Origin of the sequence: Sulfitobacter sp. 1A15258 (assembly GCF_043557045.1) — a bacterium.
Classification (GTDB): Bacteria; Pseudomonadota; Alphaproteobacteria; order Rhodobacterales; family Rhodobacteraceae; genus Sulfitobacter; species Sulfitobacter faviae.
The window spans coordinates 340,164-394,586 of the sequence record NZ_JBIFFK010000002.1 but is presented as its reverse complement, the minus strand read 5'-3'; the positions used below and the strand labels follow the sequence as shown (position 1 = coordinate 394,586).

General features: G+C 64.3%; 61 protein-coding genes (2 of these 61 running past the window's edge). 34 read left to right on the top strand and 27 right to left on the bottom strand.

Annotated features, from left to right (window positions below; translation table 11 throughout):
- The 14 genes from ACGYK9_RS06030 to lpdA form a co-directional block, all read left to right on the top strand.
- Positions 1–480, top strand: the 3' portion of a protein-coding gene (locus ACGYK9_RS06030) for an NnrU family protein (RefSeq protein ID WP_394402592.1). 78 nt of this gene lie to the left of the window's left edge; 480 of the gene's 558 nt are visible here — the last part of the coding sequence; its start codon lies off the left edge, out of view; the stop codon is at positions 478–480.
- A gap of 14 nt (positions 481–494) precedes the next feature.
- Positions 495–698, top strand: coding sequence for a DUF1737 domain-containing protein (locus tag ACGYK9_RS06025; protein WP_067261906.1), 204 nt, complete (start codon positions 495–497; stop codon positions 696–698).
- Positions 698–1,729: a MaoC family dehydratase gene (locus ACGYK9_RS06020; RefSeq protein ID WP_394413099.1), complete on the top strand. Its 1,032-nt coding sequence runs from the start codon at positions 698–700 to the stop codon at positions 1,727–1,729. Before ACGYK9_RS06025 ends, ACGYK9_RS06020 begins: the two co-directional genes overlap by 1 nt.
- Before the next feature lie 223 nt (positions 1,730–1,952).
- Entirely contained in the window at positions 1,953–3,146 is a 1,194-nt protein-coding gene (gene sucC, locus ACGYK9_RS06015) for an ADP-forming succinate--CoA ligase subunit beta (protein ID WP_394413096.1), read from the top strand.
- A 134-nt stretch (positions 3,147–3,280) separates the two neighbouring features.
- Positions 3,281–3,574 (top strand): hypothetical protein, encoded by a 294-nt coding sequence (locus ACGYK9_RS06010; protein ID WP_394413093.1) that lies wholly within the window; start codon positions 3,281–3,283, stop codon positions 3,572–3,574.
- Positions 3,575–3,647: 73 nt separating this feature from the next.
- A complete protein-coding gene (locus ACGYK9_RS06005) occupies positions 3,648–4,334 on the top strand; it encodes a hypothetical protein (protein ID WP_394413090.1) in 687 nt (228 codons plus the stop codon).
- Between the two features lie 52 nt (positions 4,335–4,386).
- Positions 4,387–5,274 carry a succinate--CoA ligase subunit alpha gene (sucD, locus tag ACGYK9_RS06000; protein ID WP_067261915.1) on the top strand — a complete coding sequence of 296 codons (888 nt, stop codon included), beginning with the start codon at positions 4,387–4,389 and terminating at the stop codon, positions 5,272–5,274.
- A 305-nt stretch (positions 5,275–5,579) separates the two neighbouring features.
- Positions 5,580–8,540, top strand: a complete 2,961-nt coding sequence (locus tag ACGYK9_RS05995) for a 2-oxoglutarate dehydrogenase E1 component (RefSeq protein WP_394413087.1) — start codon at positions 5,580–5,582, stop codon at positions 8,538–8,540.
- A gap of 3 nt (positions 8,541–8,543) precedes the next feature.
- Positions 8,544–10,127, top strand: coding sequence for a 2-oxoglutarate dehydrogenase complex dihydrolipoyllysine-residue succinyltransferase (gene odhB / locus ACGYK9_RS05990; protein WP_394422439.1), 1,584 nt, complete (start codon positions 8,544–8,546; stop codon positions 10,125–10,127).
- A gap of 130 nt (positions 10,128–10,257) precedes the next feature.
- Complete coding sequence (locus ACGYK9_RS05985; protein WP_271689337.1) at positions 10,258–10,479, top strand: hypothetical protein; 222 nt, start codon at positions 10,258–10,260, stop codon at positions 10,477–10,479.
- Entirely contained in the window at positions 10,476–10,859 is a 384-nt protein-coding gene (locus ACGYK9_RS05980; RefSeq protein ID WP_322329214.1) for an MAPEG family protein, read from the top strand. The genes ACGYK9_RS05985 and ACGYK9_RS05980 overlap by 4 nt, the downstream gene beginning before the upstream one ends.
- An 11-nt stretch (positions 10,860–10,870) precedes the next feature.
- Entirely contained in the window at positions 10,871–11,134 is a 264-nt protein-coding gene (locus ACGYK9_RS05975) for a hypothetical protein (RefSeq protein ID WP_394413732.1), read from the top strand.
- Positions 11,131–11,526, top strand: a complete 396-nt coding sequence (locus tag ACGYK9_RS05970) for an MAPEG family protein (protein ID WP_394413729.1) — start codon at positions 11,131–11,133, stop codon at positions 11,524–11,526. Before ACGYK9_RS05975 ends, ACGYK9_RS05970 begins: the two co-directional genes overlap by 4 nt.
- A 93-nt stretch (positions 11,527–11,619) precedes the next feature.
- Complete coding sequence (lpdA, locus tag ACGYK9_RS05965) at positions 11,620–13,008, top strand: dihydrolipoyl dehydrogenase (protein WP_394413726.1); 1,389 nt, start codon at positions 11,620–11,622, stop codon at positions 13,006–13,008.
- Between the two features lie 415 nt (positions 13,009–13,423).
- On the opposite strand, the gene ACGYK9_RS05960 is transcribed toward lpdA, so the two are convergent.
- Genes ACGYK9_RS05960 through ACGYK9_RS05950 form a run of 3 tightly spaced genes read right to left on the bottom strand, consistent with a single transcriptional unit; the run spans position 13,424 to position 15,740 of the window.
- Complete coding sequence (locus ACGYK9_RS05960; RefSeq protein WP_394413723.1) at positions 13,424–14,161, bottom strand: lysophospholipid acyltransferase family protein; 738 nt, start codon at positions 14,159–14,161, stop codon at positions 13,424–13,426.
- Complete coding sequence (locus ACGYK9_RS05955) at positions 14,158–15,066, bottom strand: cell division protein FtsX (protein WP_394413720.1); 909 nt, start codon at positions 15,064–15,066, stop codon at positions 14,158–14,160. The genes ACGYK9_RS05960 and ACGYK9_RS05955 overlap by 4 nt, the downstream gene beginning before the upstream one ends.
- Positions 15,063–15,740 carry a cell division ATP-binding protein FtsE gene (locus ACGYK9_RS05950; protein WP_067261931.1) on the bottom strand — a complete coding sequence of 226 codons (678 nt, stop codon included), beginning with the start codon at positions 15,738–15,740 and terminating at the stop codon, positions 15,063–15,065. Before ACGYK9_RS05950 ends, ACGYK9_RS05955 begins: the two co-directional genes overlap by 4 nt.
- Before the next feature lie 162 nt (positions 15,741–15,902).
- Between ACGYK9_RS05950 and ACGYK9_RS05945 the strand changes: the two genes are divergently transcribed.
- Positions 15,903–16,883, top strand: a complete 981-nt coding sequence (locus ACGYK9_RS05945) for a zinc-ribbon domain-containing protein (protein WP_394413716.1) — start codon at positions 15,903–15,905, stop codon at positions 16,881–16,883.
- Positions 16,884–16,889: 6 nt separating this feature from the next.
- Here ACGYK9_RS05945 and ACGYK9_RS05940 read toward each other — a convergent pair whose 3' ends face one another.
- From ACGYK9_RS05940 to argH, 6 genes are read right to left on the bottom strand one after another with little or no spacing between them, the layout of a single operon-like run.
- Positions 16,890–19,442, bottom strand: coding sequence for a DUF4175 domain-containing protein (locus ACGYK9_RS05940; protein WP_394413713.1), 2,553 nt, complete (start codon positions 19,440–19,442; stop codon positions 16,890–16,892).
- Positions 19,443–19,477: 35 nt separating this feature from the next.
- A complete protein-coding gene (lysA, locus tag ACGYK9_RS05935) occupies positions 19,478–20,743 on the bottom strand; it encodes a diaminopimelate decarboxylase (RefSeq protein WP_394413710.1) in 1,266 nt (421 codons plus the stop codon).
- 27 nt (positions 20,744–20,770) lie between these two features.
- Positions 20,771–21,088 carry a DUF2834 domain-containing protein gene (locus ACGYK9_RS05930; RefSeq protein WP_067262174.1) on the bottom strand — a complete coding sequence of 106 codons (318 nt, stop codon included), beginning with the start codon at positions 21,086–21,088 and terminating at the stop codon, positions 20,771–20,773.
- Entirely contained in the window at positions 21,088–21,237 is a 150-nt protein-coding gene (locus ACGYK9_RS05925; protein ID WP_271691999.1) for a hypothetical protein, read from the bottom strand. Before ACGYK9_RS05925 ends, ACGYK9_RS05930 begins: the two co-directional genes overlap by 1 nt.
- An 8-nt stretch (positions 21,238–21,245) precedes the next feature.
- Positions 21,246–21,425, bottom strand: a complete 180-nt coding sequence (locus ACGYK9_RS05920; RefSeq protein ID WP_394413706.1) for a hypothetical protein — start codon at positions 21,423–21,425, stop codon at positions 21,246–21,248.
- Positions 21,422–22,813 carry an argininosuccinate lyase gene (gene argH, locus ACGYK9_RS05915; RefSeq protein ID WP_322329204.1) on the bottom strand — a complete coding sequence of 464 codons (1,392 nt, stop codon included), beginning with the start codon at positions 22,811–22,813 and terminating at the stop codon, positions 21,422–21,424. The genes ACGYK9_RS05920 and argH overlap by 4 nt, the downstream gene beginning before the upstream one ends.
- A 23-nt stretch (positions 22,814–22,836) precedes the next feature.
- Here argH and ACGYK9_RS05910 point away from each other — a divergent pair, with 23 nt between their 5' ends.
- Positions 22,837–23,406, top strand: coding sequence for a TlpA family protein disulfide reductase (locus ACGYK9_RS05910; RefSeq protein WP_394413703.1), 570 nt, complete (start codon positions 22,837–22,839; stop codon positions 23,404–23,406).
- Positions 23,407–23,442: 36 nt separating this feature from the next.
- Here the strand turns inward: ACGYK9_RS05910 and ACGYK9_RS05905 are convergent, their stop codons facing one another.
- The gene (locus ACGYK9_RS05905) at positions 23,443–24,510 is read right to left on the bottom strand and encodes a Hint domain-containing protein (RefSeq protein WP_394413700.1); all 1,068 of its coding nucleotides are present in this window, start codon (positions 24,508–24,510) and stop codon (positions 23,443–23,445) included.
- 196 nt (positions 24,511–24,706) lie between these two features.
- Here ACGYK9_RS05905 and ACGYK9_RS05900 point away from each other — a divergent pair, with 196 nt between their 5' ends.
- Positions 24,707–25,234, top strand: coding sequence for a winged helix DNA-binding protein (locus ACGYK9_RS05900; RefSeq protein WP_067262160.1), 528 nt, complete (start codon positions 24,707–24,709; stop codon positions 25,232–25,234).
- Positions 25,235–25,273: 39 nt separating this feature from the next.
- Here ACGYK9_RS05900 and gap read toward each other — a convergent pair whose 3' ends face one another.
- The 6 genes from gap to ACGYK9_RS05870 form a co-directional block, all read right to left on the bottom strand.
- The gene (gap, locus tag ACGYK9_RS05895) at positions 25,274–26,275 is read right to left on the bottom strand and encodes a type I glyceraldehyde-3-phosphate dehydrogenase (protein ID WP_394413697.1); all 1,002 of its coding nucleotides are present in this window, start codon (positions 26,273–26,275) and stop codon (positions 25,274–25,276) included.
- A gap of 147 nt (positions 26,276–26,422) precedes the next feature.
- Positions 26,423–27,703 carry an amidohydrolase family protein gene (locus tag ACGYK9_RS05890; RefSeq protein ID WP_394413694.1) on the bottom strand — a complete coding sequence of 427 codons (1,281 nt, stop codon included), beginning with the start codon at positions 27,701–27,703 and terminating at the stop codon, positions 26,423–26,425.
- A 126-nt stretch (positions 27,704–27,829) separates the two neighbouring features.
- Positions 27,830–28,774 carry an ABC transporter permease gene (locus tag ACGYK9_RS05885; RefSeq protein WP_394413691.1) on the bottom strand — a complete coding sequence of 315 codons (945 nt, stop codon included), beginning with the start codon at positions 28,772–28,774 and terminating at the stop codon, positions 27,830–27,832.
- Positions 28,774–29,823: an ABC transporter permease gene (locus ACGYK9_RS05880; RefSeq protein WP_394413688.1), complete on the bottom strand. Its 1,050-nt coding sequence runs from the start codon at positions 29,821–29,823 to the stop codon at positions 28,774–28,776. The genes ACGYK9_RS05885 and ACGYK9_RS05880 overlap by 1 nt, the downstream gene beginning before the upstream one ends.
- Positions 29,813–31,360, bottom strand: a complete 1,548-nt coding sequence (locus ACGYK9_RS05875) for an ABC transporter ATP-binding protein (RefSeq protein ID WP_394413685.1) — start codon at positions 31,358–31,360, stop codon at positions 29,813–29,815. Before ACGYK9_RS05875 ends, ACGYK9_RS05880 begins: the two co-directional genes overlap by 11 nt.
- Positions 31,361–32,368, bottom strand: coding sequence for a BMP family protein (locus ACGYK9_RS05870; RefSeq protein WP_394413682.1), 1,008 nt, complete (start codon positions 32,366–32,368; stop codon positions 31,361–31,363).
- A 173-nt stretch (positions 32,369–32,541) separates the two neighbouring features.
- Here ACGYK9_RS05870 and ACGYK9_RS05865 point away from each other — a divergent pair, with 173 nt between their 5' ends.
- Positions 32,542–33,876: an aspartate aminotransferase family protein gene (locus ACGYK9_RS05865; protein ID WP_394413679.1), complete on the top strand. Its 1,335-nt coding sequence runs from the start codon at positions 32,542–32,544 to the stop codon at positions 33,874–33,876.
- A 16-nt stretch (positions 33,877–33,892) separates the two neighbouring features.
- On the opposite strand, the gene ACGYK9_RS05860 is transcribed toward ACGYK9_RS05865, so the two are convergent.
- The 5 genes from ACGYK9_RS05860 to ACGYK9_RS05840 are packed head-to-tail and all read right to left on the bottom strand — an operon-like array spanning position 33,893 to position 36,752.
- Positions 33,893–34,861: a TonB family protein gene (locus tag ACGYK9_RS05860; RefSeq protein ID WP_394413677.1), complete on the bottom strand. Its 969-nt coding sequence runs from the start codon at positions 34,859–34,861 to the stop codon at positions 33,893–33,895.
- Complete coding sequence (locus tag ACGYK9_RS05855) at positions 34,858–35,247, bottom strand: biopolymer transporter ExbD (RefSeq protein WP_271692015.1); 390 nt, start codon at positions 35,245–35,247, stop codon at positions 34,858–34,860. The genes ACGYK9_RS05860 and ACGYK9_RS05855 overlap by 4 nt, the downstream gene beginning before the upstream one ends.
- Positions 35,248–35,249: 2 nt before the next feature.
- Positions 35,250–35,627: a biopolymer transporter ExbD gene (locus ACGYK9_RS05850; RefSeq protein ID WP_394413674.1), complete on the bottom strand. Its 378-nt coding sequence runs from the start codon at positions 35,625–35,627 to the stop codon at positions 35,250–35,252.
- Positions 35,620–36,306, bottom strand: coding sequence for a MotA/TolQ/ExbB proton channel family protein (locus ACGYK9_RS05845; RefSeq protein ID WP_394413671.1), 687 nt, complete (start codon positions 36,304–36,306; stop codon positions 35,620–35,622). Before ACGYK9_RS05845 ends, ACGYK9_RS05850 begins: the two co-directional genes overlap by 8 nt.
- A complete protein-coding gene (locus ACGYK9_RS05840; RefSeq protein WP_322329194.1) occupies positions 36,306–36,752 on the bottom strand; it encodes a hypothetical protein in 447 nt (148 codons plus the stop codon). The genes ACGYK9_RS05845 and ACGYK9_RS05840 overlap by 1 nt, the downstream gene beginning before the upstream one ends.
- A 279-nt stretch (positions 36,753–37,031) precedes the next feature.
- Here ACGYK9_RS05840 and ACGYK9_RS05835 point away from each other — a divergent pair, with 279 nt between their 5' ends.
- Positions 37,032–37,490, top strand: coding sequence for a beta-lactamase hydrolase domain-containing protein (locus tag ACGYK9_RS05835; protein ID WP_394413668.1), 459 nt, complete (start codon positions 37,032–37,034; stop codon positions 37,488–37,490).
- Positions 37,491–37,517: 27 nt separating this feature from the next.
- Here the strand turns inward: ACGYK9_RS05835 and ACGYK9_RS05830 are convergent, their stop codons facing one another.
- Positions 37,518–37,823, bottom strand: a complete 306-nt coding sequence (locus tag ACGYK9_RS05830) for a metalloregulator ArsR/SmtB family transcription factor (RefSeq protein ID WP_067261016.1) — start codon at positions 37,821–37,823, stop codon at positions 37,518–37,520.
- Positions 37,824–37,915: 92 nt separating this feature from the next.
- On the opposite strand from ACGYK9_RS05830, the gene ACGYK9_RS05825 reads away from it, so the two are divergent.
- The 6 genes from ACGYK9_RS05825 (at position 37,916) to ACGYK9_RS05800 (ending at position 43,266) form a co-directional block, all read left to right on the top strand.
- Positions 37,916–38,350: a YeeE/YedE family protein gene (locus ACGYK9_RS05825; RefSeq protein WP_394413664.1), complete on the top strand. Its 435-nt coding sequence runs from the start codon at positions 37,916–37,918 to the stop codon at positions 38,348–38,350.
- A gap of 1 nt (position 38,351) precedes the next feature.
- Positions 38,352–38,795: a DUF6691 family protein gene (locus tag ACGYK9_RS05820; protein WP_394413661.1), complete on the top strand. Its 444-nt coding sequence runs from the start codon at positions 38,352–38,354 to the stop codon at positions 38,793–38,795.
- The gene (locus ACGYK9_RS05815) at positions 38,792–39,709 is read left to right on the top strand and encodes an MBL fold metallo-hydrolase (protein WP_394413658.1); all 918 of its coding nucleotides are present in this window, start codon (positions 38,792–38,794) and stop codon (positions 39,707–39,709) included. Before ACGYK9_RS05820 ends, ACGYK9_RS05815 begins: the two co-directional genes overlap by 4 nt.
- 50 nt (positions 39,710–39,759) lie before the next feature.
- Positions 39,760–41,496, top strand: coding sequence for a SulP family inorganic anion transporter (locus ACGYK9_RS05810; protein ID WP_394413655.1), 1,737 nt, complete (start codon positions 39,760–39,762; stop codon positions 41,494–41,496).
- A 40-nt stretch (positions 41,497–41,536) separates the two neighbouring features.
- Entirely contained in the window at positions 41,537–42,001 is a 465-nt protein-coding gene (locus ACGYK9_RS05805; RefSeq protein WP_394413652.1) for a CreA family protein, read from the top strand.
- A gap of 116 nt (positions 42,002–42,117) precedes the next feature.
- The gene (locus ACGYK9_RS05800) at positions 42,118–43,266 is read left to right on the top strand and encodes a lytic murein transglycosylase (protein ID WP_394413649.1); all 1,149 of its coding nucleotides are present in this window, start codon (positions 42,118–42,120) and stop codon (positions 43,264–43,266) included.
- Positions 43,267–43,455: 189 nt separating this feature from the next.
- Here ACGYK9_RS05800 and ACGYK9_RS05795 read toward each other — a convergent pair whose 3' ends face one another.
- The gene (locus ACGYK9_RS05795) at positions 43,456–44,796 is read right to left on the bottom strand and encodes a FliI/YscN family ATPase (RefSeq protein ID WP_209217492.1); all 1,341 of its coding nucleotides are present in this window, start codon (positions 44,794–44,796) and stop codon (positions 43,456–43,458) included.
- A 70-nt stretch (positions 44,797–44,866) separates the two neighbouring features.
- Here ACGYK9_RS05795 and flgB point away from each other — a divergent pair, with 70 nt between their 5' ends.
- The 8 genes from flgB to flhB all read left to right on the top strand — a co-directional run bounded on the left by flgB (position 44,867) and on the right by flhB (position 51,100).
- Positions 44,867–45,271, top strand: a complete 405-nt coding sequence (gene flgB, locus ACGYK9_RS05790) for a flagellar basal body rod protein FlgB (RefSeq protein ID WP_067261029.1) — start codon at positions 44,867–44,869, stop codon at positions 45,269–45,271.
- Positions 45,272–45,280: 9 nt separating this feature from the next.
- A complete protein-coding gene (flgC, locus tag ACGYK9_RS05785) occupies positions 45,281–45,691 on the top strand; it encodes a flagellar basal body rod protein FlgC (RefSeq protein WP_067261031.1) in 411 nt (136 codons plus the stop codon).
- 12 nt (positions 45,692–45,703) lie between these two features.
- Positions 45,704–46,036: a flagellar hook-basal body complex protein FliE gene (locus tag ACGYK9_RS05780; protein WP_067261033.1), complete on the top strand. Its 333-nt coding sequence runs from the start codon at positions 45,704–45,706 to the stop codon at positions 46,034–46,036.
- 3 nt (positions 46,037–46,039) lie between these two features.
- Positions 46,040–46,309 carry a flagellar biosynthesis protein FliQ gene (gene fliQ, locus ACGYK9_RS05775; protein ID WP_093928374.1) on the top strand — a complete coding sequence of 90 codons (270 nt, stop codon included), beginning with the start codon at positions 46,040–46,042 and terminating at the stop codon, positions 46,307–46,309.
- Positions 46,310–46,416: 107 nt separating this feature from the next.
- A complete protein-coding gene (locus tag ACGYK9_RS05770) occupies positions 46,417–47,139 on the top strand; it encodes a lytic transglycosylase domain-containing protein (RefSeq protein ID WP_394413645.1) in 723 nt (240 codons plus the stop codon).
- The gene (flhA, locus tag ACGYK9_RS05765; protein WP_394413642.1) at positions 47,136–49,220 is read left to right on the top strand and encodes a flagellar biosynthesis protein FlhA; all 2,085 of its coding nucleotides are present in this window, start codon (positions 47,136–47,138) and stop codon (positions 49,218–49,220) included. Before ACGYK9_RS05770 ends, flhA begins: the two co-directional genes overlap by 4 nt.
- 2 nt (positions 49,221–49,222) lie before the next feature.
- A complete protein-coding gene (locus ACGYK9_RS05760; RefSeq protein WP_394413639.1) occupies positions 49,223–49,978 on the top strand; it encodes a flagellar biosynthetic protein FliR in 756 nt (251 codons plus the stop codon).
- Between the two features lie 3 nt (positions 49,979–49,981).
- A complete protein-coding gene (flhB, locus tag ACGYK9_RS05755; protein ID WP_394413636.1) occupies positions 49,982–51,100 on the top strand; it encodes a flagellar biosynthesis protein FlhB in 1,119 nt (372 codons plus the stop codon).
- A 7-nt stretch (positions 51,101–51,107) separates the two neighbouring features.
- Here the strand turns inward: flhB and ACGYK9_RS05750 are convergent, their stop codons facing one another.
- Genes ACGYK9_RS05750 through fliL form a run of 4 tightly spaced genes read right to left on the bottom strand, consistent with a single transcriptional unit; the run spans position 51,108 to position 53,593 of the window.
- Positions 51,108–51,737 (bottom strand): MotE family protein, encoded by a 630-nt coding sequence (locus ACGYK9_RS05750; protein ID WP_394413633.1) that lies wholly within the window; start codon positions 51,735–51,737, stop codon positions 51,108–51,110.
- Positions 51,734–52,135, bottom strand: a complete 402-nt coding sequence (locus ACGYK9_RS05745) for a flagellar motor switch protein (RefSeq protein ID WP_394422435.1) — start codon at positions 52,133–52,135, stop codon at positions 51,734–51,736. Before ACGYK9_RS05745 ends, ACGYK9_RS05750 begins: the two co-directional genes overlap by 4 nt.
- Entirely contained in the window at positions 52,116–53,063 is a 948-nt protein-coding gene (locus ACGYK9_RS05740) for a flagellar motor switch protein FliM (protein ID WP_067261046.1), read from the bottom strand. Before ACGYK9_RS05740 ends, ACGYK9_RS05745 begins: the two co-directional genes overlap by 20 nt.
- Positions 53,060–53,593: a flagellar basal body-associated protein FliL gene (gene fliL / locus ACGYK9_RS05735; RefSeq protein WP_394413628.1), complete on the bottom strand. Its 534-nt coding sequence runs from the start codon at positions 53,591–53,593 to the stop codon at positions 53,060–53,062. Before fliL ends, ACGYK9_RS05740 begins: the two co-directional genes overlap by 4 nt.
- Positions 53,594–53,775: 182 nt before the next feature.
- On the opposite strand from fliL, the gene fliF reads away from it, so the two are divergent.
- Positions 53,776–54,423 carry the beginning of a flagellar basal-body MS-ring/collar protein FliF gene (fliF, locus tag ACGYK9_RS05730; RefSeq protein ID WP_394413625.1) on the top strand. 1,059 nt of this gene lie beyond the right edge of the window, so only the first 648 of its 1,707 coding nucleotides appear in the window; it begins with the start codon at positions 53,776–53,778; its stop codon lies off the right edge, out of view.

Here is a 54,423-nt window from a genome sequence, read left to right as displayed (position 1 = left end):
CAGATGGGCACCGCAGGCCGGGGCGCGGTGGCCGCCGCATTGGTCGTGGCGCTGGCCCTCATCATCTGGGGCTATCGCGCGGCGGAGTTCATTCCGGTCTGGACCCCGCCGAGCTTCTTCATCCACATCAACAACCTGTTGATGGTGCTGGCCTTTTGGGTCTTCGGCTCCAGCGCCGCCAAGGGCGCCAAGGCATGGCCCGCCTATAAAACCCGCCACCCGCAACTGCTGGCGGTGAAGATCTGGGCCACGGCACACCTTCTGGTCAATGGCGATCTCGCTTCCATCCTGCTCTTTGCCACCATGCTGGGCTGGGCGGTGAGCGAGGTGATCCTGATCAACCGCGCCGAGCCGGGCTGGACACCCCCGCCCCACGCGGGCCGCGCTACCTATATCCGCCTCATCGTGATCTCCACGATCCTCTTCGTTCTCGTCGCCGGCATTCACACATGGCTCGGCGTCATCCCCTTCCCCCATTGACCCCGGAGCCTTCCATGAAAGTTTACCGCTTCCTCTCCGAAGAAGACACATCCGCCTTTTGCCACAAGGTCACCGATGCGCTGAACAAAGGCTGGGAGCTTTACGGCTCTCCCACCCAAACATGGGACCACAAGGCCGGGGTCATGCGCTGCGGCCAAGCCGTGGTGAAAGACGCCCCCGGCACCTATTCGCCCGACACAAAACTGGGCGAGCAGTGATGAGCAAGACCAACCGCGGCCGCTTTTTCGAAGACTACAAACTGGGCGAGGTGCTGCATCACGCGGTGCCCCGCACGGTCGGTGCGGGCGAACGTGCGCTCTATCACGCGCTCTACCCCGCCCGGCACGCGCTCTATTCCGCTGACAGTTTCGCGCAGTCCTGCGGGCTGAAGGCCAGCCCGCTCGACGATATGATCGCCTTTCACATCGTCTTTGGCAAAACCGTGCCCGATGTCTCGCTCAACGCCGTGGCCAATCTGGGCTATGCCCAAGGCCGCTGGCTGCGCCCCGTCTGGCCCGGTGACACGCTGCGCGCGGAAAGCGAGGTCATCGGCCTCAAGCAAAACTCCAACGGCAAGACCGGCGTCGTCTGGGTCCGCACCACCGGGCTGAACCAGAATGACGAAAAGGTGCTGGACTATGTCCGCTGGGTCATGGTCCGCAAAGGCGACCTCGACGCCCCCGCGCCCGAGACCGCCCTGCCGGACCTGCCCGATGCGCTGACCGTGGATCAATTGCACATCCCGCAGGGCCTCGACTTTACCAATTACGACTTCGCCCGCGCCGGGGAGCCGCACCGCTGGGGCGACTACGCGATCGGCGAAAAGATCGACCATGTCGACGGCGTTACGATTGAGGAAGCCGAACACATGATGGCCACGCGCCTGTGGCAGAACACGGCCAAGGTGCATTTCGACACCTCCGCCCGCCCCGACGGCTCGCGGCTGATCTATGGCGGCCATGTAATCTCCATGGCCCGCGCGCTGTCCTTCAACGGGCTGGCCAATGCGCAGATGGTCGTGGGGCTGAACGGCGGCGCCCATGCCAACCCCTGCCTTGCGGGCGATACCGTCCGTGCCTGGACCGAAGTGCTCGATAAGGCCGAGACGTCGGCCCCCGGTGTCGGTGCGCTGCGTCTGCGCCTTGTGGCGACCAAGGGCGGCGCCCCCTTCGAGCTGCGCGATGCGGCCGGAAAATACCGCTCCGAGGTTTTGCTTGACCTCGATTACTGGGCGCTCATGCCGCGCTAAACAGCCGGTCCGCCCCTTCGGTGGGGCGGCCTATCCCCCCTTATTCAAGCAAAAATCAGCCGATTCGGAGCTGCTGAGTGGAAATGTGATCACACGTAATTATCGTGTGATCACAAAACTCATTTTTAGCTGGCCAAACCCGGCTTTCTCCGAAAAAACCCTTACAGGAACGAAAGTCATCCCCATACTACGGGGCAACTGGAACAGAAACGGGACCGTTTTTATGAACATCCACGAATATCAGGCAAAAGCCCTCCTGCGCAGCTATGGCGCCCCTGTCTCCGACGGCCGCGTTGTGCTGAAGGCAGAAGACGCCAAGAACGCAGCCGGCGAAATGGACGGGCCCCTTTGGGTTGTCAAAGCGCAGATCCACGCAGGCGGTCGCGGCAAGGGCAGCTTCAAAGAAGCAGCCGCTGGCGAAAAGGGCGGTGTGCGCCTTGCCAAATCCGTGGAAGAAGCGGCCGAGGAAGCCAAGAAGATGCTGGGCAAGACACTGGTCACGCACCAGACCGGCCCGGCAGGCAAGCAGGTCAACCGCATCTACATCGAAGACGGCTCGGATATCGAGCGTGAGCTGTACCTCGCCCTGCTGGTTGATCGCCAGACCAGCCGCATCTCCTTTGTCTGCTCCACCGAAGGCGGCATGGACATCGAAGAAGTCGCCGAAGCGACACCTGAGAAAATCCTCAGCTTCTCCGTCGATCCGGCGACCGGCTACCAGCCCTACCATGGCCGCCGCGTGGCCTTCTCGCTGGGCCTCGAAGGCGCTGCCGTCAAACAATGCGTCAAGCTGATGGGTCAGCTCTACAAAGCCTTCATCGAGAAGGACATGGAGATGCTGGAGATCAACCCGTTGATCGTCATGCCCGGCAACGACCTGAAAGTGCTTGACGCCAAGGTCGGTTTCGACGGCAACGCCATGTACCGCCACCCCGACATCGCAAACCTGCGCGACGAGACCGAGGAAGACGCCAAGGAACTCGAAGCCTCCAAATATGACCTGAACTACATCGCGCTCGACGGTGAGATCGGCTGCATGGTGAACGGCGCGGGTCTGGCGATGGCCACCATGGATATCATTAAGCTCTACGGTGCGGAGCCTGCCAACTTCCTCGACGTGGGCGGTGGCGCGACCAAGGAGAAGGTGACCGAGGCGTTCAAGATCATCACCTCTGACGAGAACGTCAAAGGCATCCTCGTCAACATCTTCGGCGGCATCATGCGCTGCGACGTCATCGCCGAAGGCGTTGTCGCCGCGGTGAAAGAAGTCGGCCTGCAAGTGCCGCTGGTTGTCCGTCTCGAAGGCACCAATGTCGAAGAAGGCAAGGCGATCATCAACAACTCCGGTCTCGACGTCATCGCCGCCGACGACCTGAAAGATGGCGCGCAGAAGATCGTGAAAGCGGTCAAAGGCTAAGCCTTTTCGGCCATGCCTGCGGGGCACTGTGCCCCGCAGGCATGGCCGATATCACCGTTCCCGCCGCCCCATGACGGCGGGGGCAGATGCGACGACACCGCGCCGCGCCCACCCGATGATGCAATGAGGTCAGTATGGATCAATCTCCCAAATCCTCCCCCGTTCTGACGGGTATTGCGCTATTGGGGGCTGGAATTCTGATCCGGCAGTGGCAACCCGCGGCCCTGCGTCTGCCCGAAGCCGCCACCCACCGCCGCCGCGACCGCGGGTTGCGCCGCGCCGCGCGGAAATCCCGTGACGGGCTGGCGATGATCCTGCCGTCAAACTTCACCGGCTCCATCGGCCGCAGCCTGATGATCATGGGCGCGGGTCTGCTGACCCTGCGGGTGCTGGACCTGCTGGTCGATCAAGATGCGCAACTTTACTGATGCCCGTGCTGTCGCTCGCCCCCTTTATTCAACATGCGGCCAAGCGCGACGGCGCCCCGCGAAAGGCGGGCCTATGACACAGGCGCTTGCCTCTTCCCGCGCGGGCTGGTGGGTGATCCTTGCCCTGATCCTGGCCTTTGCCGCGCAGATGGTCGTCGTGAACGGCCTGCCCGCCGCCACCCAAACCACGCTACTGGCCGAAGGCGGCTTTTACGAAAGCCTCTCCGTCGTGGGTTACATCCTTTGCATTCTCGCATTGGTCTGGACCCTGCGCGGCGCGGTGTTGCGGGTCTGGTATCTGCCGCTGGTACTCGCGGTCATGGCGGCGCGTGAGTTGGACCTCGACAAAAGCCTGTTCACCCGCGGCCTGTTTAAAGCCCGGCAGTATACTGGTGAGGGCGTCCCGCTGGGCGAAAGGCTGATCGCCGGGTTGATCCTTGCGCTGATCGTCACCGCGATCCTGCTGATGCTCTGGCGTCACGCCCGGCCCTATCTCACGGCTCTGTTTCGGGGCCGCGCTTGGGCGGGGGCCGTCCTGCTAGGGATCGGCTTCACCGTCGCTTACAAACTGCTCGACGGCATCGCGCGCAAACTCGCCCCCTTGGGGATCGAGGTCAGCGCCGATGCCGAACGCACCGCCTTCGTCGTCGAGGAGATCGGGGAGCTTGGCATCCCGGTCATGTTCCTCGCCGCCATCCTGCTGTGGCCCGGCCCTGCGCCTGCCACGGTCCATCCCACCAACCGGGCGCACCGCGTCTGACGCCCCCGGGGCCTGCCCCCGGGATTAAACATCACCGACCAAGGAAGAAATCATGGCCGTACTAGTCAACGAAAACACCAAAGTCATCTGTCAGGGTCTGACCGGCTCACAGGGGACGTTCCACACCGAACAGGCCATCGCCTATGGCACCAAGATGGTCGGCGGCGTGACACCGGGCAAAGGCGGTCAAACGCATCTCGATCTGCCGGTCTTCAACTCCGTGCATGAAGCCAAACACGCGACCGAGGCCAATGCCTCCGTGATCTACGTCCCGCCCCCCTTCGCCGCCGACTCGATCCTTGAGGCGATCGACGCCGAGATGGAACTGATCGTCTGCATCACCGAAGGCATCCCGGTGCTCGACATGGCCCGCGTCGCCCGCGCGCTCGAAGGTTCCAAATCGCGCCTCATCGGCCCGAACTGCCCCGGTGTCATCACGCCTGACGCCTGCAAAATCGGCATTATGCCGGGCCACATCCACCGCCGCGGCTCCGTCGGCGTCGTGTCGCGCTCGGGCACCCTGACCTATGAGGCCGTCAAGCAGACCACCGACATGGGCCTCGGCCAGTCCTCTGCCGTGGGCATCGGTGGCGACCCGATCAAAGGGACCGAGCATATCGACGTGCTGGAGATGTTCCTTGCCGATGACGAGACACAGTCGATCATCATGATCGGCGAAATCGGCGGCTCCGCCGAAGAGGAAGCGGCACAGTTCCTCGCCGATGAGAAGAAGAAGGGCCGTTGGAAGCCCACAGCCGGTTTCATCGCGGGCCGCACCGCCCCTCCCGGACGCCGCATGGGCCACGCGGGCGCGATTGTCGCCGGTGGCAAGGGCGACGCGGAGAGCAAGATCGAAGCAATGAAAGAAGCCGGTATCGTCGTGGCAGACAGCCCCGCCACATTGGGCGAAGCGGTCAAAGAAGCGATCGACAAGGGCTGATGCCCGCCGGGCGGGCCATGGCCCGCCCATTGACCCACTCCGCAAAGCACTATGTTTTGCGGGGTCTTGATAAAAACCACCCGGCGCCGCCGACAGCGAAGGAGGGCAAGATGCACATTCAGACCGCGGTCAATCTCTGCCCGCTTTCGCCCGGGGCCGGCCCGCGGGCAAGCGCCCGATCCGGCGGCCCCGCAGGGCCCTGCGCCTCCGCCTTCGATACCTATGGCCCCCCGCCCCGGGCCTGACTATAGACCGACCCTGATTCTGACCCTGTCCCGTCTGCCCCGCCGAACAAAGGTGACCCAATGACCGACCAACCCGCCAACGAACAATTCCACGCATCTTCCTTTATGGAAGGCGACAACGCGGAATATCTTGAGGCGATGTACGCCCGCTATGCCAATGATCCCAACGCGGTTGACGAGGCATGGCAAACGTTCTTTGCGGCGATGGGCGATGACGCCGAAACCGCGCAGGCCGAGGCCGCTGGCCCCTCTTGGGCGCGCCCCGATTGGCCCCCCGCCCCCCAAAGCGAGGTGATGGGCGCGCTGACCGGCGTCTGGCCCGAACCGACCGAGGCGAAGGCCGCAGGCGAGAAGATCAAGAAAAAGGCCGAGGAAAAGGGCGTTCCCGTTTCCGACGATCAAATCCGCGCCGCCGTGCTCGACAGCATCCGCGCGCTCATGCTGATCCGCGCCTACCGCATCCGTGGCCACCTCGCCGCGACGCTCGACCCTCTGGGTATGCGCGACATGGGCGAACAGCCCGAGCTTGACCCCAAGTCCTACGGTTTCACCGATGCGGACATGGACCGCCCGATCTTCATCGACAATGTGCTGGGCCTCGAAGTGGCCACTATGAAGCAGATCGTCGGCATCGTCCGCTCGACCTACTGCGGCACCTTCGCGCTGCAATATATGCATATCTCCGATCCCGAGCAGGCCGGTTGGTTGAAAGAGCGGATCGAAGGCTACGGCAAGGAAATCGCCTTTACCAAGGAAGGCCGCAAGGCGATCCTGAGCAAGCTGGTCGAAGCCGAAGGTTTTGAAAAGTTCCTGCACGTCAAATACATGGGCACCAAGCGTTTCGGCCTTGATGGCGGCGAAAGCCTTGTCCCGGCGATGGAGCAGATCATCAAGCGCGGCGGCCAGTTGGGCGTCAAGGACATCGTCATCGGCATGCCGCACCGGGGCCGCCTCTCGGTTCTCGCCAATGTCATGCAGAAGCCCTACCGCGCGATCTTTAACGAATTCCAAGGCGGCAGCTTCAAGCCTGACGATGTGGATGGCTCGGGCGATGTGAAATACCACCTCGGCGCCTCCTCGGACCGTGAGTTTGACGGCAACTCCGTGCACCTGTCGCTCACCGCGAACCCCTCCCACCTTGAGGCGGTGAACCCCGTGGTGCTGGGCAAGGTCCGCGCCAAGCAGGACCAGCTCAACGACGAGGACCGCACCGCCGTCATGCCCGTGCTGCTGCACGGTGACGCGGCTTTTGCGGGCCAAGGTGTCGTGGCAGAATGTTTCGCGCTTTCGGGCCTCAAGGGCCACAAGACCGGCGGCACCATGCATATCGTGGTAAACAACCAGATCGGCTTTACCACCGCGCCGCATTTCTCGCGCTCCTCCCCCTATCCGACCGACAACGCGCTTGTGGTCGAGGCGCCGATCTTCCACGTCAACGGCGATGACCCGGAGGCCGTGGTCCATGCCGCCCGCGTCGCGACCGAGTTCCGCCAGAAGTTCCACAAGGACGTGGTCATCGATATCTTCTGCTACCGCCGCTTTGGTCACAACGAAGGCGATGAGCCGATGTTCACCAACCCGGTGATGTACAAGAGCGTCAAGAAACAGAAAACCACGCTGAGCCTTTATACCTCGCGTCTGGTGGCCGACGGTCTGATCCCCGAGGGTGAGATCGAAGACATGAAGACCGCCTTCCAGAACCATCTGAATGATGAGTTCGAAGCCGGAAAAGACTACCGCCCGAACAAGGCCGACTGGCTGGACGGCAAATGGTCCGGCATGGACAAAAAGAACAAGTCCTACCAGCGCGGTAAAACCGCCATCGCCCCCGAAACGCTGCAAGATGTCGGCAAGGCGATCACCACCGCGCCCGACAGCTTCCCGCTGCACAAAACCATCGGTCGTCTGCTCGACGCGAAAAAGAAGATGTTCGAAAGCGGTGAGGGCTTTGACTGGGCCACGGCTGAGGCGCTCGCCTTCGGCTCCCTGCTGACCGAGGGCTACAAGGTCCGTCTGTCGGGTCAGGACAGCACGCGCGGCACCTTCAGCCAACGCCATTCGGCCTTCATCAACCAAGAGAACGAAGACCGTTACTACCCGCTGAACCACATCCGCGAAGGTCAGGCCGAGTACGAAGTCATCGACTCCATGCTCAGCGAATATGCGGTGCTGGGCTTTGAATATGGCTACTCTTTGGCCGAACCCAATGCGCTGACGCTTTGGGAAGCGCAGTTCGGCGACTTCGCCAATGGCGCGCAGATCATGTTCGACCAGTTCATCTCCTCCGGTGAAAGCAAATGGCTGCGCATGTCGGGCCTCGTCTGCCTGATGCCGCATGGCTACGAAGGTCAGGGGCCCGAGCACTCCTCGGCCCGTCTGGAGCGTTTCCTCACCATGTGCGGCGGCGACAACTGGATCGTGGCGAACTGCACCACGCCCGCCAACTACTTCCACATCCTGCGCCGCCAGCTGCACCGCAGCTACCGCAAGCCGCTGATGTTGATGACGCCCAAGTCGCTGCTGCGCCACAAGCTGGCCATCAGCAAAGCCGATGAATTCACCACCGGTTCGAGCTTCCACCGGGTGCTCTGGGATGACGCCGAAAAGGGCAACTCCGACACCAAACTGGTCGCGGATGACAAGATCAAGCGCGTGGTGATGTGTTCGGGCAAGGTCTATTACGACCTGCTGGAAGAGCGCGACGCCCGCGGCATCGACGACGTCTACCTCCTGCGCTTCGAGCAGTTCTACCCCTTCCCCGCGCAATCCGCCGTGAAGGAGCTGGAACGCTTCAAAGGGGCCGAGATGATCTGGTGTCAGGAAGAGCCCAAGAACCAGGGTGCATGGTCCTTCATCGAGCCCAATATCGAATGGGTTCTGGGCCGCATCGACGCGAAACATGGCCGCGCCTCCTATGTGGGCCGCGCCACCTCGGCCTCGCCCGCCACGGGTCTGGCCAGCCAGCACAAAGCACAACAAGCCGCCCTCGTTGACGAGGCGCTGACCATCAAAGGAAAGTAAACCATGACAAGCGAAGTACGCGTCCCAACGCTGGGCGAATCCGTCACAGAAGCCACCGTTGCCACATGGTTCAAGAAACCCGGTGATACCGTCGCGGTGGATGAAATGCTCTGCGAGTTGGAAACCGACAAGGTGACTGTCGAGGTGCCCTCCCCCGTCGCTGGCACCCTGAGCGAGATCGTGGCGCAGGAAGGCGACACCGTGGGTGTCGATGCCCTTCTGGCCAATGTCAGCGAAGGCGACAGCGGCTCTGCCGCGGCGCCCAAAGCCAAGGAAGCCGCGCAGGACGAACAGGCCGTGTCGCAATCCGACCGCGGCGGCGATGCGCCCAAATCGATCGACGCAGGCTCCGCCGATGTGGCTGCCCGTGAGGGCGACAGCATCGACGTACAGGTGCCGACACTGGGCGAGTCGGTGACCGAGGCCACCGTCAGCACGTGGTTCAAGAAAGTCGGCGACAAGGTCGAACAGGACGAAATGCTCTGCGAGCTTGAGACCGACAAGGTCAGCGTCGAAGTGCCCTCCCCCGCTGCGGGCGTGTTGGCTGAAATCCTCGCCGACGAAGGCACCACCGTCGAGGCTTCGGCCACGCTGGCCGTCCTGTCCTCCGGTGCTGGCGCTGCCGCGCCGAAAGGCGAAGACGCCAAGTCCGGCGCCGGGGCCGCGCCCGAGACCAAATCCGCCGGCGGCAAGGACGTCGAAGACGCGCCCTCGGCCAAGAAAGCCATGGCCGAAGCGGGCATCAGCCGCGATCAGGTCACAGGTTCGGGCCGTGACGGTCGCGTGATGAAGGAAGACGTGGCCAAAGCCGTGGCCGCAGGCGCCTCCGCGCCGAAAGCCGAGGCGAAACCCGCAGCACCCCGCGCTGCCTCCGCCCCCGATGACGCCGCCCGCGAAGAGCGCGTCAAGATGACCCGCCTCAAGCAGACTATGGCGCGCCGCCTGAAGGAAGCGCAGAACACCGCCGCGATCCTGACGACCTTCAACGAGGTCGACATGACCGAGGTCATGGCCCTGCGCAACGCCTACAAGGCCGACTTCGAGAAGAAGCACGGCGTGCGGATGGGCTTCATGTCCTTCTTCACCAAGGCCTGCTGCCACGCGCTGAAAGAGATCCCCGAGGTCAACGCCGAGATCGACGGCACCGACGTGATCTACAAGAACTACGTCCACATGGGCGTCGCCGCAGGCACGCCCACGGGCCTCGTGGTGCCGGTGATCAAGGACGCTGACGCGATGTCCTTTGCCGAGATCGAGAAGGCCGTGAACGCCATGGGCAAGAAAGCCCGTGACGGCAAGCTCACCATGGCCGACATGACCGGCGGCACCTTCACCATCTCCAACGGCGGCGTCTACGGCTCGCTGATGACCGCGCCGATCCTGAACCCGCCGCAGTCCGGCATCCTCGGCATGGCCAAGATCCAGGACCGCCCGATGGCGATCAACGGTGAGGTCGTGATCCGTCCGATGATGTATATCTCGCTGAGCTACGACCACCGCCTGATCGACGGCAAAGGTGCTGTGACCTTCCTCGTCCGCGTCAAAGAGATGCTGGAAGATCCGCGCCGTCTGTTGATGGATCTGTGATACTATGGGCGGGGGGCGACCCCCGCCCTATCGCTATACGGCCCGTCGCTCTTAGAAGAATGATAGGCGAAGTTTCAGATCGAATTATGTAGTCTGAAGTTGTTGCATCATTCTATTTAAGGAGAAGGCCATGAGAACCGCAGATTTAGCCAATACATTTGCCGATCGATATCACAATGCCGCAGAACGACAGGTGGTCGTGTCGATTCACCTCTTCGGGATTGAGTTTGCCGAGCAACTCAAAGGCCAGAACATTCAAGAGATCTGTGAGCTCGCAAGAGTACCGAAATCATATGGCACCGAGATTCGAAAAGGTATGCGATTGGCTCCTCATGTGGAGCTAAAGAAATGACCGAAACAACCCTCCTCGCCGCCTATGGCCTTCTGGTCATGCTGACGATCCTCTTGCAGGTGCTGGGCGCGACCCGGCAACTCTCGATGGGCTACCTGATGTCCTCGCGCGACGAGACGCGCACCACCACTGGCATGACCGCCCGTCTGGGCCGCGCGCTTGATAACTCCGTCGTGGCCATGGCGATCTTCGCCCCCGCCGTGCTGCTGGTCGAGATCATGGGCCGCAACAACAGCGCCACCTTGCTCGCCGCACAGGTCTTTTTGCTGGCGCGGATCATCTATTTGATCGTCTACGCCCTCGGCGTGCCGACGATCCGCACGCTGGCGTGGCTCGCAGGCTATGCCGCCACCGCCGTTCTTTATTTCCACGCGCTCTGAAAGGCATTCCCATGCAGATGATCTGCCACTTCGACGTCACCGATTTCGCCGCTTGGAAAGACGCATTCGACGCCGATGCCGAGGCGCGGCGCAATGCGGGGCTCTCGGTGCTGCAAATCTGGCAACATGCCGACAGCGGCACGAAAGCCTCTGTCCTGTTGGATGTGAACGACCGCAAAAAGGCCGATGACTGGCTCACCCGGTCCGATGCGCTCAGCAGCGATGACAAGGGCACCGTGACCAGTTCCACCGCCTATTTCGTGAAATCCGCATGAGCGCCGAGCTGACCGTCCTGACCCTCGCGGCTCTGTTGCAAGGGGTGCAATTCGTGCTCTACGCCGTGCCCGCCAACCGTGAGCTTGGCCCCGGCTACACCATGTCGGCGCGCGACCGTGAGCCGTCGCGCGCGATGAGCGACCGCACCGCCCGTCTGGGCCGTGCGCTCGACAACCATTTCGAAGGGCTGATCCTTTTCGGCATCGCCGTGGGCGTGGTGCAGATGTCGGCCCAAAACACCGCCTTCACCGCCGCCTGCGCTTGGGTCTATCTCATCGCCCGGCTGCTCTATGTTCCCGCCTATGCGCTTGGCCTGCGCCCGCATCGGTCGTTCATCTGGATCGTCGGTTTCGCCGCGACCATGCTGATGCTGCTGGCGGCCCTCATTTAACCCTATCCTCAAACACCCGCAGGCAGCGGCGCTTGCACCTGAAACCCGCGCCTCATACCTTGCCTGCACCACCCGACTGCTAAGGAGACCCCCATGTCGAGCTATGATGTCATCGTGATCGGCTCCGGCCCCGGCGGCTATGTCGCCGCCATCCGTTGCGCGCAACTGGGCCTGAAAACCGCCTGTGTCGAAGGCCGTGAGACCCTCGGGGGCACCTGCCTCAACGTGGGCTGCATCCCCTCCAAGGCGCTGCTCCACGCCACGCATATGCTGCATGAGGCCGAGCATAATTTCGAAGAGATGGGTCTGAAGGCGAAAGCGCCGACCGTCGATTGGAAGCAGATGCTGACCTACAAAGACAAGACGATCGAGACCAACACCAAGGGCATCGAATTCCTATTCAAGAAGAACAAGATCGACTGGCTCAAGGGCTGGGGTTCGATCCCCGAAGCGGGCAAGGTCAAGGTCGGCGATGAGGTCCATGAGGCCAAGAACATCATCATCGCCTCCGGTTCTGAGCCCGCGGGGCTGCCGGGCGTCGAGGTCGATGAGAAGACCGTCGTAACCTCCACCGGCGCGCTGGAACTGGGCCAGATCCCCAAGAAGATGGTGGTGATTGGCGCAGGCGTGATCGGGCTGGAACTGGGCAGCGTTTACGCGCGTCTGGGGACCGAGATTACGGTCGTCGAATATCTCGACGTGATCACCCCCGGCATGGACCCCGAGGTGCAAAAGACCTTCCAACGCATGCTGAAAAAGCAAGGGCTGAACTTCGTCATGGGCGCTGCCGTGCAGAAGACCGAAGTCGCCAAAGGCAAGGCCACGGTCAGCTACAAGCTCCGCAAGGACGACAGCGAACATGAGATTGAAGCCGATGCCGTGCTCGTCGCCACAGGCCGCAAGCCGGTGATCAAAGGCATGGAGCTCGACGATCTCGGCATCAAGATGACCGAGCGCGGCCAGATCGCCGTCAACGAGCATTGGGAGACCTCTGTCAAAGGCGTCTATGCCATCGGCGACGTGATCGAAGGCCCGATGCTGGCCCATAAGGCCGAGGACGAAGGCATGGCCGCCGCCGAAGTGATCGCGGGCAAGCATGGCCATGTGAACTACGGCGTGATCCCCGGCGTGATCTACACCCACCCGGAGGTCGCCAGCGTGGGCGAGACCGAGGCGACGCTGAAGGAAGCGGGCCGGGCCTATAAGGTCGGCAAATTCTCCTTCATGGGCAACGCGCGGGCCAAGGCGGTCTTTGCCGGCGACGGTTTCGTCAAGCTCATCGCGGATAAGGAGACCGACCGCATCCTCGGCTGCCACATCATCGGCCCCGGCGCGGGCGATCTGATCCACGAGGTCTGCGTGGCGATGGAATTCGGTGCCTCGGCGCAGGATCTGGCGATGACCTGCCACGCGCACCCGACCTATTCCGAAGCCGTGCGCGAAGCCGCACTGGCCTGCGGCGACGGGCCGATCCACATGTAAGACGACGGGGCGGGCCAAGGGTCCGCCCCTTTTCGTTGCGCAGGCGGCGCTCGCTGCGGCTATCGCGCGTTAACATCCCTGCCCTACAACCTCCCCCGTCGCGACATTCACGGAAGACGAGGCCCCTCGCGGGTCATGTCGATACGTAGAGACATGCAGGGTGACGCCTGTCTTTTCCACCACCCTCGGCGGCGCCGCCACTTTCAACGGCTTCCTAAATTTCTGAGTTTGCGTCCAGCGAAACCATCGTTTCAGCGGGCACTACGGCATGCCGACCAATCGCAAAGGGCAGCGCCGACCCGCGGGGTGGTGCTGAAAGCGCCGCCCCAGGGGGGCGGGTCGGCGCTGCCCGGCCTGCGGCCGGGCGGGTCATTCCGAGAGCCCCTCGAAGACCAAAAAAGCGAGCCCCCCGCGCCTACCCTGCCTCCGCAGGCCGCCACCCCGCCTCGCGCAGCAGCGCGTCGGAATGGCTCTCCACCTCCTGTTCCAACCGCGCCATGAAGGTGCGCTTGTCCAGCCCCGGCTCGATCGGCTCCAGAAACTCCACCACGGCCAAGCCCGGGCGGCGGTAGAGGCCCCGGCGTGGCCAGAAGTAGCCCGCATTGGTCGCCGCAGGCACGCAGACCTGCCCCAGTTGATCGTAAAGCACCGCCGTGCCGACTTTGTAAGGCGCGCTCAGCCCCGGGGCGACACGGGTGCCTTGGGAATAGATCACGATCTGCCCCGGCTCCACCCGGCCCGCGTTCACGTCTTCCATCATCTTGGTGATCGCCTGCCCGCGCTTGCCCCGGTTCACGGCGATCATCTGCATCCGCTTGGTGTACTGCCCGATCACCGGCGTCCAAAGCACCTCGCGTTTCATGATGAACTTGGCCCGCGGCAGGGCGTGGAAGATCATGATGATATCGAGGAAAGACTGATGTTTGGCCGCGATCAGAACCTCACCCTCGGGGATTTGGCCGCGCACTTCGCAGCGCAAGCCGATCAGCCAACGCGCCGTCCACATGGCCCAAGCGGCATAGGCTTTGCAGCCCGCATAGGCCCCGCGTTTGGAGAACATCGCCCAAGGCGCGAAGGCCAGCCCGATCACCGGCATCGCCACGGTCACCTGCACGATATAGAGGATCGAGCGGACCCATTGCAGCAGCTTCATGTCAACTCCCTCAATGTACGCCGCGCGGCAGCCCCGGTGGCGGCAAAGGCGACCGCGCCGACGAGGAACGGCACCATCAGCGGCACGGCCCAATGCCAGCCTTGGAAGCCCAAGCCGGTCAAAAATCCGCCTGCCTCGCCCGCGTCAGGCAGCAACACCACCGCGATCATGCCCAAAGCCGTGCCCGCCGCCGCACCCAGCAGCGCGCGCAGGGTGAAACGGCGAATGAAGGCCCGCGCGATATAATCATCGGTCGCCCCCACCAGCCGCAGCACCGCGATCACCTGCGCATTGGCCGCAAGCGCCGCTTGCGCGGCAAGCGTCACCATCGCGGCCACCGCAGCCCCGATCAGCAGCGTCGAAATCCAGCCCAAAAGGCGCAAACGGCTCGCCGCCGCGACCAGCGGCGCGCGCCAACGGCTGTGATCGTCCAACACCGCGCCCGGCACCTCAGCCGACAGGCGCAGGCGCAATCCAACAGGGTCCAACCCCTCGCCTTCCTCGACCACTTCGATCAGGCGCGGCACCGGCAGGTTCTCCATCGCCAATTCCGGGCCGAACCACGGGGCGAGCAGCTCTTCCTGCTCCGCATCCGTCAGGGCACGGGCCGAAGCCACGCCCTTGGTCGTCTGCAACACCTTCAAAGCCGCATCCGTCTGGGCCGCGCGTTGATCCAGCGGCGCCACGATCCGCACCGTCGCCGACTGCGCCAACTCCTGCCCCCAGACCTGCGCCAAACGGCCCGAGGCCAGCGACAGCGCCAAGGCAAAAACCGCCAGAAAGGCCATCGCCCCCGCTGCGAAAAGCGTCAGTTGCGCGGTGAACCCCGAAGGCGGCACCACGCGGTCGGCCTGCCGGTCGCCTTTGAAAATCGCGCGCAGGGCGCCCAGATCGAAGCGCTTCACAGATCCGCCCCCGCCAGTTGAATGCGCCGGTTCGCGATGCGCAAGACGCGGGCCTGCACATGCGCTTTGGTGGCGCGGATGAGGCCCAGATCATGGGTGGCGATCAACACGGTCTTGCCCATGCGGTTCAACTCGATCAGCAGCCGCAGCAGCCGCTGGGACATCTCCCAGTCGATGTTCCCCGTCGGCTCATCGGCGAGGATCACATCGGGCGACATGATCACCGCACGTGCCAAGGCGGCCCGCTGCCGCTCCCCGCCCGAGAGCTCAGGCGGCAGGGCGTCGGCGCGGTTGGTGAGGCCAACCCAAGACATCAACTCTTCCAGATCCGTGCCCCCCGCCTCGGCCCCACGGCCCGAGACATTCAGCGGCAGGGCCACATTCTCGGTCAGCGGGAGGTGATCGAGGAATTTCACGTCCTGATGCACCACGCCGACGCGGCGGCGCATCAGCGCGATGTCATCGCGCCCCAGCCCGCGCACGTCTTGCCCGAACATCCGCAGATGCCCCGCCGTGGGCAAAAGCGCCCCGTAGCAGAGCTTCATCAAGGTGGTCTTGCCCGCGCCCGAGGGGCCGGTCAGAAAATGGAAGGATCCGGGGGCGAGTTTCAGCGTGATGTCGGACAGCAATTCGCCCCCGCCATAGCTGTAGGCCACATTTTCGAGCTCTATCACGCATCCACCTTAAAAAACTTCGACCTGTTGTGCCTCAGCACCGGAAAGGATTCAATCACTCAGAACCCCAGCACCCTGCCCAGATATCACTTTTCCTACGTTATTCTAGGACATATGCTGCCCGTTACGATCTCAGAGCACCGAACGAACCCAGGAATGACCATGCGGCTGATCTGCCCCAACTGCGACGCGCAATACGAAGTCCCCGACGATGTGATGCCGGCGGCGGGGCGTGATGTGCAATGTTCCAACTGCGGGCAGACGTGGTTCCAGCATCACCCCGACAATGCGCCAGAGGCCGAAGAGGATGATTTCGCCGACGACGTGATGCGGATGAAGCAGCGCGGCTCGGATGAGGACACGGAAGCCGCCGCAGCGGCCAGCCTGCCCGATTTGCAGCCCTTCGGCGATGAAGAGGAAGACGCGCCCTTCGAAGACGATCAAGACGACGACTTCGAAGACGAATTCGACCCCGAGGAGGAAACGCCCCAACCCGCTCCCGCCGCGCCGGTGCGCCGCCCCCTCGACCCCGCCATCGCGGAAATCCTCCGTCAAGAGGCCGCGGCAGAGCAAGAAGCCCGCCGCCGCCGCCAGTCGGAACCGCTGGAAAGCCAGCCGGACCTTGGCCTAGACGACGCGCCCCGGCCCCAGCCGCAGCCAAGGGCTGAGATTGCGGCGGAAGACCATGTGCCCGAGGATGAAGACGCCCGCCGCGCCCATGAGGCGCGCCTGCGCATGGCCAAGATGCGCGGAGAGCCGGTCCCGGAAAGCGAGGTCGACGCCTATGGCAGCGCCTCGCGCCGCGATCTTCTGCCCGATATCGAAGAAATTAACTCGACCCTGCGCCATGACGGGCAAGAGGGCGCGCAGGCCGGGCCCACCCCCACCGCCGCGCTCGACCGCCCCGAAAAGCCGCAGAAATCCGGCGGGTTCATGCGCGGTTTCACTATAATGATCGTATTGGCCGCCATCCTCGCGGCGGTCTATGTCTACGCGCCCGAGATCGCGCAGTCCCTGCCGCAGGCCGATCCCTATCTGTCGTCCTATGTGGCATGGATGGACGATGCGCGGCTCTGGCTCGACGGGCAGTTGCAAGACCTGCTGGTCTGGCTCGACACCGTGGCGACCCAATCTCAGGGCTAACCCCGATCAGAACCGATCCAACAGCCTGTTAAGGTAATCCCGCTCGACCTCGGGCCGCTCCGCCTCGCCCGAGCGGCGGCGGATTTCGTCCAGCAACCGCCGCGCGCGGCCCTGATCGTCCGGCCCCTGCGCCAGCGGTGCATCCGAGCTATTGGCCCCGCTGCCGCCCTGCTCCCGCCCAAGCGGATCGCGCCCCTCGCCACGCTGATCGCCGCCCTCTGCCGTGCCTTGGCCCGGCTGGCCTGCGCGTTGCTCCTGTTCCATCGCTTCACCGAGGGCGCGCATGCTCTCGCGCAGCGCTTCCATCGCCTGCGCCTGATTGTCGATCGCCTCGGGCAGTTCATCGCGGCGCAGCGCCTCTCCGGCGCGGTCCATCGCCTCGCCCGCGCGGTCCAGCGCGTCACGGGCCGCGTCCCCCTCAGCCGTGCCCTGCCCGGGCAAACGCCCTTGCTGGCGGCGCAGCTCGTCGCGCAACGCTTGCTGGCGTCCGGCCAGCCCTTCCTCGCCCCCTTCTTCACCGGAGGGGCCGCCCTGCCCGCGCTGCCCTTCATGGCTCTCGCCGCGCCCCTGCCCGCCGTTGCGGCCTTCGTTGCCGTCACTCTCCCCCGCGCCGGTGCCGGGATTGAACTGCTCTTGCAGGTCGCGGAAGGCCTGATCGCTCAGCCCCTGTTGCTCACGCAGCGTGTCCGACAGCCCCTCCATCGCCTGCTCACCGGGCGAATTGCCGCCCTGACCCGGCTGGCCTTCGGTGACGCGCATGTTCTCCATCATTTCCTGCAACTGGCGCAGCGCCTCGGCGGCTTCGGCCATGCGGCCCTGTTCCATCAACTCCTGAATGCGGTCCATCATGCGTTGCAGATCGTCTTGGGTCATCTGCATCGCTTCGCCCTGCGGCTGCTGGTCTTCGCCCGCGCCCTCCTGCGCCTGCTGCCGCTGGAGTTGCTCAAGGTAGTCTTCGGTGGCGCGGCGCAACTCGTCCATCAGCTCGGCGATTTCGGCCTGAGAGGCGCCGTTCTTCATCGCCTCGTTCAGCCGGTCCTGTGCGCGGCGCATCCGCTCAAGCGCATCGGCCAACACGCCTTCTTCCAATTCGATCGCCAGCGCCCAGAGGTCTTCGGCCAGCTCGGTCTGCACCTCTTCGTCCAGCCCGTAGCGCGCCCGCAGTTCCAACCGCCGGATTACCTGCTTGAGCCGCAGTGCTGTCACCTCCGAGCGCAGGTCATCCCCGGGGGCGTAGGTCACGGCGCGCAGCACCTGCGCGATGCGCGGTGCATTGGCGCGCGACCACAAAAGATCGCGCCGCATCTCAATCACCGCTGCTGCCGCCGGATCGAAAAAACGCCGCCCCGGCAGGGTCAACCGGCTCACCTCGGTCACGGCCTGCTGTTCGGAGGCGTCCAATACCGAAAGTTGCAGCGACACCGGGAGATTGGCCCATGGGTGTTTCGAGAAATTTTCGATCAACGTCTCTTCGAAATCGCGCCGGTCGCCGCTGATCGGCATGGGCAGCGGCACGACGATCTCAGGCCGCGGCTCGGGGTCGACGGTCAGACCATAGCGGCGGTCGACAGAAGCCAGATCAAGGCTGATCCGCGCCTCCCCGGCTTCGACGCCATAGTCGTCGCGCGCAAGGAACGGCAGGCTCATCTCTCCCAAGGCGGTCACCTCAGGCGGGCCGAGCCGTTCGACCTGCGGCGCGGCATCGGGCAAAAGCGTGATTTGCCACGCCCGCGCGCCCGGCCCGTCGATGCTGATCTCCCCGCTTTGGCGCAGGGTGAAATCCTGCGCGGGTTCCGAGGATGCCGCCACTTCGCGGCCCGACACGGTCTCTGCCACCGTCAGCGCGCCCAATTCGCCGTAGAGCCGCAGGGTAATTAGCGTGCCCTCAGGCAGCAACAGCACCCCGGCTTCAAGATCGTTGAGGTAAAGCGTCGGCTTGCCGGTATGGCGCGGCGGCTCGGCCCAGCCTTCCCAAACGGGGCCGGAGGCGAGCGTGCCGCCCGCCCCGCCGGGGGCCAGATGCGTCACCTCGCCCAACCGCCAGACGGAGCCAAAGACAAGCGCCACGATGAACCCAAGCAAAGCCACATAGCGCAGCGCATAGGGATCGGCCTGTGCGACCCGTAGATCGCCCTTCACCGGCTTCGCCGCAGCCGCCCGCGCGGCCATGCGCCGCTGATGCGCCTGCCAGACCGCCGCCGAGGCGGCATCGCCCGCGCCAATCGCCTGATCGTCCAAGAGCGCCCGAATGGGCCGCCCCGGCAGGCTGGCATCCAAGCGCGCCAGCGCCGCCGCGCGGGATGGCAGACTGAAACGGCGCAGCGCAAAGATCAGAGTAAAGAGGGCCGCAAGACCGATGACGGCCAGCACCGCCCAAAGCGCGCCGCCCGCCAAAGCATCCTCCGCCCCCATCATCAGCGCTGCCACCACCGCCAGCACCAGCGCCAGCATGGGCCAGAACGCCTGCACCAGCGCCTCGGCCAGCATCCCCGCCCAGGTCAGCCGCAGGGGCCAACGCAAAGCGCGCAGCCCGTCTGTCCTGTCAGTGGATGTCTCCATGCGTCACGCTCCGGTGGCCCGGCGGCGGGATGCCGTCAAAGCCATTCAGGGATGGTATCGCGGTTTATCATTTCGTCAAAGCTTGGCCGTGGGCGGATAACCGCGAATTGATCGCCGTTCACCAGCACCTCGGGGATCAGGGGCCGCGAATTATACTCGCTGCTCATCACCGCGCCATAAGCCCCGGCAGAGCGGAAGGCCACCAGATCGCCTGAGCCCAGCACCGGCATCATCCTCTGTTTGGCGAAAGTATCACCGGATTCGCAGACCGGGCCCACGATATCGACGGGGCGCGGCTCGGCTCCCGGGGCGGGTTCGTTCAGCGGCACGATGTCATGCCATGCGTCATACATGGCAGGGCGGATCAGATCGTTCATCGCGGCATCAAGGATCAGAAAATCGCGGCCCTCGCCGGATTTGAGATAGATCACCTCGCTCACCAAAACGCCCGCGTTGCCCGCGATCAAACGGCCCGGCTCGATCTCGACCTCGCAGCCCAGATGCCCCAGCGTGCACTGCACCATCGCGCCGTAATCCGTGGGCAGCGGCGGGGCGGAATTCGACCGCTCGTAGGGGATGCCCAAGCCGCCGCCAAGGTCGAGCCGCCGGATGTCATGGCCATCGGCGCGCAGGACCTCGGTCAGTTCCGCGACCTTGCCATAGGCTTGCTCAAAGGGGGCGAGATCGGTCAACTGGCTGCCGATATGCACGTCGATGCCCATGATCTCGAGCCCCGGCAGTTTGGCCGCCATGGCATAGACTTCGCGGGCGCGGGCGATGGGGATGCCGAACTTATTCTCGCTCTTGCCGGTGGCGATCTTGGCGTGGGTTTTCGCGTCCACATCCGGGTTTACGCGGATGGTGATCGGGGCCACTTTGCCCAATTCACGCGCCACGACGTCCAGCAGGATCATCTCCGGCTCGCTCTCGACGTTGAACTGGCGGATGCCGCCCGTCAGCGCCAATTCGATCTCTTCGCGGGTTTTGCCGACGCCGGAAAAGACGATCCTGTCGCCCGGCACCCCTGCCGCCTTGGCCCGGCGGTATTCCCCGCCCGAGACCACATCCATCCCCGCGCCTGCCTGCGCCAATGTGCGCAAAACGGCTTGGTTGGAGTTCGCCTTCATCGCGTAGCAGACCAGATGGTCCATCCCCGACAGCGCGTCGTCGAAGAGGTGGAAATGGCGCAGCAGCGTGGCGGTGGAATAGACATAGACGGGCGTGCCCACGGCGGCGGCAATCTCGGCCAGGCTTACGTCTTCGGCGTGCAACACACCGTCTTTATAGAGAAAATGATCCATCTGCGTTTGGCCCCATGTCGTCGCCGCTTATCTGATGGGCGCTGTCCGCAGGAAAAGATAGAGCGGCAGGCCACAGCTCACCCCAATACAGAACGTAGCGGGAATGGCAATCAGGCTGAGGAAATTGCGCCGCACCGCGACCTCGGCGATGATCCAGATGGTCAAAGTGACGGCAGCAATGGTCAGATCCCAAACCAGCCCGCTGGCGGCGGCATTGGCGTGCCATGCGTCCACCATGGCGCTCAGGCTCCAGCCTTCGGCGTTGAACCATGTGACGAAGTAATACATCGGATGCACCGCGCCCCAGACCGCGAGGGCGAGGTAGAGCATCCGCAAAAGCGACATCAGAAACTCTTGACCACGCCGACGGTGGCATAGCCCGACAGGCTGATCCCCGGCTCGGTCGGCGGTGTCGGCGCGGCCTGCCGTGGGGCGGACTGCGGCGGGGTGCAAGCGGCCAAGGCAAGCGCCCCGGCCACCAGTGTGATCTGCAACAGCGGCCTCACGACCCGGCCCCGAGCGAGACGGAGAACGGCCCCCGGCGCAGCCCCACCGCCGTGCCTACCGAGACGCCCGACGAGGACATGGTGATGTTGCTGCTCGCCGTGGGCCGCACCGGCTCGCCATCCGCGCCACAAGCGGCAAGGCTCAACAGGGAAAGGGCCGCAAGGAGGCGTTTCACTTCAGGATTTCCTTCCAACGCGCGATCTGGGCACGCACCTGCGCAGGCGCGGTGCCGCCATAGGACATGCGCGAGTTTACCGAATTTTCGACGCCAAGCACATCAAAAACATCCGCCGTGATCTCGGCATGGACCGATTGCATCTGTTCCAGCGTCAGGTCCGGCAGATCGCAGCCCTGCGCCTCGGCCATGGCGACCAGCGTGCCGGTCACGTGATGCGCGTCGCGGAACGGCAGGTTCGGCACGCGCACCAGCCAGTCGGCGAGATCGGTCGCGGTGGAGAAGCCCGAGCCCGCGGCAGCGGCAAGGTTCTCGCGCTCGGCGGTCATGTCGCCCACCATGCCGGTCATCGCGGCCAGCGCCAGCATCAGGTTGTCGGCAGCGTCAAAGACCTGCTCTTTGTCCTCTTGCATGTCCTTGGAATAGGCCAGCGGCAGCCCCTTCATCACCATCATCAGCGCGGTGTTCGCGCCGAAGATGCGGCCTACCTTGGCGCGGATGAGCTCGGCGGCATCGGGGTTCTTCTTCTGTGGCATGATCGAAGAGCCGGTCGAGAAACGATCCGACAGCGCCACGAAACGGAACTGCGCGGAGGACCAGATCACCAGTTCCTCGGCGAAGCGCGACAGGTGCATGGCGCAGATGCTGGCGGCTGACATGAATTCCAGCGCGAAGTCGCGGTCGCTCACCGCGTCGAGGGAGTTTGCGGCGGGGCGGTCGAAACCAAGCGCCTCTGCCGTCATCTCGCGGTCGATCGGGAAGGAGGTGCCCGCCAGTGCGGCGGCCCCCAACGGGCATTCGTTCATCCGCGCCCGCGCATCGCGGATGCGCGACAGATCGCGGCCAAACATCTCGACATAGGCCATCATGTGATGCCCCCATGTCACGGGCTGCGCGGTTTGCAGATGCGTAAAGCCCGGCATGACCCAATCGGCCCCCGCTTCGGCCTGAGACAAAAGCGCGCGGATCAGGGCTTGCAGCCCCTCGTCGGCGGCGTCCAATTGGTCGCGCACCCAGAGTTTGAAATCGGTGGCGACTTGGTCATTGCGGCTGCGGCCCGTGTGCAGGCGGCCTGCGGGCTCACCAATCAGGTCTTTCAGCCGTGCCTCCACGTTCATGTGGATGTCTTCCAGCGCGGCAGAGAATTCGAACCGGCCCTCTTCGATCTCTGACAAGATTGTGAGAAGCCCTTCCCGTATCGCGTCAGCGTCGTTATCAGTCAGGATGCCTGTGGCTGCCAGCATGGCGGCATGGGCACGCGACCCTTTGATGTCTTGCGCGGCCATCCGTTTGTCGAACCCGATCGAGGCGTTGATCGCCTCCATGATCGCATCCGGTCCGGCGGCGAAACGCCCGCCCCACATTTTGTTCGAGGTCGTGTCGGTCATGTTGAATACCCTTGGAGGGACGTATGAAAAATCTTGTGCTCGGCCTCGTTTATACGCTGCTTGTCGCAGGTGCAAACCCCGCCCTTGCCGGAACGGCTGACATCGCGGGGCTGCGCGAAGGGGACATGAAGAAACTCGTGATCCACGACGCGCCGCAGGCGGCGTCTGACGTGACCTTTGAGCGTGAGGACGATGGCGAGGCGATGTCGCTGGCGGATTACGAAGGCAAGATCGTGCTGGTGAACTTCTGGGCCACATGGTGCGCGCCCTGCCGCAAGGAAATGCCGCAGTTGAATGCCCTGCAAAAGGAATTCGGCGGCGATGATTTTCAGGTGCTGACCATCGCCACGGGGCGCAACTCTGAGGAAGGGATCAAACGGTTCTTCGAGGAAGCGGGCGTCGACAGCCTGCCCCGCCACCAAGACCCGAAGCAAAAGCTTGCCAGCCAGATGGGCGTGTTCGGCCTGCCGATCAGCGTGATCCTAGACCGTGAAGGGCGCGAGATTGCCCGGTTGCAGGGCGATGCGAAATGGGACTCTGAGAGCGCGCGGGCGATCATCGCGGCCCTGATCGAAGAAGGCGCCGATAGCTAAGCGCCTCTCGAACGGTCGGGCGCCCGCGCCCGGCTCTCACGCCACATGCCGCAGGATCGCCGCCTCCGAAGTGCTGAGATTGCGCCGCGCGAAACCGCCATAGCTGTGCGGGTCCGTCTCAAGCTGCGGATATGCGGCCAGCAGCCGCGCCCGGTCCTGCGTGCCAAGGCTGGTCAGCGGGGCGGAGGCAGGATGAAAGCTTTCCGTCTCGACCCCATTGGCCCACATCACCTGATGTTCGGCCAGCAACACATGGACATAGGTCACCTCGCGCAGGGACATATCGCTGGCCACGCTGCGCCCGTTGATCAGGTCCTTGGCGGCGACCAGCACTTCGTCACAGTTGAACAGATCACGGGCCTGAGCGCCTTGCAGCACGATCCGGTGGTCGGGAGAGACCAGCAGCGGGGCGTCGGGCCGGCCAATCCCCAAGGCACCGGGGCGGAAGCGCACGGGGCGCAGATGCGGCATGGCATGTAGCCGCGCGCCGGTCATCCGGCGGCTGCCGATCCACTCCAGCGGCTGCGCGCCATTGTCCTTGGTCTGGATCAGATCGCCCTCGCGCAACTCTTCAATCAGGGCGCTGCCCTTCGGCGTGCGAATGCGGGTGCCGGGGGTGAAACAGATCACCCCGCCGCGCTCGGGCCGGTCATCGCGTGCGGGGGTCAGGGTGCTATGCATCACCCAAAGTTCACTGTCGCGCGGGGGCAGCTCATCTACGAACATCAGCAGCGGCATCCGCCCCGGGCCTGCGTCGATCAGGGTGACGGTATAGGTCCGCGCGCCATTGGTAACCATGAAGCTGTCGTCGGGCAGCGGGGCCGTGCCCAGATCGCGCCGCGGCGCGGGCGGCAGCATGCCCCCCTCTTCTAGTGCCGCCCCGATCAGGCGCTGCACTTTGCGGGCCGCGCGTTTGCGCAGCCGCTCTGCCCCATCCGCCATATCCAGCCGCAGCACATCATTCGGCCCATCCACCCGGATGGTATCCCCGCGCCACGCCCAGGCCGAGCCCAGTTCGAGCGACTGCACCGGCGCGGCCTCCAGACCGTCGATCTCTGTTTGCGACCAGCTGATGACAAACGTGCCCCGAAAGCCCGTTTTCATAACTGCTCTGCCTGCCTCTTTATTATTACCGTTAGCCTAGCAAAGGCGGGGCGCTCGCGAAAGATGGCGTGAATGTGGCAAGTAAACCTGTTGCAAATTGATCTTTGCCCCTGCTGCACCGGCGAAGCGCCGCGAAACGCTTGTAAATTGCCAACGTCTTGGTAACGTTAAACGGGCAAACAGCCGGAGGCACCGCATGTCGGAAGAAGTACCCCCCACCCCGTCACGCCGCATCGTCTCTTCACGTCACTTGGCCGAGGGCGATGGCTGGGAGGCCTCCGAACTCGAATACGGCATGATCATCGCCTATAACGCCTTCACCCGCTGGATGTCGCGCTGCATGGCGGCGGCGGGGAACGGCGATCTGACGCCGCTGGAAATCCTCGTGCTGCACAACGCCAACCACCGGGGCCGGGAGAAGCGGCTGACGGACATCTGCTTCCTGCTCAACATCGAAGACACGCATACGGTGAACTACGCCCTTCGCAAGCTGGTGAAGGCGGAATTGCTGAGCGCAGAGAAGCGCGGGAAGGAGGTGTTCTATCGCACCTCGCCTGCGGGTGCCGAGCTATGCGAAGCCTATCGCGCGATCCGTCAGGCGTGTTTTCTGGATGGCTTGCCACGGACCGATATCTCGGGCGAGGAACTGCGCAAGATTGCGGCGCAGCTTCGGGCGATGTCGGGGCAATATGACCAAGCGAGCCGCGCGGCGGCCTCGCTGTAGAGCGCGGGCGCGAGGGCTGCCCCCCGCGCCGGCAATAGCTTAAATCAGCGCGGCAATGGCGCGCGCAGTGTCGTTCATGCGGTTCGAGAAACCCCATTCATTGTCATACCAGCTGACCACGCGGATCATGCCGCCATCGGTCACCCGCGTCTGATCGGGCGCGAGGGTGGAGGAATGCGGGTCATGGTTGAAATCGGTCGAGACCAGCGGCGCGGGCTCATAGGCCAGCACGCCTTTCAACGCGCCATCGGCCGCCTCTTGCATCGCGGCGTTCACCGCCTCTGCCGTGGCGGGTTTCTTGGGCATGATGCACAGATCCACGAGCGAGACATTGGCCGTCGGCACCCGCACGGCGGAGCCTTCGAGCACGCCTTTCAGATGCGGGATCACCTCGGAAATCGCGGCGGCGGCGCCGGTCGAGGTGGGCACCATCGACAGGGCGGCGGCACGGCCACGATAGGGGTCGCGGTGCGGGCTGTCGTGGGTCGGCTGGTCGCCGGTATAGGCGTGGATCGTGGTCATATAGCCGGTTTCGATCCCGAAAGTATCGTCCAGCACCTTGGCCACGGGGGCGAGGCAGTTGGTGGTGCAGGAGGCGTTGGAGACGATCACGTCTTCGCCGGTCAACTCATCATGGTTGACGCCGTAGACCACGGTGCGGTCCACGCCCTTGCCGGGGGCCGAGATCAGCACGCGTTTGCTGCCATTCTCCAGATGTTTCGCCGCCGCCTCGCGGGCGGTGAAGAAACCGGTGCATTCATAGGCCACATCGACGTCGCCCCAAGGCAGCATCGCCGGGTCGCGCTCTGCCGTCATGCGGATGCTCTGGCCCGCCACATGCAGGGTGCCGTCCTTCAATTCCGCATCTACCGGCAGGCGGCCATGGACGGAGTCGTATTTCAGCAGGTGCAGCAGGTTCTCGGCATCGGTCAGGTCGTTGATGGCAACGACTTCGATCCCGTCAAAGCCGTTCTCGATCAGCGCGCGCAGCACGCAGCGTCCGATGCGGCCAAAGCCGTTGATGGCGATTTTAGTGGTCATGGTGAGTCCTCCGGTGGCCCGGTTTTGGGCGGATTGGCGCGGTTAGCGCTAACATAGCATTGGGTGTGATGGAGTTCAATTGGCCAGAGGTAGGAAATCGGTACCCGGTTTCAAGGCGCCGATTTTGGGCCTGTTTTCAGCCCGGTTTTACGAATGCGCGCTATGGCGGCGGCGCACGCTGTCGGGCCGCCCCGGCAGGCTGAGCCGCGCGTCGTTGCGCGCTTGGCGTGAGATCACGCGGCCCTTGGCCACGACGCAGAGCCGGTCGGGCCGCAGGCGCAGCGCCTCGATCGGGTTGCCCGCGTCCAGCACCACCAGCGAGGCGGTCGCACCAACGCGCAGCCCGTAGTCCTGCAAGCCGAGGATCCGCGCGTTCACATTCGTTACCATGTCAAAACAGCGGCGCATCTCCTCGGGCGAGGTCATCTGCGCCACGTGCAGCCCCATGAAGGCCACGTCGAGCATGTCGCCGGTGCCCATGGAATACCACGGGTCCATCACGCAGTCCTGTCCCCAGCCGACGTCGATGCCCATGGCCTGCATCTCTTTCACCCGCGTCAGGCCGCGGCGTTTCGGGAAGCTGTCGTGGCGGCCCTGCAGGGTGATGTTGATCAGGGGATTGGGGATCGCGGCGACCTGCGCTTCGGCCATCAGCGGCAGCAGTTTCGAGACATAGTAATTGTCCATCGAATGCATCGAGGTCAGATGCGAGCCGGCCACCCTGCCCTGCAGGCCGAGGCGTTGGGTCTCATAGGCCAGCGTCTCGATGTGGCGCGAATGGGGGTCGTCGGTCTCATCGCAATGGAGGTCGACCATGAGGCCGCGTTCGGCGGCCAGCTCGCAAAGGGCGGTAACCGAACGCGCACCGTCGGCCATGGTGCGTTCGAAATGCGGGATACCGCCCACCACGTCGACACCCATATCGAGGGCGCGAATGGTGTTCTCATGCGCCGTGGGGTCGCGGTAGAGCCCGTCTTGCGGGAAGGCGACGAGTTGCAGGTCGATGTAGTCCTTCACCGTTTCGCGCACGTCGAGCAGGGCTTCGACGCCCAGAAGCCGGTCGTCGCAGGTGTCGACATGGCTGCGGATCGCCAGAAGGCCCAGCGAGGCGGCCCAGTCGCAGTATTCCAGCGCACGGGCTTTGACCTCGTCCTGGGTCATCACCTCCTTGAGTTCGCCCCAGAGGCCGATGCCTTCGAGAAGTGTGCCCGAGGCATTGATGCGCGGGGTGCCGTAGCTGAGCGTGGCATCCATGTGGAAATGCGGATCGACGAAGGGCGGGCTGACGAGGTCGCCGCTGGCGTCGATGGTCTCGCGGGCCTCGGCGGTCGAGAGGTCTTCGATGGCGGTGATCTTGTCGGCTTGGATGCCGATGTCGGAGGTGCGGCCGTCGGGAAATGTGCCGCCTTTGATGATGAGGTCGAACATGGTTTGGTCCTTTTCAGTTATGCCCCGCCCGGACGCAGGCCGGGCAGCCCCCGGCCGCCCCCCCGGGCGGGGGCTTCACCCCCACCCGCGGCCGGGAGCAGCCCTTAGCGATCTATAGCGAGACGTTCAGCGCTCACCTTTGTTGAACGGCACCATCAGCGCCGCTGGCACTTGCGCACGGCGGGACATGACGACCAGTGCGAGGATCGACAGGATATAGGGTGCCATCAGGAAAATCTGATAGGGAATGTCCGCGCCGAGCGGCGTCTGCTGCACCCGGATCTGCAGGGCATCGAAGGCGGCGAACAACACCGCGCCCAGAAGCGTCTTGCCCGGCTTCCACGAGCCGAAGACCACCAGCGCGATGCAGATCCAGCCGCGGCCGTTGACCATCTCGAAGAAGAACGAATTGAAGGCCGACATGGTCAGAAACGCCCCGCCCACGGCCATCAGCCCGCTGCCGACCATCACCGCCCCGATGCGGATCGCCGAGACGCTGAGCCCCTGCGCCTCGACCGCCGCCGGGTTCTCCCCCGCCGCGCGCAGGGCGAGGCCCATGGGCGTGCGGTAGAGCAGCAGCGTGACCACCAGCACCAGCACAAAGGCCAGATAGGTCAGCGGGGTCTGGTTGAAGAGCGCGGGACCGATCACCGGGATGTCGGACAGAAGCGGGATTTCCAGCGGCTGGAAGGCTTCGATCTTGGGCGGCGAAGTGACCTCGGGCAGCGCCAGACGGTAGCAATAATAGGTGAGCGAGGTCGCCAGCAGCGTAATACCGAGGCCGACGACATGCTGGCTGAGGCCGAAAGGCACCGTGAGCACGCCGTGCACCAGCCCGAAGGCCATGCCCGAGAGCATCGCCACCGCCACGCCGAACCACAGCCCGCCGCCGAGATAGACGGTAAGCCAGCCTGCGAAAGCGCCGACGACCATGATGCCCTCGATGCCGAGGTTCAGCACCCCTGCCCGCTCGCAGATCAACTCGCCCAAAGCGGCGAAGATCAGCGGCGAGGCGATGCGAATGGCAGCGGTCCAAAAGCTCGCCTGAAGGAGAATGTCGAAAATATCCATCAGTCGCGCCTTACCCGGAATTTCGTAAGCATGATCGCCAGCACCATCGCCAAAAGCGCCAGCGCCAGCATGATGTCGGCGAGGTATGTGGGCACGCCGGCGGCGCGGCTCATGCTGTCGGCGCCGACGAAGATGCCCGCGACGAAGAGCGCGGCGACGACCACGCCCAGCGGGTTCAGCAGCGCCAGCATGGCGACGATGATGCCGGTGTAGCCAAAGCCCGGCGAGATATCCAAGGTGAGGCTGCCCTTCAGCCCCGCCACCTCGGAAAAGCCTGCAAGCGCGGCGAGGCCGCCCGAGAGCAGGGCCGTCTTGATCAACACTGCGTTCACCGGGATGCCCGCGAAACGTGCGGCGGCTGGGTTGAGGCCCACGGCGCGCATCTCATAGCCCAGCGTGGTGCGGCGTTGGATCACCCAGACGACAAGGGCCGAAATGAGCGCGAGGCCGAAACCCCAATGCAGGCGCAGCCCGTCGACCATGCGGGGCAAACGGGCCTCGGCAATCAGGCGCGCGGATTTGGGCCAGCCGAGGCCCATCGGGTCCTTTAACGCGCCTTCGAGCAGCATGGAGACCCAGAGCAGGACGACGAAGTTCAGCAAAAGCGTGGTGACGACCTCATCGACGCCGAAGCGGGTTTTCAGAAAAGTCGGGACCAGCAGCACCACGGCGCCGGCAAGCATCGCGGCCAGTGCAATCGTGGGCAGCAGGGCAACGCTGGGCCATGCCAGCGCGCCGGTGCCCAGAACGACCGTGACCACCGCGCCCATGTAAAGCTGCGCCTCGGCGCCGATGTTCCACAGTTTCGCGCGGAAGGCGACGGCGACGGCGAGGCCGGTGAAGATCAGCGGCGTGGCGCGGTTGAGCGTCTCCAGAAGCGCGAACTTCGAGCCGAAGGCGCCTTTGACGATCAGGCCCAGCACCGAGAACGGCTGTGCACCGGCGACCATGGCCAAGAGCGAAGCTGTGACCACCGTGGCCAAAAGCGCCAGCGCGGGCAGGCCCAGCGAACGGGTCCATGTGGGATTGGCGACGGGTTCAAGCCGCATGGGACGTCTCCTCGAATCCATCGCCCGCCATCCAGACGCCAAGCTCGGCGGGGGTGAGCGCGCCACGGGCGAAGGCGGGTGAAAGGCGGCCTTCCGAGATGACATGGATCACGTCCGACAGCGCCGTGACCTCGTCGAGGTCTTCGGAGATCAAGAGCACCGCCGCCCCGCGGTCGCGGGCGGCCAAGAGTTGTTCGTGCACGTAGGTGAGCGCCCCGATGTCGAGGCCGCGCACCGGCTGGTTGGCCAGCACCACTGAAGGCGCGGTTTCCAGCACCCGGCCGAGGATCAGCTTTTGCATGTTGCCGCCCGACAAAAGGCGAATGCGGGTCTCGGGGCCGGGGCAGCGCACGTCGTAGCCCTTGATGATCTTGGCCGCGAAATCACGCGCGGCGCGCCAGTTCATCCAGCCGTGACGGGAGAAACCGGGGCGGGAATACAGCTCAAGCACCGCGTTCTCTGTGAGGTCGAAATCGGCGATGGTGCCCGTCTTGTGCCGGTCCTCGGGGATGCGGGCGATGCCTGCGCCGATGGCAGCATAGGGCGACCAACCGCGCGGCGCGTCGCCTTTCACGTGAAATGTACCGGAGGCGGGACGGATGAGCCCGCCGATAAGGTCGGCAAGCGCGGTTTGGCCGTTGCCGGAGACCCCGGCAAGCCCGGTGATCTGGCCTGCGCGCAGGTTGAGATCGACGTTCTTCAGCCCCGGCGCTGAGCCGATGTCGGGCGTAGAGACGCCTGCGAGCGTGACCAGTGCCGCGCCCGGGTCGGCGCGGCGCACCACGGGAGCTGCGACCTCGGAGCCGACCATCATCTGCGCCATAGCGGCACGGTCTGTCTCGGCTGTCTTGGCCTCGGCCACCAGCTTGCCGTGGCGCAGCACGACGACGCGGGAGGAGATCGCCATGACCTCATGCAGCTTGTGGGAAATGAAAATGACCGAGAGGCCAAGCGCCACCGCCTTGCGCATGGTGGCAAAAAGGTCGTCGGTCTCTTGCGGGGTTAGGACGGCGGTGGGCTCGTCCAAAATCAGAATGCGCGCCTCGCGGTAGAGGGCTTTGAGGATCTCGACCCGCTGGCGCTCGCCGACGCTGAGGCTGCCGACCTGCGCGTCGGGGTCGACCCGCAGACCGTAGTCGTCCATTAGCGTGACAATCCGCTGCCGCGCCTGCGCGCGCCCAAAGCCGGGGCGCCAGAGCGAGCGGGTGCCGAGCACGATATTCTCCAGCACGGTCATATTGTCGGCCAGCGTGAAATGCTGGTGCACCATGCCCACGCCCGCGGCCAGCGCGGCACGCGGGTTTCCGGCAGGCAGACGTTGGCCAAAGACCTCAACAAACCCTTCGTCCGGCGTGTAATGGCCAAAAAGAATATTCATCAGCGTGGTCTTGCCCGCGCCGTTTTCGCCAAGCAGGGCAATGACTTCGCCCTGCCGCAGATCAAAGCTGATCGCGTCATTGGCGGTGAGCTTGCCAAATCGCTTGGTAATGTTGTCGAGGCGCAGAACGACCTGCGCCTCGGGATGTTGATCGGTCATTTAGGAGGACTTTGGCTCTTCGTCGTTGATGTCGACGGTGAAAGAGCCGTCCTTGATCGCCTGCTCGCGTTCCTTGACCATGTCGAGCGCCTCCTGCGGGACTTTGCCCTCGAAGGTACCGAGCGGGGCCAGCGAGGAGCCGCCCTCGGACATGAAGGAATAGCGGCCGTAGTCGTCGGCTTTGAATTCGCCCGCCTTGACGGCGGCGATGGCGGCATCGAGCGTCGGCTCGAAATGCCACAGGGCGGAGGCCACGACGGTCTCGGGGTATTCGGCTTGGGTGTCGATCACGTTGCCGATGGCCAGCACGCCCTTCTCCTGTGCCGCGTCCGAGACGCCGAAGCGCTCGGCATAGAGCACGTCGGCCCCTTGCTCGACCATGGCGAAGGCGGTTTCCTTGGCCTTGGGCGGATCGAACCAGGAGCCGATGAAGCTCACCTGGAACTTGATGTCGGGGTTCATCTCACGCGCGCCGGCCATGAAGGCATGCATCAGGCGGTTCACTTCCGGGATCGGGAAGCCGCCGACCATGCCAATGTTGCCGCTTTCGGTCATCGACCCCGCCACGATGCCCGAAAGATAGGCCGCGTCCTGAATATAGTTGTCGAAGACCGCGAAGTTCGACAGCGCCTCGTCTTGTTTGAAGCTGGAGCCCATCAGGAAGGCGACCTCGGGGTAGTCGGCGGCGACCTCGCGGGCCTCGGCCTCGGCGCCGAAGACTTCGCCCACGATCAACTGGTTGCCGGCCTCGGCATATTCACGCAGCACGCGGGCGTAGTCGGTGTTGGAGACATTCTCGGTGAAGGTATACTCGATGTCGCCACGTTCCTGTGCTGCTTCGGCAGCCTTGTGGATGCGGCTGACCCACTGCTGTTCCACCGGCACGGTGTAGACGCCCGCAACCTTGATCGGCTCGGCGGCCAGTGCGCCCTGCGGCAAAAGGCTGGCGCCCGCCAGCATGGCCGCCGTGCCCAATAGGAAGCGGCGTGTGAAATTGCGTTGTGTCATTTTTATCCCCCGTTGGTTAGGTATTTTACCGTTTGATAAAATATTTTACCTGTCAAGCTTCTCCTGACCCTAGGTCAGCCCAAGCTTTTCCGAATACGCGCGTGGTGCTGATTAATGTGGCAGTCAGCAAGCGAAGCGGTAAATAGGGTCGACCCCAAGGATCGGATTCTACGATGAGCCATGTATTGCACCGTAACCTGCGCGCCACGCAACCTGTGATCGTACGCGGAGAAGGAAATTTCCTTATTGATGACAAAGGGAAGCGCTATCTGGACGCCTGTGGCGGTGCGGCTGTATCAAGCCTTGGGCATGACAATGCCGCCGTGCGCGCCGCCGTCGCCGCGCAGATGGACCAGCTCGCCTTTGCCCATACCGGCCTTTTCACCAACGCCCCGGCAGAGGCGCTGGCCGACCATCTGATCGCCCGCGCGCCTGAGGGTACGGGCGAAGGCCGGGTCATGTATCTGGGCAGCGGGTCCGAGGCGATGGAGGCGGCGCTGAAGCTGGCGCGGCAGTACCATCTGGAGCGCGGCGACACGGCGCGCGCCAAGATCATCGCGCGCAAGCCCAGCTATCACGGCAACACGCTCGGCGCCTTGGCGGTGGGCGGCCATGCCGGGCGCCGCAAGCCCTTCGCGCCGATGCTGATGGAGGTGGAGCATATCGACGCCGCCTATGCCTACCGGCTGCAACGCGAGGGCGAGAGCGCGGCGGATTTCGCGCGGCGGCTGGCGGATCAGCTGGAGGACCGTATCGTTGAACTTGAGCCAGAGACGGTCGCCGCCTTCGTGGCCGAGCCGGTGGTCGGCGCCTCGCTCGGCTCGCAGCCCGCGCCCGAGGGGTATTTCAAACATGTGCGCGAGATCTGCGACCGCCACGGCGTGCTCTTGATCGCCGATGAGGTGATGTGCGGCATGGGGCGCACCGGCAGCCTGTTTGCGTTGGAGCAGGAAGGGATTTGCGCCGATATCACCACCATGGCCAAGGGCCTCGGCGCGGGCTACCAGCCGATCGCGGCGGTGATGGCGCGGCAAAGCGTGATTGACGCGATCATGGCGGGCAGCGGCAGCCTGTGGAACGGGCATACCTATATGTCGCACGCGGTGGCCACGGCGGGCGCCTTGGCCGTTTTGCAAGAGGTCGAGAGCCGTGATCTGCTAAGCGCGGTGCGCACCCGGGGGCAGCAGTTGGAAACCGCGCTGCGCGACCGCTTCGGGGAGCATCCCCATGTCGGTGACATCCGCGGGCGCGGGCTGTTTTGGTCCATCGAATTGGTGGCCGAGCGCGACAGCAAGACGCCCTTTGACGTCAGCCGCAACCTTGCGGGCAAGATCCAGCGCGCGGCGATGGAGGCGGGGATGATCTGCTACCCCGCGCAGGGCTGTGCCGATGGCACGGCGGGGGATCACGTTCTGCTGGCCCCGGCCTTTACCTCCCCGCCCGAGGAAATCGAGATGACGGTCGAGATGCTGGGCGCGGCGGTCGACGGGGTGATCGCGGAGGGCTGAGCCCTCCGCCTGCCCGTTACCGGCCTTTGATCTGGATCGAGAAGTTGCGCCGTGCCCCGGCGGGCGGGCGCGGGAAAGGGGCGGCCTTGCGGATGATGCCAAGGGCCGCCTGATCCAGCGCCGCCGACCCGGAACTGCGTGCCACGCGGACCCCTGCCAACTGCCCGCCCCCACCGATGGAAAAGGCAATCACAGCCGTCCCGCGGGAACGGACGCGCGGCTTGCCGACGCGGGCGATGCGACTCATCACCTTGCCGGGATAGTTGCTGGCCGCCGCATTCCCCGCAGGCGCGGCGGCACGCTGGCGGCTGCCCGATTGCGCGGCATTGCCGGCGCGGCTGGCCGTCTGCGCGCCCTTGGTGTTGTTGCGCTTTGCATTGCCGCGCGTGGTCTGTTTGGGCTTGGGCTTCGGCTGTGGCTTGGGCTTGGCCTTTTTGGCGGCCTCGGCGGCGCGCTCGGGGTCGCGGCGCTGCGGGCGCTGCGACAGGCGCGGCGCGTCATCCTCGGCCTCGGCGGTGAGGGTTTCGACCGGCGGCACCGGGGCGGCAGCCGTGATCGTTGGCGTGGCCTCAGTCGTCTCGGGCGGGGTTTCGACCGGGGTCAAGGCGGGCAAGACCGGCGTCTCTGTCGGCGCGGCGGCGGGCGGAGCCACGGGCATGGGCTCGGCCTCAACCGTCTGCACCGGCTCTGCGACGGGCGCAGGCGTGGGGGTGAGCGTGGGCTCGGGCGCAGGCGTCGGCGGCAGTGCCTCTGCGGTCTCCAGCGGTTCGGGTTCGGGGGTTGGGGTGATCTCTTCCACTGGTTCGGCATCCAATGTGCCGACCGCCATATCCTCGAACCGCGTGCCAAGCTGGGCCGCGGCGGGCGCGCCGCCGCCTGCGATCTTGGCGCTGTCGTCGATCTGGGCGAGTTGTGACACGCCGACAACGAGGCTGGCCGCGACGCCGATGGAAAGTGTTTTGACGAGACCGGAACGGGGGATCATTGCAGCGCCCTTTCGGTGACAAGCATGACGCGCGCGGCCCCTGCCCCGCGCAGCTCGCGGGTCAGTTCGACAAGGCGGCGGGCGGGCAGCGCGCGGTCGGGGAGGAGCCGGACGGTGTCGCGCTCTTCTTCGGGCAGCGCGTCGATGAAATCGGCCACGCTGGCGCGATCTTGGCCTGCGTAGGTCATGCGGCCATCGGCATGGACCACCAACGCGTTGGGCGGGGCGCGGCCCTCAAGCTCGCGGGTTTCGACGAGGTTGAGATCGGAATCGAGCGGCTGCGACAGGGTGCCTGCGACCATGAAGAAGACCAGCATCAGAAAGACGATGTTGATCAGCGCGATGGTCGGTTCGCGTTGCGGCTTGGCCTTGGCGATGGGTCGCATGGTCAGCCCTCCAGAACCGAGACGCTGAGCCCCGGCAGGGCGCGCAGCGCGATGAGCAGATCGGCCAGCGCCTGCGCCTCGACCTCGGCCCCGAGCGAGACCAAAAGCGGCGTGCCCTCCTCAGCCTCGGCCAAGGGGCTGGCGGTCAGCGCGTCAAGCGTCAGCGCATCGCCATTAAGGCGCAGCCCCTCGGTGGTCAGTTGCAGGAAATAGGGTTTCGCCCCCGTCTCGGCCCCTGCCCCGGATGTCGCTGCGGCCAATTCGATCTCGGCAAATTTTGAGAAGGTCGAGGTCAGCATGAAGAACAACAACAGCAAAAAGATCACGTCGATCAGGGAGGTCATGGAGAGGCGGTTGCGCCGCCGGCGTGGCCTAGCCATGGGCTGGCCGGGGCGCGGCGGCGGCAAAGGGGGTGGCGGCGGGCGCAGCGGCGGGGGCCGCGTTCTGGCCGGGATGCAGCACGGTGAGGATCGCCTTGTCGGCGATGACGCGCTCGGTCTCCATGCGTTGCTCAAGCCAGCTGAGCACCAGCGCGGTCGGCATGGCCACGACAAGCCCCACGGCAGTGGTCAGAAGCGCCACCCAGATGCCACCGGCGAGGATCGACGGGTCCACCTGAGAGCCCGCATCCTGCAAGGCGCGGAAGGCTTCGATCATGCCCAGAACCGTGCCGAAGAGACCCAAGAGCGGGGCAAGCTGCGCCACGGAATCGAGCAGGCGGAAGCCGCGCTCCAGCTTGGCAAAACGCATCTCGGCCTCGGCCTGCAAGCGAGAGGCTCCCGCCTCAGGCGCGGACATGGCCAATTCGATCACCGGGGCGAGGTAGCTTTTCGACCGGCCCAGCGCCGCGCGGGCGGCGGCGGCATCGCCACGCTCCCATGCGTTGACCGCTTCGGATAGCGCCCGGTGGCGGCCCACGGCGGCGGCGCGGAACTGCCATGTCTTATAAAGCGCGACCGCAAGGGTCAGCACGGCCACGGCCATCAGGATCACCACCACCGGGCCACCGGTTTCGGCAATGCCCCGCAGCGGGGTCAGCAGCGCGTCAAGTTGATCCATCAGCCCAGCACCTCGATCTCGGTCCGGGTCGCCGGGGCCAGCGCGCTTTCGCAGGTGCCCGCCTCGATCCCCGCGCCGTCACAGCTTTGCGCGCCGTTAAAGAGGATGCGGCCAAGGTTTTCGCAGGTGGTCTGCGGCACCACGAACTGACGCACGCGCGGGCGGCCAACGGGCAGTTCGCCGAAATCGAAGAGCGTTAGCCGGTTTACGGTGCCTTCACGGTCGAACAGCACGGTTTCATAGACCGCCTTGTCGAGCGGGGCGGAGAGTTCGTTGGTGATGAGGAAGGTCAGCTTGCAATTGGCTTCCGTGGTGTCGGCGGCGTTCAGTTCGACCTTGAGCGCGGGCGAGGCGCTGGCCGGGGTCGCGGCGGGCGTCTCGGCGGCGGCGCCTTGGGCGATGGTCAGGGACAGGGCCGCGAGGAACGCGGAACGAAAATGCGGCATGGGGGTGGCTCCCGATGGGTTTGTCTTTGATCACGGCGCAGGTCTGGGGCGCCTGCCACAGCGGGGCAGAATCGTCGCAGCACCTCTTGCGCCAAGCGGAATTTCTGTCTGCTGCCTAGCAAAACCGGGCGGCGGTGACAATCCTGACTTTAATACTCGGATTATATCTGCGCAGCGCGGCCCGTTCTGCTAAGCGGGGAACAGTTGCGCCGGGTTGGGGTTGGGCCGCTGAAACCACCACGCGCGGGCGACTGCATCCGCGCAGAGAAGGAGGCCAGAATGACCGACGACAGCCAAAAGATCGCGACCATCGACCCTGCCCATAACGTGGCTCTGTTCACGCCGGGCGCAAAAGCGCTGGAGCAGGCGGCTTCTGCCGGGATTAAAACGGTGGTGAACTTCCGTGCCTCGGATGAGAAAGGCGGCCTCTCCCCCGATGCAGAGCGGCTGGTGGTTGAGAAGCTGGGGTTGAACTACCTGCACCATCCGGTGACGCCAGACACCCTTGGCCCCGAGACGGTGGATGAATTCCGCAAGTCACTGGACGACCTGCCCCAGCCGGTGTTTCTACACTGCGCGTCGGGCAAACGTGCGGGGGCGATGACCCTGATGGCCCTTGCGGCAGATAAAGGCTGGGACGGAGACACGGCCCTGCGGGAGGGCAAGGCCCGCGGCATCGACCTGACCGAAGAGAAGATCGGTCAGTTGGTTAAATCCTACGCAGATAGCAAAGCGTAAGAGAAGCGCCCGGTTTTGCCGGGCGTTTTACTTTTGCGCGCAGTAGAGGCCATGCAGCGTTTCCAAAACGGCCACGGCCTCCTGCCCCTTGACGCGGTAAAAGATCGTCTGCCCCGCCCGGCGGCTGTCGACCAGACCGGCATCTTTCAACTTTTTCAGCTGCTGCGACATGGTGGATTGCGACAGACCGCAGGCCTGCGCCAAATCCCCGACCGAGCGTTCCCCACCGATCAGACGGCACAGGATCTGCAACCGCGCCTCTGACGCAAGCATCGTCATGAGCGCCGCAGCCCCGGCGATATCGCCATCCAGAAAGTCGTCCGTGTTTTTCATATTAGCATCATTGAATATTATGAGAGCGTAATATATACTGGTTTCCAGTCTGACACAAGCCAGCCGCTTGGCGGGCCGTAAGGAGTTGAGAGATGGAAACCGAATTCACACCATGGCTGTCGCTGGGCGGCGGCGCGATGATCGGGGCCTCGGCGGTGCTGTTGATGGCCACGAACGGGCGCATCGCGGGGATCAGCGGGCTGACCTCTCGGCTCTTCGCCCGCGACAGCGACGGCGAAGCGCGGAGTGTGTCGTTTTTCTTCGTGTTGGGGCTTTTGTTGGCCGCCCCGCTCTGGTTGCTCGTATCGGGTGGCTGGCCGCAGCAATGGGTGCCCTCGAACCCCGTCCTGATGGCGGTGGCCGGGCTGCTCGTCGGCTTTGGCGCGACCTATGGCAATGGCTGCACCTCGGGCCACGGGGTCTGCGGGATCAGCCGTGGCTCGGCGCGGTCGATCGTGGCGACGGTGACCTTCATGGCGACGGCATTCGTCACCGTCTTTGTCATGCGCCATGTGATCGGAGGGTGACATGAAACAGTTCTTCGCCCTCCTCTCCGGCCTTTTGTTCGGCATAGGCCTGATCGTTTCCGGCATGGCCGACCCGGCCAAAGTGCTGAACTTCCTCGATGTTTTTGGCACATGGGACCCCAGCCTTGCCTTTGTCATGGGCGGCGCCATCGCGGTGACGGCACCGGGGTTCGCATGGCTGTTCCGCTGCCGTCAGACCCCCTATTTCGACCATAAATTCCGCCTTCCCACCCGCAACGATCTTGAGCCGAAACTGCTGACCGGCGCCGCGATTTTCGGCATCGGCTGGGGCTTGGGCGGCTTTTGCCCCGGCCCGGCATTGACCGCCCTGCCCATCGCGGCCAGCGGCACCTTGATCTTTGTCCCCTTCATGCTGGGCGGCATGTGGGTCGCCCGGCACAGCCCTGATTTGACCTCTATAACCAAGAAAGGACCAGCCAGATGAGCGACCCTCTCAATTCACCCGTCGTGCGCCACTCCCCTTCGACCGGCGCAGGCAGCCCCGATGTCTGGGGCATCTATGAGCCTGACACCGGCTCGATCCAATACATCTGTGCCGATCCGGCGACAAAGAAGGCCGCGTTGATCGACGTGGTGTGGAACTTCAACCCGAAGAACTACAAATTCACGACAGAAAGCATGGACCAGGTGCTGGATCTCGTGAAGGAAAACGGTCTTACCGTGGAATGGGTGCTCGATACCCACCCCCATGCGGATCACGTCATGGCCTCGGCCCAGTTGAAAGAGCGCACGGGCGCGCCCAATGCCATCGGCGCGCTGGTGCCTGAGATCGCCAAGATCTGGGCCGATCTTTACAACATGCCCGATGCCTTTGACCCGGACCGCGATTTTGACCACCTGTTTCAGGAGGGTGAGACCTTCAAGATTGGCGAGCTTGACGCCAAGGTGATGCTGTCGCCCGGACATACGCTAGGGTCGATCACCTATGTCTGTGGCGATGCGGCTTTTGTGCATGACACGCTGATGCAGCCCGATGCCGGCACCTCGCGGTCGGATTTCCCCGGCGGCACGACTGAGGAGCTGTGGGACTCGATCCAAGACATCCTCGCCCTGCCCGGCGACACGCGGCTTTACATCGGCCATGACTACGGCACCAAGGAGCGCAAGGAGCCGCAGTGGGAGGCCACGGTGGACGAGCACCGCGCCCATAACATCCACGTCAAGGATGGCACCAAGCGCGAAGATTATATCGAGCGCCGTCAGAAGCGGGACGCGACCCTGTCGCTGCCCAACCGCATCCTTGCTGCCTTGCAGATCAACCTGCGCGGCGGCCGACTGCCCCCGGCGGAGGATGATGGCCATCACTACCTGAAACTGCCCGTGAACCGTTTCGACTGAGCCAACCGGGTGGCCCCTCGGGGCCGCCCCTATCTGACGGATCGCCGCCCATGCCTTTCCCTTCGCTTTCGCACTACCTGCCGATCCTCGACTGGGGACGGTGCTATGACCGCGGCCAGTTCACCGGGGATATGATCGCGGCGGTAATCGTGACGATCATGCTGATCCCGCAATCGCTGGCCTATGCTCTACTGGCGGGCATGCCGCCCGAGGCCGGCATCTATGCCTCCATCGCGCCCATCGTGCTCTACGCCATCTTTGGCACCAGCCGCGCGCTGGCGGTGGGGCCGGTGGCCGTGGTCTCGCTAATGACGGCGACGGCGGTGGGCGAGATCGCGCAGAGCGGCACGGCGGGCTATATCACGGCGGCGCTGACGCTGGCCTTTCTGTCGGGCGCGATGCTTCTGGCGCTTGGGCTGTTTCGGCTGGGGTTTCTGGCGAATTTCCTGTCGCATCCGGTGATCGCGGGGTTCATCACCGCCTCCGGCATCCTGATCGCCGCCAGCCAGTTGCGGCATATCCTTGGGATCGAGGCCGAGGGGCATACCCTGCCGCAGATCCTGTCGAGCCTCTGGGCGCACCTGGGGGAGGTCAATATCATCACCCTCGGCTTGGGCTTGGCCGCCACGGCCTTCCTGTTCTGGGTGCGCGGCGGGTTGAAACCGCTGCTGCGGCGCATGGGGCTGGGGCCGCGGATGGCGGATATCGGGGCCAAAACCGGGCCGGTGCTGGCGATCTTGGCCACGACGCTGGCGGTCTGGGGCTTCGATCTGGGTGCGCGGGGTGTTGCGATCGTGGGGGAAGTGCCGCAGAGCCTGCCGCCGCTCACCCTGCCCTCCTTCTCCCCCGACCTGCTGTCGCAACTCTTCGTCCCGGCGCTGCTGATCTCGGTCATCGGCTTTGTCGAGAGCATCAGCGTGGCGCAGACCTTGGCCGCAAAGAAACGCCAGCGGATCGACCCGGATCAGGAGTTGATCGGCCTCGGCAGCGCCAACCTTGGCGCGGCCTTTACCGGCGGCTTTCCGGTCACCGGGGGGTTCTCGCGCTCGGTGGTGAACTTCGACGCGGGCGCCGAGACCCCTGCCGCAGGCGCTTTCACTGCCGCCGGGCTGGCGCTGGCGGCGCTTTTTCTGACGCCGCTCATCCACTACCTGCCCAAAGCCACGCTGGCCGCCACGATCATCGTCGCGGTGCTGAGCCTCGTCGACTTCTCAATCCTGAAACGCGCTTGGGCCTTCAGCCACGCCGATTTCGCCGCCGTCAGCGTGACGATCCTGCTGACGCTAATCTTCGGCGTCGAGGCCGGGGTGAGCGCGGGCGTCGTGACCTCGATCCTCGTGCATCTTTACAAGACCTCGCGCCCGCATATGGCCGTGGTGGGCCGGGTGCCGGGGACCGAGCATTTCCGCAACGTGCTGCGCCACGAGGTCGAGACCCAGCCCCATGTGCTGAGCCTGCGGGTGGACGAGAGCCTCTATTTCCCCAACGCGCGGTTCTTGGAGGATCAACTGGCCCAATATGCCGCCGACAAGCCTGACCTGACGGATGTGGTGCTGATGTTCCCGGCGGTGAATGAGATTGACCTTTCGGCGCTGGAATCGCTTGAGGCGATCAACACCCGGCTGAAGGACGCCGACATCCGCCTGCACTTGAGCGAGGTGAAAGGCCCGGTGATGGACCGGCTGAAGCGCAGTCATTTCCTTGACGAGCTGACCGGGGAGGTCTTTCTCAGCCAGCATGAGGCGGCCTGTGCGCTGGCAAACACCCCCGGTGACGCCGCAGGGTAAATATTCGGGAACCGCGCCGCCCGCTGCGCGTTTGCCTGCCATGAACAAGACATTTGCCCGCGCCGCCGCCCTCTCCGCCAGTATTTTCGCCACCACTGCCAGCGCCGAAGAGGTCGGCAAGGTGGATGTGGATTGGCTGGGCAATGACATCATCGTCGAAGCCGTGGCCGACCCCAAGGTGAAGGGCGTGACCTGCCATCTGGCCTTTTTCGAACGCGGGCTGATCGACCGCCTGCAAAAGGGCAATTGGTTCGAAGACCCGTCGAACTCTTCGATCTCCTGCCGTCAGACCGGCCCGATTGAGATCGGTGACATTGACCGTGGAGACGAAGGCGAAAACGTCTTTAGCGAGCGCCGCTCGATCATCTTCAAGACCTTGAAGGTGAAGCGTATTTTCGACGAAGCGAACAACACGCTGATCTACATCAGCCACAGCCAGCGGGTGCAAGACGGCTCGGCCAAGACATCGATGTCGACGGTGCCCCTGTACCAGCCCGGTCAGTAGCCGAAAGCCGAGGATCGCTTAGGCAAAGCCTTGCCATTGGGGCGATCCTGCCTTGTCGGGCGACCTGCCTGCGATATGCTGCGCAAAAGGCAACAACGCAGCGACAGGCAGGTTTTATGAGACATTCACGCAGAACATTCGCATTCGGGCTCGCCGCATTGGGGCTGACCTCGGCCTGCTCCACCGGGGGCGGCACGCTTGGCCCCGCGGCGGCGGCCGGGGTGCCGGACGATCTGCGGCCTGTGCCCAACGCGGGCTATGACGCATGGGTCGCGGCGTTCAAAAACCGCGCCTCCGCACAGGGGATTTCGGCCAGCACCTTGGACCGAGGGTTCCGTGGCACGGGCTATCTGCCCGGCGTGGTCAAACGCGACCGCAATCAGACGGAATTCAGCCGCAGCTTGGAAGATTACCTCGCCATCGCCGCCTCGGATGAGCGGGTGTCAAAGGGGCGCGCAGCCTTTGCCCGCCACCGCAGCACATTGAACGCGATTGAGAGCCGCTACGGCGTCGCGGCGGAGATCGTCGCGGCGGTCTGGGGGTTGGAGAGCTTCTTTGGAGAGCGGCGCGGCAATGTGCCTGTCGTCTCGGCCACCTCGACATTGGCCTATGATGGGCGGCGCGGAGCGTTCTTTGAAAAGCAGTTGATCGCGGCGCTGAAGATCCTGCAAAACGGCGACATCACTGCCGACCGGCTGACCGGGTCTTGGGCCGGGGCCATGGGGCATACGCAGTTCATTCCCACCTCTTACCAAGCCTTCGCGGTGGATTTCACCGGCGACGGGCGGCGCGATATCTGGTCGGAAGACCCCAGCGACGCGCTGGCCTCGACCGCCGCATATCTGTCGCGCAACGGCTGGACGCGGGGGCTGAAATGGGGCGGTGAGTTGGGCAGTCTTCCCGCCAGCGCGGGGTCGGTGATCCAGCCGCAGGCGGGCGGGCCGCAGTTCGTGGTGACCAGCAACTTCCGCGCGTTGAAACGTTACAACAACTCCGACAGCTATGCGATTGGCGTGGGCCATCTGGCGGATCGCATCGCGGGCGGCGGGCCGCTGCGCGGCAGCTTCCCGCCCGACGCCAATGGGCTGACCAAGGACGACCGGATCGCGCTACAGCAACGACTGACCGCGCGGGGGTTCGATACCGATGGCGCGGATGGGGTGATCGGGCCGAACAGCCGCAAGGCGATCAGCGCCTATCAGGCCAGCGTAGGCCTGCCCGCGACTGGTGAGCCTTCGGTCGACCTGCTGCGCCGGTTGCAGTAGGCGACGTAGGTCGGCCTTTCCCACCCTCCACGCTGGGGGTGGCGGCGAGGCAATCGGGGCGAGATTTTTTATACCACGAAGGGCAGCGCCGACCCGCGGGGTGGTGCTGAAAGCGCCGCCCCAGGGGGGCGGGTCGGCGCTGCCCGGCCTGCAGCCGGGCGACCCTAGAAGTTCAATCTGCGGTAAAGCTCAGCCTGGGCTGATGCCTGCCCGGTCGAGCATCCCTGCCACCTCGGCAAAAGAGGATTGTGGCGGGGTGTGTTCGGCCTTGCGCTGGCTGAGAAACGCCTCACATGGCCCGGCAAAGGCGATGGCGCGGTCAAGCTCGGGGTTGCTGCCCGCGCGGTAGGCCCCGATGCGGATCAATTCTTCCATATCCGCATGGGCCGCCAGCGCCTTATGGGCGGCGGTGAGCAGCGTATATTCCACATCACTGTGGCAATCCGGCAACGTCCGAGAGACGCTCGCCAGCAGGTCAATCGCCGGGTAACGGCCCTTTTCGGCGATCTTGCGGTCGAGCACGATATGCCCATCGGTGATCCCGCGCACGGCATCGGCGATGGGGTCGTTCATGTCATCGCCATCCACCAGAACGGTGAAGATCGCGGTGATGTCGCCCTTGCCCACCGGCCCCGGCCCGGCGCGTTCCAGCATCTGCGGAAGCTCGGAAAACACCGTCGGCGGATAGCCCTTGGCGGTGGGCGGTTCCCGCGAGGCGAGGCCGATTTCGCGCTGCGCCATGGCGAAACGGGTGACGCTGTCCATCAAGAGCAGCACATGCTGGCCCTGATCGCGGAAATGCTCGGCCACGGCCATGGCGGTCCAAGCGGCTTGGCGGCGGGTCAGCGGCGGCTCATCGCCCGTGGCGACGACGAGAACTGCCTTTTCCATCCCTTCGGGGCCGAGGTCGGAGGCGATGAAATCCTGCACCTCGCGCCCGCGTTCGCCGACCAGTGCCATGACTACCACATCGCAGTCCGTATAGCGTGCCAGCATGGCCATCAGCGTCGATTTCCCGACGCCGGAGCCTGCGAAAATGCCCAAGCGCTGCCCCTGACAAAGCGGCGTGAAAACATCCAGCGCGCGGACATGGGTCGCGAGTTTCGGGCCGATGCGCTTGCGGTCGAAAGCCCCCGGCGGGGCGGCGCGCAGCGGGCGGGGGTCGTTGCCCTCGGGCAGATGCCCTTTCCCGTCGAGCGGCGTGGCCGAGGCGCTGATCACCCGACCCTTCCAGCTTTCATCGGGGCGGATCACATCGCGGCCAATCGCGACCTCGACCCGGTCGCCCGCCGCCACCCCGCGCCATGAGCCGAAGGGGAGCAATTCGGTGCCGTGACTGCCCAGCCCCACAACCTCGGCATGGACCGGGCCGTCAGAGCCATGCACGATGCAGCGCTCGCCGATGCCCAAGACCCGCTCCAGCCCCACGGCGGTCAGGGTGATGCCGGTGATCGCGCGCACTTCGCCGGTGATCTCGGCCTCGCCTGCCTCGCGGGCGAAACTGGTCAGCTCGGAAAAGAGTGTCTGCATGGATAAATTTCCTCTAGGAGCGCGGGGCAATATTTACTATACAAGGATTAAACAGGCTATAGGCAAAAAAATGAACTTGTCTAATCTTTCTATTCTTGGACTTGCGTCGGACCGGATGCAGTGGCTCTCGGCCCGGCAGAAGGTCGTGTCTGAAAACGTCGCCAATGCCTCGACCCCGAACTACAAGGCGCGCGATGTATCGTCCTTTGAATCGATGCTCAGTGGCGAGTTGTCGCGCGATACCGGGCTGGTGACCACCCATGACAAACACTTCACCGGCGTCGCCCATGGCACGCCCGGCGTGCGCGAAGTGACGGATGGCCACGCCAAGGGCACCACTTTGGATGGCAATACCGTGAACCTTGAAGAACAGGCCGTGAAGGCCGCCGAGATCGGCGATCACTACAGGTTGGCCGCACAGCTTTACCGCAAAAGCTATGACATGCTGACCATGGCCGTCACCGGAAACAGGTAAGGAAAGCCCATGGATCCGCTTCAGTCCATCGCCAAAATCGCCGCCAGCGGGATGACCGCGCAGACCGCGCGTTTGCGGGTGATCTCGGAAAACGTGGCCAATGCCGATTCAACGGGCACCACGCCCGGCGCCGATCCGTTTCGCCGCAAGACCATCAGTTTCTCGGAGTTGATCGACCGCAATGGCGGCGGTTCTTTGGTGGAGGTCGACCGTATCGGGCGCGACCAATCCCCCTTTCGCCGCGATTATGACCCGGCGCATCCGGCGGCGGATGAAACCGGCTATGTCAAACGCCCCAATGTCGATCCGATCATCGAGATGGCCAACATGCGCGAAGCCTCGCGCAACTACGAAGCCAATATGAACATGTTCGAGTCAGGCCGCCGGATGCGCGGTCAGATGCTCGACCTGCTGAAGTGAGGCTGACCTGAGATGAGCGATCCCGCCTCCCTGATCTCGACCGCCGCGGTTCGCGGTGCCTATCGCACCTCGCAATCGCTGACGGCGCAAAAGGGCGAAGCCATCGCCGAAGAGGCAGGCGCCAGCGCCAATAGTTTCACCAATATGGTGCAGCAAGCCTCGGAAAGCGCGCTGGAAACGGTGCGCGAGGGCGAAGCGGTAGCCCAAGCCGGGCTGCGCGGTGAGGCGGATACCCAGCAGGTGGTCGAAGCCATGCTGGCGATGGAATCCACCGTCAAAGTGGCCGTGTCTGTGCGCGACCGCTTTGTCGAAGCCTATCAGGAAATTCTGCGGATGCCGATCTAGGCCATGACCGAAACCCAGACCTATGACATCATCTCTGCTACCGTCTGGGCCGTGCTTCTGGCCTCGGGTCCGGTGTTGGGGGTGGCGCTGGCGATTGGTCTGGTGATCGCGTTCTTTCAAGCGCTCACGCAGATTCAGGAAATGACGCTGACTTTCGTGCCCAAGATCGTGATGATCTTTGTCACCCTGCTGGTCGCGACGCCGTTTATGTATGCCACGCTGAAGAACCTGTCGGACACGATTTTCGACCTCGTGCAGAACGGTGGGCTGTGAGGGGCTGGCGGCATATCGCGGCGGCGGCCCTTCTGGGTGCCGCGCTCGCCTCCCCCACTCTCGCGCAGGGCTGGGGATCTTTTTATGAGCCGTCGCAGAAAAACGCGGTGACCACGACCGCGCGGACGCTGGCCGCCAAGGGCGGGCCCGAAGGCGTCTGCATCCGCGAAATCCTCGCCGCCCAAACCCGCCATGGCATCCCCGACAATCTGCTGCTGGCCATCGGCCTGCAAGAGGCAGGCACCCGCCGCAACGGGCATTTCACGGTCTGGCCCTATGCGGTCAACGCCGCAGGCGAAGGGCGGCTGTTCGACAGCCGCACTGCCGCGCTGGATTGGATTGCAGAGCGTCAGGCAAGCGGTATCCGCTCCATTGACGTGGGCTGTATGCAGATCAACATGCGCTGGCACCCGGATGCCTTTGACAGCCCCGCCCAAGGGTTCGATCCGCGCGTGAATGTCGACTACGCGGCGCGGTTCCTCAAGCGGTTGCACCGGCGCACGGGCAGCTGGATGCAGGCCGCGGGGTCGTACCATTCTTTCGAGCCGGAATACCGCGACACCTACCTCGACCGTTTGCAAAAGAACATTTACGCTGCCAACGCGCGGTTGCCGGAGTTTCAGGCACTGGCCAGTGCCAGCCCGGGCCCCGCCCGCCCGCGCAAAGCGGCGCGGCGTGACGCGGGCAGCTATGATCGTTTGGCGGCCAAGGCGACATGGGGCGCGCAGATCGGCGGGGCGGCGAACGCCCGGCGCTCGCTTTACTCCGCCCATGAGATGCAGCCGGTCCTGCCGCAGTTTACCACCGTCCCGGCGGAGGATGCGGGATGAGCACGAAACCCAATACCCTTCTGCCGCAACTGAGCATGTTTGGCGCCAATAAGGACGTGAGCTTTGCCGTCGGCATGGCGCTGGTGCTGGCGGTGCTCTTCCTGCCGCTGCCGCCGATCCTGTTGGACTTCGGGCTGGCGCTGTCGCTCTCGCTCTCGGTGCTGATCTTCATGGTGGCGCTTTGGATTCCATCACCCTTGCAGTTCAACTCTTTCCCGACGCTGCTGCTCGTCACCACCATGCTGCGGCTGTCGCTCAACGTGGCCTCGACCCGGCTGATCCTCAGCGAAGGCCATGCGGGGATGCATGCGGCGGGGGATGTGATCCAAGGGTTCTCCAAATTCATCGTGGCGGGGAATTTCGTTATCGGCGTGGTGATCTTTGCCATCCTCGTGATCATCAATTTCGTCGTGATTACAAAGGGGTCGACCCGGATCGCCGAGGTCGCCGCGCGGTTCTCGCTGGATGCGATGCCGGGCAAGCAGATGGCGATCGACGCCGATATGGGCGCGGGGCTGATCGACGAAGACGAGGCCCGCCGCCGCCGCAAGGAGCTTGAGGACGAAAGCGCCTTCTTCGGCGCGATGGACGGTGCTTCGAAATTCGTGCGCGGCGATGCGGTCGCGGGGCTGATCATCACGCTGATCAATGTGATCGGGGGCATCCTCATCGGCGTCGTGCAGCGCGGCATGGGCGTGGGCGATGCCTTCAACGTCTTTACCTCGCTGACCATCGGCGACGGGCTGGTGAGCCAAATTCCGGCGCTTGTCGTCTCGCTCGCCGCCGGTCTGATCGTGACCAAGGGCGGCACGCGGGGGGCGGCCAATGAGGCGGTGTTCGATCAGCTTTCGAACTTCCCCAAGGCGCTCTACATGGCGGCTCTGCTGCTCTTTGGCATCGGTCTTTTGCCCGGCTTCCCGCTGCTGGTCTTTGCCCTTCTGGCCGCGGCCATGGTGGGCTTGGGCCTGATGATCCAGCGTGGCGCAGCCGAGGCGGCAGAGGCCAAGGCGAAGGCCGATGCCGAGGCGCAGAAAAAGCAGGAGATGCCGGAGGTCGACAACAACCCGATGCATCTGGATGAGCTGCGGCTGGTGCTGGGCGAAGGGCTGGTGGCGCTGGCCAACCGCCCCGACGCGGTACTGCCGAGCAAGATCAAATCCCTGCGCAAGCATTTTGCCGAGGAATTCGGCTTTCCCATGCCCTCGGTGCGGATCAAGGATGACGTGAGCCTGCCGATCAACAGCTACGCCTTCCAAATTCACGGCGTCGACGCGGCCAAGGGGGACATCCGCGCCAACCAGATGATGGTGATCAATCCCGAAGGCGCGCCGCTGCAACTGCCGGGTGAGGCGACGCGCGAGCCGACCTTTGGGCTGGATGCGCTTTGGGTCGACAGCAAGGTCGCCGATCAGGCCGAGGCGCAGGGCTATACGGTGGTGGACCCGGAAAGCGTGATCACCACCCATCTGACCGAAGTCGTCAAAGAGAACATGTCGGAATTGCTGACCTATGGCGCGGCAAAAGAGGCGATCGAAGGGTTGGACCGGAACTATCAAAAGCTGGTCAACGACCTGCCTGTCCCCTCCCCCGCCATTCTGGTGCAGCAAGTCTTGCAGGAACTGCTGCTTGAACGCGTCTCGATCCGCAACCTGCCGCTGATCGTCGAGGCGATGGCCGAGGCGACGCGCCAGACCTCCAAGCCCGCGCTGGTGCTGGAGAACGTGCGCCGCCGCCTGTCGAGCCAGATTTGCCAAGGACTGGCCGATGGGCAGGGCTTTGTGCCGGTCATCACCCTGTCGCCCTCATGGGAGGCGGAGTTCATCGAGGCGGTCAAGATCGTGGGCGAGGACCGCACCTTTGTCATGTCGCCCAAACGGGTGCAGGAATTCGTGCTGCAAGCCCGCCAACAAATCCAGCGTTTTGCCTCGGAAGACAGTTGGCCCGCGCTGATGGTCAACCCCGAGGCGCGGTCTTATGTGCGTTCCATGCTGGAACGGGTCAGCCCGATGACGCCGGTGATCTCCAACGCCGAAATTCATCGCAAGGTATCCCTGCGGACCGTCGCCACCATCGGGGGCTAGGGATGGACCTCTCCGCCCTTTTGACCGACGCGCTGATGGGATACTTCGTCGTCTTTGCCCGCATCGGCAGCGCGCTTTTGTTCATGCCGGGCTTTGCTGAAACCTCGGTGCCCACGCGGCACCGGCTTTTCTTTGGTCTGATCCTGAGTGCTGCCCTTTATCCGGTCACCGGCCTTGGCCCCGTGGCCGAAGATCGCCCCGCCGCGCTGCTGTTGATCTTTGGCTCTGAGATCACCGTGGGGCTTTGGATTGGGCTGGTAGCGCGCACGCTGCTTTCGGCGCTGCAATTCGCCGGCTATCAGATGGCACTGATGTCGGGGCTGGCCAATGCTTTGGCCCCGAACATCGGCGCCTTCGAGGGGGCGACCTCTATGGCGGCGATGCTGTTGATCGGGGCCACGGCGCTGATCTTCATCACCGACCTGCACCACCTCATCATTGAATCGCTGCTGATGTCCTATCAGGTCTTCGTGCCCGGCACCTTCATGCTGGCCGATCTGACCGACCAATTCGCGCGGGCAACGCAGGTGAGCCTCTACCTTGGCCTGTCCATCGCAGCCCCCTTCTATGTCGCCGGTCTGGTGCTGAACGTCGGGATGGGTCTGGCCAACCGCATGATGGCGAGCCTTCAGGTCTTCTTTATCGCCCAGCCCCTGCTGATCGCCGCCGGGCTGGCCTTGATGGTGCTGGCGGTTCCGACCATGATGCGCGGGTTTCTTGAGCCCTTCGCGAATTGGCTCACCACCTACGGATTCTAGCCCATGTCGGAAGAGGACAAGAGCAGTAAGACCGAAGAGCCGACGGAGAAAAAGCTCCGCGACGCGCGCAAGAAAGGCGACGTGCCGCAATCGCGTGAGACCGGCACCGCGATGCTGGTCTTTGCCCTGCTGATGATCCTGATCTTCGTGCTGCCTGCCTCGATCGACGGGATCGTGGCGGCGCTGCAAAGCCCCCTATTGGGGGCGGGTGTCACTGCCATCGGCACCGGCGGCACAGGCGTCGCCGAAGCGGGCCAGGTGCTGAAATCGCTGGGGTTCACGCTGGGTCTGGCGATGATGCCGGTGGTGGGGATCATGGTGCTGGCAGCCCTTTTCGGCGTGTTGATCCAAGGCGAGACTGTCGTCTCGGCCGAGCGGATCAAACCGAAGTTTTCCAAGCTGAACCCGCTGTCGGGGTTCAAACGCCTGTTCTCGGCCGAGGCTTTCGTCGAATTCGCCAAGAATACGGCCAAGGTGCTGGTGATCGGTTTCATTACCGTCTGGGCCGTGCGCGACATCGCGCAGTCGCTGGGCCAGACGCAGGCTTTCATCCCCGAGACGCTGCTGCAAGCGACCCTGCAAAAGGTGCGCTGGATTTTTCTGGTCACCACCGTGCTCTTGGTGCCCATCGCCATCGCCGACATCATCTGGAAGCGGGCGCAGTGGAAAAAGAAACAGATGATGAGCCTCAAGGAAATCCGCGACGAGCATAAAGACAGTGAGGGTGATCCGCAGATCAAGGGCCGCCGCGCCGAATTGCGCCGCGCCCGCGCCCGTCAGCGCATCGCGCAGGCCATCCCCAATGCCAGCGTGATCCTGACCAACCCGACCCATTACGCCGTGGCGCTGAAATATGAACAGGGCGTCGATGACGTGCCGATCTGCGTGGCCAAAGGGGCCGATGTCATGGCCCACCGCATCCGCGAATTGGCCAAGGAACACGACATTCCGATGATCGAGAACCGTCCATTGGCCCGCGCCCTCCACGCGGCGGTGGAGGTGGACGACCGCATTCCGATGGAACACTGGCAGGCGGTGGCCGAGATCATCGGCTTTGTCATGGACCTGCGCCGCAATGTGCGCCGCAAGCCCCCTGCCGGGTCGTCAATCCGCGAGGAGTGATGCGCGCTCAGCGCAGGCGCAGCCCTTCGAGGTTGCGGTCGGCGGGGAGTTTGGAGCGTTCCAGCAGGATTTTCGTGATCAACCGCGCCCGGACAAGGCTGAACGAGCCCATGATCTGCGCGGCGTCCCGTTCGGGCATAGCACCGATGACCTGCACGGCGGTTTCCACGTCGATCTCATCCATGATGCCCGCCGCCACCTGCGGCTTCATGTTGCGGTAAAGTTCGACCAGTTTGGTTATGTCCTGATTGTTCGCCTCTTCGATCACCTTGAGCTGCGCGCCGATCTCGTCGCGCAGGCTTGCGAGGCGGGTCTGTTCGGCCTTGAGGCTCTGTTCGGCCAGCGCAAGCTTGGCTTCGCGGTCGGCAATCGTGTCGCGCTGCTCTTTCAGCAGCGCGCGCTCTTCGGCGATGGCTTCGGCAATCAGATGGCTTGGCTCACACATGCCGCTCTCGCCCGGGGCGCTGGCGTCATAGCTGGGCGGCGCGGGGGCGGCGGCAAGCTCAACAGGGACCGGGGGCGTGTCATCGGGGGTTTCGGCGATGGCCATCATCGGCATGAACTCAACAGTGAGTTTGAGCACACCAGCCACGCCAAGGCCAAAAAGCGCGATCTTGGGCAGGGAAATACGGCTCATTCCTTACGCTCCTTGGTGATGTCGAAAAAGGTACGGACCAGTTCGGATTTGCCCTGCACCGCCGCTTGGCCCCGGACCTGCGCACGGCCCTTGAGCCGCGCGGCGCGCATCTGGGCCGGGTTCTGGCCTGCCGGGGCAGGCTCGGGCGCGGCTTGACGGGGCGGCGTGGCCTCGCGCTGCACCGGCGGCTCGGGGCGCTGTACCTTGGTGCTGAGGTCACGCAGGTCTTCGACCGATTTCGCCGATTGATCGACTGCGTTGGAAAAGGCCCCGACCATCGGCTCCATCTCTTTCAGGGTCGCCATCAAGGCACGAACGCGGCGGTCAAGGATAAAGGCATAGACCAGCGTGCCGACCAGCAGCACGATGATGAGGATATCAATCAAGGCCGGCATCATCGTCGCTGTCCTCCTGATTTTCCTTAGGGAGCAAGGATTGGATCACCCGCAGCGCCAAGGCGCCATTGCTGCGCTGGCCAAAGGCCGCTTGGAACATCGGCTGGGCGTTCACCATGCCGACCACGGGGGTATCGACGGTCATGCCCAGATCGATCACCTGACCGGGCTTCCATTCCAGCACCTCATGCAGCGGGATCGTCACCTGCTGCAGCACGCCGGTGATGGTGACCGTGGTGCTGGAGATCTGGCTGTTCATATCCTTGCGCGCGTTGCTGTCGGTTGGCGAGCGCCCGCCAAGGAAGGGCTGCGCAAGCTGGGCGCTGACCTCGTCCAACGTGCCATAGGGCAAGACCAACGCCATATGGCCGCTGCGGTCTTCGAATTGCATATGCAAGCGGACCAGCACCGTCGCCGTGCGCGGCGCGGCCAGCATGACCGACCGAGGGTTGGATTCGAGCGATTGAATGTCGAATTGCACCGGGCTGACATCCTGCAGGCAATGCGCCAAACCTTTGAGCGACAGCTCCGCCAGCCTGCGGCCCAGTTTCTGTTCAATCGCGGTCAAGCCGCGGGGTTTCCACTGCTGGCTGGTGGCGCGGCGGCCACCCAGCATGATCTCAAGCACCGAGAACAGCAGGTCAGGCTCGACCACACAGGCGATCTGGCTGCCCCAGCTTTCCGCATTGGCAATGGCGATGAGCGAGGGCGACTGGATGCTCTCCATCGCGTCCTCATAGGGCATGTATTCAAGCGAGCTCAGCTCGATCTCGGGGGCGACGGTGCAATAGGACTTGAGGTCGGGCACCAGCGCCAACAGCAGACGGTCGATGATGATCTCAAGCGTAGGCAGGCGCTGGAAGCTTTCGCGCGCCTGACGGATCATCGTCTCTTCGAGGCTCAGCGCATCGGGGGAGGCCGCTATCGTCATTGCACCACCATATCGGCAATCAGGATTTCATGCGGCGCGTCGGTGTGCCCCACCGCCCGCGCCCGGCGCAGCAGTTCGGTCTTTAGCATCGCCAGCCCATAGCTGCCCGACAGATCGCTGACATGCAACTGGCGCAGGAAGTCTTGGAAACTGTCGCGCAGGTAAATCTCACGCGCGACCAGACGGTCCGCGCCCTCGGCGGTTTCATCATAGACCATCAGCATGTTGAGCTTGAGGAAGCGGCTGGTCTGCCCGCCCTCCGGGCCGGTGTCGGTGACGTTTACGATGATCTCAGGAAAAGGCATGACCGGCATTTTGACTTCGGTCTTGGGCTTTGCGCCGTGGCCGTCTTCGCCGCCCTTCTCGCCGTGATCGTTCTCAGCCGTCTCAACGGTCTCTTCGGCGGTTTCCTCACCCCCAAGCCCGGCCATTTCAAGCAGCCCCGAAGGCCCGATGGCCAGCGTGACCCCACCCAGACCCGCAAGAAGGCAGAGCAAGACGACAGCAAGGATAGCGAGAGGCTTTTTCATTCTTTCACTCTTAATCGGATCCCGCGCGAAGCGCCATACGCAAGAACAAATACACCTTTAAACAAGCTTTATTGCAACAGAAACCTGTTTATTTTTCGGATCAGCCAAGTATAAATCGATATATGCTTGCATAGTGAGGGCCGAGTGGAGAATGCTCGGGCCATACAACCGAGTGAGGGGCCGTGAATCAGATCGTTGAAAACCTTAAGGATTTGGGTCCAAAGCGGCTGGCTCTTCTCGGTGGCATCGGTCTGGCGATCACCGCGGCCATCTTCATCGGCGCGCGGACCATCCTCGCCCCCACCTATGTCCCGGTTTACAGCCAGTTAAGCCCCGGCACGGCCTCGCAAATGATGCAGACGCTGGAACAGGCGGGGCTGACGGTCGATCTGTCGCGCAACGGCGATACCATCTCGGTCGCCGAGACCGACATCGCCCGCGCCCGCATGGCGTTGGCCGATGCAGGGCTGCCCGGCGAAGGCGTCCCGGGGTGGGAGATTTTCGACAATATGTCCGGCATGGGGATGAACTCCTTCATGCAAAAGGTGAACCGCCTGCGCGCGCTGGAAGGTGAGCTGGCCCGGTCGATCCAGACGATCAGCGGCATCAAGGCCGCGCGGGTGCATCTGGTGCTGCCCGAACGCGCCGCCTTTTCGCGCAGCCAGGCCGAGGCCAGCGGATCGGTCATCGTGCGCTCGCAGGCCAATACCAGCATGACGCGCCGTCAGGCGCAGGCGATCCAAGCGCTGGTCGCCTCCGCCGTGGCGGATTTGGAAGCGCAGAACGTGACCGTCCTCTCGGCCTCCGGCGAGACGATCCTGGCCAAGGAT

Bases quoted from the DNA above. Each gene is read 5' to 3' on its own strand.
- ACGYK9_RS06025 (WP_067261906.1), top strand. From the start codon at position 495: ATGAAAGTTTACCGCTTCCTCTCCGAAGAAGACACATCCGCCTTTTGC.
- ACGYK9_RS06020 (WP_394413099.1), top strand. From the start codon at position 698: ATGAGCAAGACCAACCGCGGCCGCTTTTTCGAAGACTACAAACTGGGC.
- sucC (WP_394413096.1), top strand. From the start codon at position 1,953: ATGAACATCCACGAATATCAGGCAAAAGCCCTCCTGCGCAGCTATGGC.
- ACGYK9_RS06010 (WP_394413093.1), top strand. From the start codon at position 3,281: ATGGATCAATCTCCCAAATCCTCCCCCGTTCTGACGGGTATTGCGCTA.
- ACGYK9_RS06005 (WP_394413090.1), top strand. From the start codon at position 3,648: ATGACACAGGCGCTTGCCTCTTCCCGCGCGGGCTGGTGGGTGATCCTT.
- sucD (WP_067261915.1), top strand. From the start codon at position 4,387: ATGGCCGTACTAGTCAACGAAAACACCAAAGTCATCTGTCAGGGTCTG.
- ACGYK9_RS05995 (WP_394413087.1), top strand. From the start codon at position 5,580: ATGACCGACCAACCCGCCAACGAACAATTCCACGCATCTTCCTTTATG.
- odhB (WP_394422439.1), top strand. From the start codon at position 8,544: ATGACAAGCGAAGTACGCGTCCCAACGCTGGGCGAATCCGTCACAGAA.
- ACGYK9_RS05985 (WP_271689337.1), top strand. From the start codon at position 10,258: ATGAGAACCGCAGATTTAGCCAATACATTTGCCGATCGATATCACAAT.
- ACGYK9_RS05980 (WP_322329214.1), top strand. From the start codon at position 10,476: ATGACCGAAACAACCCTCCTCGCCGCCTATGGCCTTCTGGTCATGCTG.
- ACGYK9_RS05975 (WP_394413732.1), top strand. From the start codon at position 10,871: ATGCAGATGATCTGCCACTTCGACGTCACCGATTTCGCCGCTTGGAAA.
- ACGYK9_RS05970 (WP_394413729.1), top strand. From the start codon at position 11,131: ATGAGCGCCGAGCTGACCGTCCTGACCCTCGCGGCTCTGTTGCAAGGG.
- lpdA (WP_394413726.1), top strand. From the start codon at position 11,620: ATGTCGAGCTATGATGTCATCGTGATCGGCTCCGGCCCCGGCGGCTAT.
- ACGYK9_RS05960 (WP_394413723.1), bottom strand. From the start codon at position 14,161: ATGAAGCTGCTGCAATGGGTCCGCTCGATCCTCTATATCGTGCAGGTG.
- ACGYK9_RS05945 (WP_394413716.1), top strand. From the start codon at position 15,903: ATGCGGCTGATCTGCCCCAACTGCGACGCGCAATACGAAGTCCCCGAC.
- ACGYK9_RS05940 (WP_394413713.1), bottom strand. From the start codon at position 19,442: ATGGAGACATCCACTGACAGGACAGACGGGCTGCGCGCTTTGCGTTGG.
- lysA (WP_394413710.1), bottom strand. From the start codon at position 20,743: ATGGATCATTTTCTCTATAAAGACGGTGTGTTGCACGCCGAAGACGTA.
- ACGYK9_RS05930 (WP_067262174.1), bottom strand. From the start codon at position 21,088: ATGTCGCTTTTGCGGATGCTCTACCTCGCCCTCGCGGTCTGGGGCGCG.
- argH (WP_322329204.1), bottom strand. From the start codon at position 22,813: ATGACCGACACGACCTCGAACAAAATGTGGGGCGGGCGTTTCGCCGCC.
- ACGYK9_RS05910 (WP_394413703.1), top strand. From the start codon at position 22,837: ATGAAAAATCTTGTGCTCGGCCTCGTTTATACGCTGCTTGTCGCAGGT.
- ACGYK9_RS05905 (WP_394413700.1), bottom strand. From the start codon at position 24,510: ATGAAAACGGGCTTTCGGGGCACGTTTGTCATCAGCTGGTCGCAAACA.
- ACGYK9_RS05900 (WP_067262160.1), top strand. From the start codon at position 24,707: ATGTCGGAAGAAGTACCCCCCACCCCGTCACGCCGCATCGTCTCTTCA.
- gap (WP_394413697.1), bottom strand. From the start codon at position 26,275: ATGACCACTAAAATCGCCATCAACGGCTTTGGCCGCATCGGACGCTGC.
- ACGYK9_RS05890 (WP_394413694.1), bottom strand. From the start codon at position 27,703: ATGTTCGACCTCATCATCAAAGGCGGCACATTTCCCGACGGCCGCACC.
- ACGYK9_RS05885 (WP_394413691.1), bottom strand. From the start codon at position 28,774: ATGGATATTTTCGACATTCTCCTTCAGGCGAGCTTTTGGACCGCTGCC.
- ACGYK9_RS05880 (WP_394413688.1), bottom strand. From the start codon at position 29,823: ATGCGGCTTGAACCCGTCGCCAATCCCACATGGACCCGTTCGCTGGGC.
- ACGYK9_RS05875 (WP_394413685.1), bottom strand. From the start codon at position 31,360: ATGACCGATCAACATCCCGAGGCGCAGGTCGTTCTGCGCCTCGACAAC.
- ACGYK9_RS05870 (WP_394413682.1), bottom strand. From the start codon at position 32,368: ATGACACAACGCAATTTCACACGCCGCTTCCTATTGGGCACGGCGGCC.
- ACGYK9_RS05865 (WP_394413679.1), top strand. From the start codon at position 32,542: ATGAGCCATGTATTGCACCGTAACCTGCGCGCCACGCAACCTGTGATC.
- ACGYK9_RS05860 (WP_394413677.1), bottom strand. From the start codon at position 34,861: ATGATCCCCCGTTCCGGTCTCGTCAAAACACTTTCCATCGGCGTCGCG.
- ACGYK9_RS05855 (WP_271692015.1), bottom strand. From the start codon at position 35,247: ATGCGACCCATCGCCAAGGCCAAGCCGCAACGCGAACCGACCATCGCG.
- ACGYK9_RS05850 (WP_394413674.1), bottom strand. From the start codon at position 35,627: ATGGCTAGGCCACGCCGGCGGCGCAACCGCCTCTCCATGACCTCCCTG.
- ACGYK9_RS05845 (WP_394413671.1), bottom strand. From the start codon at position 36,306: ATGGATCAACTTGACGCGCTGCTGACCCCGCTGCGGGGCATTGCCGAA.
- ACGYK9_RS05840 (WP_322329194.1), bottom strand. From the start codon at position 36,752: ATGCCGCATTTTCGTTCCGCGTTCCTCGCGGCCCTGTCCCTGACCATC.
- ACGYK9_RS05835 (WP_394413668.1), top strand. From the start codon at position 37,032: ATGACCGACGACAGCCAAAAGATCGCGACCATCGACCCTGCCCATAAC.
- ACGYK9_RS05830 (WP_067261016.1), bottom strand. From the start codon at position 37,823: ATGAAAAACACGGACGACTTTCTGGATGGCGATATCGCCGGGGCTGCG.
- ACGYK9_RS05825 (WP_394413664.1), top strand. From the start codon at position 37,916: ATGGAAACCGAATTCACACCATGGCTGTCGCTGGGCGGCGGCGCGATG.
- ACGYK9_RS05820 (WP_394413661.1), top strand. From the start codon at position 38,352: ATGAAACAGTTCTTCGCCCTCCTCTCCGGCCTTTTGTTCGGCATAGGC.
- ACGYK9_RS05815 (WP_394413658.1), top strand. From the start codon at position 38,792: ATGAGCGACCCTCTCAATTCACCCGTCGTGCGCCACTCCCCTTCGACC.
- ACGYK9_RS05810 (WP_394413655.1), top strand. From the start codon at position 39,760: ATGCCTTTCCCTTCGCTTTCGCACTACCTGCCGATCCTCGACTGGGGA.
- ACGYK9_RS05805 (WP_394413652.1), top strand. From the start codon at position 41,537: ATGAACAAGACATTTGCCCGCGCCGCCGCCCTCTCCGCCAGTATTTTC.
- ACGYK9_RS05800 (WP_394413649.1), top strand. From the start codon at position 42,118: ATGAGACATTCACGCAGAACATTCGCATTCGGGCTCGCCGCATTGGGG.
- ACGYK9_RS05795 (WP_209217492.1), bottom strand. From the start codon at position 44,796: ATGCAGACACTCTTTTCCGAGCTGACCAGTTTCGCCCGCGAGGCAGGC.
- flgB (WP_067261029.1), top strand. From the start codon at position 44,867: ATGAACTTGTCTAATCTTTCTATTCTTGGACTTGCGTCGGACCGGATG.
- flgC (WP_067261031.1), top strand. From the start codon at position 45,281: ATGGATCCGCTTCAGTCCATCGCCAAAATCGCCGCCAGCGGGATGACC.
- ACGYK9_RS05780 (WP_067261033.1), top strand. From the start codon at position 45,704: ATGAGCGATCCCGCCTCCCTGATCTCGACCGCCGCGGTTCGCGGTGCC.
- fliQ (WP_093928374.1), top strand. From the start codon at position 46,040: ATGACCGAAACCCAGACCTATGACATCATCTCTGCTACCGTCTGGGCC.
- flhA (WP_394413642.1), top strand. From the start codon at position 47,136: ATGAGCACGAAACCCAATACCCTTCTGCCGCAACTGAGCATGTTTGGC.
- ACGYK9_RS05760 (WP_394413639.1), top strand. From the start codon at position 49,223: ATGGACCTCTCCGCCCTTTTGACCGACGCGCTGATGGGATACTTCGTC.
- flhB (WP_394413636.1), top strand. From the start codon at position 49,982: ATGTCGGAAGAGGACAAGAGCAGTAAGACCGAAGAGCCGACGGAGAAA.
- ACGYK9_RS05750 (WP_394413633.1), bottom strand. From the start codon at position 51,737: ATGAGCCGTATTTCCCTGCCCAAGATCGCGCTTTTTGGCCTTGGCGTG.
- ACGYK9_RS05745 (WP_394422435.1), bottom strand. From the start codon at position 52,135: ATGATGCCGGCCTTGATTGATATCCTCATCATCGTGCTGCTGGTCGGC.
- ACGYK9_RS05740 (WP_067261046.1), bottom strand. From the start codon at position 53,063: ATGACGATAGCGGCCTCCCCCGATGCGCTGAGCCTCGAAGAGACGATG.
- fliL (WP_394413628.1), bottom strand. From the start codon at position 53,593: ATGAAAAAGCCTCTCGCTATCCTTGCTGTCGTCTTGCTCTGCCTTCTT.